We start from the raw sequence: 56,311 nt of genomic DNA on the forward strand, positions 1-56,311 counted from the left end.
CGCTGCTGGCAACAGCTGCGGTAACCGCCAGGCCTGCGGCCAGATCGGCAGCGCTTGGTGCTTCGCGGGTTTCGCTGGCTTCGCCTTCGGCGGACTCGGACTCGGACTCATCCGACCCTTCGATCACGTTGCCGTTGGCATCGCGTTGACGCTCGCGGCGGTTGCTGCGACGACGCTGGCCACGGGAGCGGCGGCGTGGACGATCGCCTTCGGCGCCTTCCTGACCGTCTTCCTGCAGTTGCTCTTCGTTGCCGGTCAGCTCTTCTTCGGCAACGGCGGCAGCCGCTTGCTCGGCACGTGGTTGACGTTCTTCACGCGGTGGGCGTGGAGCACGTTCTTCACGTGGCTGGCGGGCAGGACGTTCTTCGGCGGTCGCGGTAGCGGAAGCGGCGGCAACCGGAACCGGAGCCGGAGCCGGAGCCGGAGCGATGGCATCCAGAGGCTCACGCAGTTCACGAACCCGCTCTTCACGATCGCCACGGGGCTTGCGATCTTCGCGAGGAGCACGCGGTGCGCGTTCTTCACGAGGGGCGCGTGGTGCGCGTTCTTCGCGAGCGACTACTGGCGTGGTGGTCTCTTCGCGGGCTTCGCGTGGCTGACGCTCTTCGCGTGGCTCACGGGGTGCGCGCTCTTCACGCGGTGCACGTTCCTCGCGCGGCTTGCGTTCTTCGTCGCGGCGACCGTTACGGTTGCGGCTTTGCTGACGACCGTTGCGACGCTCTTCGTTGCGGGCCGGACGCTCGGTGGTCGCTGGCTTTTCAACCACAACCGGAGCCGCTGGCTCTTCCTTGGAAGCGAACAGGCTGACCAACGACTTCACCAGGCCTTTGAACAGACTTGGCTCAGGCGCGGCGGCCGGTGGGGCAACCGGGGCGGCAGCAACGACTTCGACCGGAACCGGAGCGTTGGCACGGGCCGGAGCGGTCTTGACCGCGGCTTCCTGGCGAACCAGGGTGCGGGTTGCGGCGGCAGGCTGGACTTCTTCGACCTCGGCAGCGGCAGCGGCGATTTCGTAGCTGGACTGGCCGACCGCGGCTTCCGGGCTGTCATCGCGCAGACGCTGAACTTCGAAGTGAGGCGTTTCGAGGTGATCGTTCGGCAGAATGACGATGCGGGCACGGGTGCGCAGTTCGATCTTGGTGATCGAGTTGCGTTTTTCGTTGAGCAGGAACGCGGCGACCGGGATCGGCACTTGTGCGCGAACTTCGGCAGTGCGGTCTTTCAGGGCTTCTTCTTCGATCAGGCGCAGGATCGCCAGCGACAGCGATTCAACGTCACGGATGATGCCGGTGCCGTTGCAACGCGGGCAAACGATGCCGCTGCTTTCGCCCAGGGATGGACGCAGGCGCTGACGGGACATTTCCAGCAGGCCGAAGCGCGAGATGCGACCGACTTGCACGCGAGCGCGGTCGGCTTCCAGGCATTCGCGGACTTTCTCTTCCACGGCGCGCTGGTTCTTGGCAGGGGTCATGTCGATGAAGTCGATGACGATCAGGCCGCCGATGTCGCGCAGGCGCAACTGACGGGCGATTTCTTCGGCGGCTTCAAGGTTGGTCTGCAGAGCGGTTTCTTCGATGTCGCTGCCTTTGGTAGCGCGCGCCGAGTTGATGTCGATGGACACCAGGGCTTCGGTCGGATCGATAACGATGGAGCCGCCGGAAGGCAGTTCAACGACGCGCTGGAAAGCGGTCTCGATCTGGCTTTCGATCTGGAAACGGTTGAACAGCGGAACGCTGTCTTCGTACAGCTTGATCTTGCTGGCGTACTGCGGCATCACCTGGCGGATGAAGGTCAGGGCTTCGTCCTGGGCTTCAACGCTGTCGATCAGCACTTCGCCGATGTCCTGGCGCAGGTAATCGCGGATGGCGCGGATGATCACGTTGCTTTCCTGGTAGATCAGGAACGGCGCGGAGCGATCCAGCGAGGCTTCTTTGATGGCGGTCCACAGTTGCAGAAGGTAATCGAGGTCCCACTGCATTTCTTCGCTGCTGCGGCCCAGGCCGGCAGTGCGCACGATCAGGCCCATGTCGGCTGGAGCAACCAGACCGTTCAGGGCTTCACGCAGTTCGTTGCGCTCTTCACCTTCGATGCGACGGGAAATACCGCCGGCACGCGGGTTGTTCGGCATCAGCACCAGGTAACGACCGGCCAGGCTGATGAAAGTGGTCAGGGCGGCGCCCTTGTTGCCACGTTCTTCTTTTTCGACCTGAACAATGACTTCCTGGCCTTCGCTCAGGACGTCCTTGATGTTGACGCGGCCTTCGGGGGCTTTCTTGAAGTATTCGCGGGAGATTTCTTTGAGGGGCAGGAAGCCGTGGCGCTCAGAGCCGAAATCGACAAAGGCAGCCTCAAGGCTTGGTTCGATGCGAGTAATCCGGCCTTTATAGATGTTGGCCTTTTTCTGCTCGCGTGCACCGGATTCGATGTCCAGGTCGTAGAGGCGTTGGCCATCTACCAGTGCAACACGCAACTCTTCGGGTTGGGTTGCGTTAATCAGCATTCTTTTCATGTAGTACCGTCGGTTTCCGGGCTGCCGGAAACGGCGTTCGGCACACACGACTTCTCACGGTCGGTGTCAGGTGCGTCGGGAGTGGTTGGCCAATCCCGTGTCCAGCGAAGTCCGGCCAATGTGGGCCTTCATCGCGACGTACGCGTCCTGCTTGCTGTGGCTACTTAAGCACTCAGTCAGGAGGAGGAATCAACCGGCGGCTGTGGACGAGATGAAGCGTCTTGATAAAGCCTAATGCTACACAGTCCAGCGGTTGTGCATCTCCACCCTACACGTATCCCTGATAATTCGGGTGCTGCCGCGCGCAGAATCCGCAGCGGGTTGGCATTTACCGTGAGCTCCGAAGGGGGAGGTCACGCATCATGGCTAATTTAGGCGTTGTTTCCGAAGCGTTCGCTCGGGGTTGTTCGTAGCTGACTGCACTTTGTGAACTGGCCGTGAATATTTGCTCGCAAGGCGAGTGAAAACTCTGCTTTGCGGCATGATTCAGGCCTCATGTCACCTGCGCTGGTTACAACTGCAAACTCTACCGTTACGTAGCGAAAGCCCCGTAGGACGGCCTCTCGTCCTCGTGAATTGCGATGGTCAGGGCCGGTTTTTGACCGTTGGTCCGCTGTCCAGGCCACTTTTGGCGGCGTTCGCGACTATAGCAGCAATGATTAAGTGCTTCAATTCCATAAAAAATTGTTATCATCGCGGCATGACGACTACTGCCCCTTCGACCCCAGCGGTACAACTGCTGGAGGTCTCGCCGGAATATGCCGGCCAACGTATTGATAATTTCCTCCTCGCTCGGCTCAAAGGCGTGCCCAAGACCTTGATTTACCGCATTTTGCGCAAGGGCGAAGTGCGGGTGAACAAGGGACGGATCAAGCCCGAATACAAGCTCCAGGCGGGCGACATCGTGCGCGTGCCGCCGGTTCGCGTGCCCGAGCGCGACGAGCCGGTGCCGCTGGCACAAGGCCTGCTCCAGCGCCTCGAAGCCTCGATTGTCTTCGAGGACAAGGCGCTGATCGTGATCAACAAGCCTTGCGGCATCGCTGTTCACGGCGGTAGCGGCTTGACTTACGGGGTGATCGAAGCCTTTCGTCAGTTGCGCCCCGATTGCAAGGAGCTCGAACTGGTTCACCGCCTCGACCGTGATACCTCCGGCCTGTTGATGATCGCCAAGAAGCGCAGCATGTTGCGCCACTTGCACGCTGCCTTGCGCGGCGATGGTGTCGACAAGCGCTACATGGCGCTGGTTCGCGGTAACTGGGCGGCCTCGATCAAGCAAGTCCGGGCGTCGCTCGGCAAGAGCAATCTGCGCTCCGGCGAGCGCATGGTCGAGGTCGACGAGGAGGAGGGCAAGGAGTCGGTGACCGTGTTCAAGGTCCTGCGCCGCTTCGGCGACTTTGCCACCCTGGTCGAAGCCAAGCCGATCACCGGCCGCACCCACCAGATTCGGGTTCACACCTTGCACGCCGGGCATTGCATCGCCGGCGATACCAAGTACGGTGACGAGAACTTCAGTAAAGAGATCCGTGACCTGGGCGGCAAACGCCTGTTCCTGCACGCCTACATGCTGACCGTGCCGCTGCCTGACGGTGGCGAACTGAAATTGCAGGCGCCCGTCGACGAGATGTGGGCCAAGACCGTGGAGCGCTTGAGTGCACCCATCTGATTACAAACTGCTGATTTTCGACTGGGATGGCACACTGGCCGATTCCATTGGTCGGATTGTCGAGGCAATGCACGTGGCGTCCGAGCGATCGGGGTTTCAGTTGCGCGATGATTTTGCCGTCAAGGGCATCATCGGCCTGGGCTTGCCGGAGGCGATTCGTACGCTGTATCCAGACATTGGTGACGATGAATTGGTCGCCTTCCGTCAGCACTATGCCGATCACTACATTGCCTCCGAAGCCGTGCCCTCGCCATTGTTCGAGGGTGTGGTCGAGTCGATGGAAGCGTTTCGCGCCGACGGGTATCACCTGGCGGTTGCCACCGGCAAGGCCCGGCGCGGGCTGGATCGGGTGCTGAAGTCGCACGGCTGGGAAGATTATTTCGACATCACCCGGGCCGCCGATGAAACTGCGAGCAAACCCCATCCTCTGATGCTGGAGCAGATCGTCGCGCATTGCGGGGTCCGTCCGGAGCAGGCGTTGATGGTCGGCGATTCGTCCTTCGACCTGCAGATGGCGCGCAACGCCGGCATGGATTCGGTGGCCGTCAGCTATGGCGCGCAATCGATCGAGGCGCTGAAATTGTTCGAGCCGCGCCTGGCGATTGACCGTTTTTCAGAATTGCAGGCCTGGCTGAGCCAGGCTTAAACCGTTTTTGCTGGGGTACATGGCATGACCGACGAATGGAAAGCGCCCGCCAAGGCGAGCGCAGAGAGCGGTGACGAGAAAAGCTGGAAGCTGCTGGAAAAGACCCTGCTGGCCAGCGTGCAGGAACAGCGCCGGTCCCGGCGCTGGGGGATCTTCTTCAAGCTGCTGACCTTTGTGTACCTGATTGGCGCGCTGATCCTGTTCACGCCGCTGATGGACATGGAAAAAGCCGCGACCCGCAGTGGCAACTACACCGCGCTGATCGACGTGACCGGCGTGATTGCCGACAAGGAGCCCGCCAGTGCTGACAACATCGTCGGCAGCCTGCGTGCCGCCTTCGAGGATGAGAAGGTCAAGGGCGTTATCCTGCGAATCAACAGTCCGGGCGGCAGTCCGGTGCAGTCGGGTTACGTTTATGACGAGATCCGCCGCTTGCGCGGTCTGCATCCGGATACCAGGGTTTACGCGGTGATCTCCGACCTGGGTGCTTCCGGCGCCTACTACATTGCCAGTGCGGCCGATCAGATCTATGCCGACAAGGCGAGCCTGGTGGGTTCCATCGGTGTGACGGCGGCCGGTTACGGCTTTGTCGGGACCATGGAAAAGCTGGGCGTCGAGCGGCGCACCTATACCTCGGGCGAGCACAAATCGTTCCTCGATCCGTTCCAGCCGCAGAAACCTGAAGAAACGCAGTTCTGGCAGGGCGTGCTCGACACCACTCATCAGCAGTTCATTGCCAGCGTCAAGAAAGGGCGTGGCGACCGCCTCAAGGACAAGGAGCATCCGGAGCTGTTTTCCGGCCTGGTCTGGTCGGGCGAGCAGGCGCTGCCACTGGGGCTGATCGATGGCCTGGGGAGTGCCAGTTCCGTGGCGCGTGATGTGATTGGCGAGAAGGAGCTGGTGGACTTCACTGTCCAGGAATCGCCGTTCGATCGCTTCTCGAAGAAACTCGGTGCCAGTGTGGCTGAGCATTTGGCGATGTGGATGGGGTTTCAGGGGCCGACGCTGCGCTGATTGGGGGGTATCCCGCTATTTGAGATTAACTGTAGGAGCTGGCTTGCCAGCGAAGGCGGTGGGTCAGACGACATATTTATCGCCTGAACGGACGCCTTCGCTGGCAAGCCAGCTCCTACAGGGGTGTGTGTGGTGTTTTACGGAACCTGCACGCCCTCGGCCAACAGCATATCGATCAGCCGAATCAGCGGCAGGCCGATCAGGCTGGTGGCGTCAGGGCCTTCGGTGCTTTGAAACAGGCTCACCCCCAGTCCTTCGGCCTTGAAGCTGCCAGCGCAGTCGTAGGGCTGCTCAGCGTGCAGGTAACGTTCGATGCGCGCGATGTCGAGTGTGCGCATGTGGACGGTAAACGGCACGCAATCGACCTGGCAGGCGCCCGTCTGGCTGTTCAGCAGTGCCAGGCCGGTCAGGAAGGTGACACTGGCACCGCTTGCGGCTAAAAGCTGCTCGCGGGCCTTGTCGAACGTATGGGGCTTGCCGATGATCCGGTCGCCCAATACCGCGACCTGGTCGGAACCGATAATCAGATGAGCGCGATGGCTATCGGCCAGTGCGCGGGCCTTGGCCTCGGCGAGGCGCTTGACCAGCTCGATGGCGGGCTCCTGCGGGCGATGGCCTTCGTCGATATTCGGTGAGCTGCAGGTAAACGGCAGCTGCAGGCGGGCCAGCAACTCTCGGCGATAAACCGAGCTTGAAGCGAGTAATAAAGGCAGCATGCGCAACTCCAAAGGGGAGGTGCGAATTCTAGCGAGGTGACCAAGTGACGGACAGGGCTGAATTTCCTTTGACATGCCCGGGGGCATCCCTATAATGCTGCGCCTATGTTGAATGACCCGATTCCACCTCACGTTGACCCGCGCAAATTGGCTGACCGTGGCACCACCCTTCAAGGTGAACTGCTGCTGGCCGATTTGGAGAGACTCTGCGACCCGCTTTCCGACACTGTCGGTACGGTGCAGGCTAAATTCGTTTTTGAGCGAGATGAACGTAAGTCTGTGGTCATCCACAGCTTTATCGACACCGAAGTCAAAATGGTTTGCCAGCGTTGTCTTGAGCTGGTCACCCTGCCGATCCACAGCGAATGCAGTTATGCTGTGGTGAAAGAGGGTGCGAATACCCAGTCGTTGCCGAAAGGTTATGACGTGCTGGAACTGGGCGAAGATCCATTGGATCTGCAGTCACTGATCGAGGAGGAGCTTCTGCTCGCCTTGCCCATTGTGCCTGCTCATCATCCGGAAGAATGCCAGCAGCCGGCGGGTCTCGATGAGCCCGAACCGAGCGAGGACGAGGTAACGCGGTCCAACCCGTTCAGTGTATTGGCGCAGTTAAAGCGTGACCCAAACGTTTAGGAGTTAATCAATTATGGCTGTTCAGCAGAACAAAAAATCCCGCTCTGCCCGTGACATGCGTCGTTCGCACGACGCCCTGACGGCAAGCACTCTGTCTGTAGAAAAAACCACCGGTGAAGTTCACCTGCGTCACCACGTATCGCCAGAAGGCGTATACCGTGGCCGTAAAGTGATCGACAAGGGCGCTGACGAGTAATCCTTGTCCGCTCAAGTCATCGCGATTGACGCAATGGGCGGGGACTTCGGTCCCCGCAGCATTGTTCAGGCCAGTCTTGCTTGTCTGAATGCCACGCCCTCGTTGCACCTGACCCTCGTCGGTCAACCCTCACTCCTTGAAGAATTGATCGCCAGCCAATCGGCTGTGGATCGCGCGCGCCTGTCGATTGCACCGGCGAGCGAAGTCATCACCATGGACGAAAAGCCGGCCCAGGCCTTGCGCGGCAAGCCCGATTCGTCGATGCGCGTGGCGCTGGAGCTGTTGCGCGACGGCAAGGTCCAGGCCTGCGTCAGTGCCGGCAACACCGGCGCGCTGATGGCGTTGTCGCGATTTGTCCTCAAGACCCTGCCGGGTATCGACCGGCCGGCCATGGTCGCGGCGATTCCGACGCAGAAGGGTTACTGCCAGCTGCTCGACCTGGGCGCCAACGTCGATTGCAGCGCCGAACATCTGTTGCAGTTTGCGGTGATGGGGTCGGTCGCGGCAGAAACCCTGGGTATCGTTCGTCCTCGGGTCGCGTTGCTGAACATCGGCACCGAAGACATCAAGGGCAATCAGCAGGTCAAGCTGGCGGCGACCTTGTTGCAGAACGCCCGTGGCATCAACTACATCGGTTTCGTCGAAGGTGACGGTTTGTACCGCGGCGAGGCGGATGTGGTGGTGTGTGACGGTTTTGTCGGCAATATCCTGCTCAAGTCCAGCGAAGGCCTGGCGACCATGATTGCCGGGCGCATCGAAGCCCTGTTCAAAAAAAACCTTGCATCAAAAGTAGTCGGCGCAATGGCTCTGCCGCTGATGAAGCGGCTGCAAGCCGATCTGGCGCCTGCGCGGCATAATGGCGCAAGCTTCCTCGGGTTGCAGGGGATCGTCGTGAAAAGCCACGGTTCGGCCGGGGTTCAGGGCTTTCAGAGTGCCATTGCCCGGGCGTTGATCGAGATCCAGGAAAACCTGCCGGAACGGATTCACGGTCGTCTGGAGGATTTGTTGCTTTAGGCGTTTTCGGCGGACAATGCTTAAATGTGACCGCTCAGTTCAATTGGCCATCCAATTGTCAGTTTTCTTGCGTCCCGGGACGGGACGTCAATTCTTCGGCGACAAGATCATTAGGGGCTTGTTACATGTCTGCTTCCCTCGCATTCGTCTTTCCGGGACAGGGTTCGCAGTCCCTCGGCATGCTGGCCGAGTTGGGCGCGCAACATCCGCTTGTCCTCGACACCTTCAAAGAAGCTTCCGATGCTCTGGGTTATGACCTGTGGGCACTGACCCAGCAGGGGCCGGAAGAACACCTCAATCAAACGGATAAAACCCAGCCGGCCATTCTGACCGCCTCGATCGCCTTGTGGCGTCTGTGGCTGGCCGAAGGCGGCGCGCAGCCGGCTTATGTCGCCGGCCACAGCCTGGGCGAATACAGTGCCCTGGTGGCGGCAGGCAGCCTGAGCCTGGGCGACGCGGTGAAGCTGGTCGAGCGCCGCGGCCAACTGATGCAGGAAGCCGTTCCGGCCGGGCAGGGCGGCATGGCCGCGATCCTCGGCCTGGAAGACGCCGACGTGCTGGCTGCCTGTGCCGAAGCGGCCCAAGGCGAAGTGGTCAGCGCAGTCAACTTCAATTCCCCGGGCCAGGTGGTCATCGCCGGTGCCAAGGCGGCGGTCGAGCGCGCCATCGAAGGCTGCAAGGCCCGTGGTGCCAAGCGCGCCATGCCATTGCCGGTCAGCGTGCCGTCGCACTGCGAGCTGATGCGTCCGGCTGCCGAGCGTTTCGCCGAATCGATCGCGGCGATCGATTGGCAGGCGCCACAGATTCCAGTGGTACAAAACGTCAGCGCCAACGTGCCGGCGGATCTGGAAACCCTCAAGCGTGATCTGCTTGAGCAGCTCTACAAGCCTGTACGCTGGGTCGAATCGGTCCAGGCGCTGGCTGCCAGGGGCGCGACCCAACTGGTCGAATGCGGTCCCGGCAAAGTGCTGGCCGGCCTGAACAAGCGCTGCGCCGAAGGCGTGTCGACATCCAACCTCAATACCCCAGATGCTTTCGCTGCCGCCCGTGCAGCGTTGGCCTGAATCAGGAGAAGCTTGCATGAGTCTGCAAGGTAAAGTTGCACTGGTCACCGGCGCGAGCCGCGGTATCGGCCAGGCTATCGCCCTGGAACTGGGTCGTCAGGGTGCCATCGTAGTCGGCACCGCGACCTCCGCGTCGGGGGCCGAGCGCATTGCCGCTACCCTGAAGGAAAACGGTATTCAGGGTACTGGTCTGGAACTCAATGTCACCAGCGATGAATCCGTCGCTGCTGTCCTGGCGAGCATTCAGGAGCAGTTCGGTGCGCCGGCGATCCTGGTCAACAATGCCGGTATCACCCGCGATAACCTGATGATGCGGATGAAAGACGACGAGTGGCATGACGTCGTCGATACCAATCTGAACAGTCTGTTCCGCCTGTCCAAGGGCGTTTTGCGCGGCATGACCAAGGCCCGTTGGGGACGAATTATCAGTATTGGTTCGGTTGTGGGTGCCATGGGCAACGCAGGCCAAGTAAACTACGCTGCCGCCAAGGCCGGTCTGGAAGGTTTCAGCCGTGCACTGGCGCGTGAAGTCGGCTCGCGTTCGATTACGGTAAACTCGGTGGCCCCAGGGTTCATCGACACCGATATGACCCGCGAACTGCCCGAGGCACAGCGTGAAGCCTTGCAGACGCAGATTCCGCTGGGCCGTCTGGGACAAGCTCAAGAGATCGCGTCTGTGGTCGCTTTTCTTGCATCCGACGGTGCGGCTTACGTGACTGGGGCTACAATCCCGGTGAACGGCGGGATGTACATGAGTTAAATGTGACGGATAGCTTCAAAAAAATGTCATACGAGCTGTCTAAAATCCGTTATAAAGCTGCAATCTATTTATCGGCAGAGGGCCACCGGGTTTGAGGAGTGAAGCTTTCAGTTGAAAAACTGAAAAGTCTTTCTATACACTTACCCACTGGCCAGCTGCCTGAATTTGTCCATTAGGAGTGAAAACAAGGTATGAGCACCATCGAAGAGCGCGTCAAGAAAATCGTTGCCGAGCAACTGGGCGTTAAAGAAGAAGAAGTGGTCAACACTGCTTCCTTCGTTGAAGACCTGGGTGCTGACTCCCTTGACACCGTTGAGCTGGTGATGGCTCTGGAAGAGGAATTCGAGACCGAAATCCCTGACGAAGAAGCCGAGAAGATCACTACTGTACAAGCTGCAATCGACTACGTTACCAACCACCAGGCGTAATAGCTTGTAGTCGTTGCTTGCTGTCATGGAAAAACCGCACTGCCATCACGGCGTGCGGTTTTTTCTTTAGGCCTGATGCAAAGTCGTCATTTGAAAAAGGAGAGTGCTGTGTCGCGTAGACGCGTCGTAGTCACCGGTATGGGTATGTTGTCGCCACTGGGCACGGATGTGCCGAGCAGTTGGCAGGGCATTCTGGCTGGCCGCAGTGGCATTGGTCTGATCGAACACACCGACCTTTCTGCCTATTCCACCCGTTTTGGCGGCTCGGTAAAGGGCTTCAATGTCGAGGAATACCTGTCGGTCAAGGAAGCTCGCAAGCTTGACCTGTTCATTCAGTACGGTCTGGCCGCAGGTTTTCAGGCTGTTCGCAACGCCGGTCTGGAAGTCACCGACGCCAACCGCGAGCGTATCGGCGTGGCCATGGGGTCGGGTATTGGCGGTCTGACCAATATCGAAGAAACCAGCCGCACCCTGCATGAATCCGGCCCGCGACGGATTTCTCCGTTTTTCGTGCCTGGCTCGATCATCAATATGATTTCCGGGTTCCTGTCGATCCACCTGGGTGCACAGGGGCCCAACTACGCCATCGCCACGGCGTGTACCACCGGTACGCACTGCATCGGCATGGCGGCTCGCAACATCATGTACGACGAGGCCGACGTAATGATTGCCGGCGGCGCCGAAATGGCGGCCTGCGGTCTGGGCATGGGCGGCTTTGGTGCTTCTCGTGCGCTGTCGACCCGCAACGACGAGCCGACCCGCGCCAGCCGGCCATGGGACAAGGGCCGTGATGGCTTTGTGTTGTCCGATGGCGCCGGTGCGCTGGTGCTGGAAGAGCTGGAACACGCCAAGGCGCGTGGCGCGACCATCTACGCCGAGCTGATCGGTTTCGGCACCAGTGGCGATGCCTACCACATGACTTCGCCGCCAGCCGATGGCGCCGGTGCTGCACGTTGCATCACCAATGCCTTGCGCGACGCGAAGATCAATGGCGATCAGGTCCAGTACATCAACGCCCATGGCACCTCGACGTCGGCGGGCGATCTTGCCGAAGCCTGTGCAATCAAGTCGGTGTTCGGCGATCACGCCTACAAACTGGCCGTCAGTTCCACCAAGTCCATGACCGGTCACCTGCTGGGTGCGGCGGGCGCGGTCGAAGCGATCTTCAGCGTGCTGGCGATCAACAGCCAGGTAGCACCGCCGACCATCAACCTCGATGAGCCGGATGAAGGCTGCGATCTCGATTTCGTGCCACACACCGCGCGCAATATGGATATCGATGTGGTGCTGTCCAACTCCTTCGGATTTGGCGGGACCAACGGCTCGCTGGTGTTCCGCCGGTTTGCTGGCTGATGGACAGCTGGGTCGACGGTCAGCCGGCTGACGCTCTGTCGCTGAAGGATCGCGGCCTGGCTTACGGCGATGGTCTGTTCGAGACCATTGCCGTGCACAATGGCGTTCCGGTGCTGCTGGACCGGCACCTGGCGCGATTGGTCAAAGGTTGCCAGCGCTTGGCGATCAACCTCGACCCTAGTGCGCTGTGCACCGAGTTATCGAGCTATGCCCAGGCGTTGGGTGAAGGCGTGCTCAAGCTGATCGTCACCCGTGGCGACGGTCTGCGCGGTTATGCACCGGATCCTTCGGCGCAGGCACGGCGCATTATGCAAGGCAGTCCTCCCGCAGCGTATCCCGTGGCGAATGCGGAGCAGGGCGTGCGTCTGTTCCCCTGCTCGACGCGCCTGTCCAGGCAGCCCCTGCTCGCCGGGCTCAAGCATCTGAATCGCCTTGAACAAGTCATTGCCCGCTCCGAGTGGCAAGACTCCGAGCACGCGGAAGGTCTGATGCTCGATCAAGGCAGTCGCGTGATCGAAGGTGTGTTCAGCAACCTGTTCCTGGTGCGCGACGGGGTATTGATCACCGCCGATCTCAAGCGCTGTGGCGTGGCCGGCGTGATGCGTGCGGAATTATTGTTTCAAGCCGAGTCATTGGGCATCCCCACGCAAATCACCGACATCACCCTCGATCAGCTGCAGTGGGCCGATGAAGTCTTTGTCTGCAACAGTGTGTATGGCGTTTGGCCGGTGCGCGCCTATGCAGCACTGAGCTGGCCGGTTGGCCCGCTCACCCGTAAACTCCAAACCATTGCCCGCCTGCTACTGGATGCTTGATTCGTGAGACGTAAATTCTTGCTGCTGCTGGAAACCGGATTGGTTCTGGCGGGGCTGTGTCTGGGCGCTTCTGCCTGGAAAATCCATTCGGCGCTGGAACAACCGCTGAATATCACCCAGGAAGAACTGCTGGAGGTGCCCAAGGGCACCACGCCGACCCGCACCCTCTATCGGCTCGAAGCCGATGGCGTGATCAAGGACGCTTTCTGGCTGCGCGTTTACTGGCGCTTCAATCTCGCCCGGCAACCCCTGCACAAGGGCGAATACCGCATGCAGCCCGGCATGACTGTCGAAGGGCTGATCGACCTGTGGAAGCGCGGGGAAATCGTTCAGTACAGCCTGACCCTGGTCGAAGGCTGGAATTTCCACCAGGTCCGCGCGGCCTTGGCCAAAGCAGAAAAACTCGAACAGAGCCTCGATGGTTTGAGCGATAGCCAGGTCATGGAGAAACTGGGTCACGACGGGATTTTTCCGGAAGGCCGATTCTTCCCCGACACCTACCGCTACGTGCGTGGCATGACCGACGTCGAGCTGCTGAAGAAAGCCTACGACCGCCTCGACGAAGTCCTCGCCAAGGAATGGGGGCAGCGCTCGGCCAACGTGCCGTACACCGAACCCTATCAGGCGCTGATCATGGCGTCGCTGGTGGAAAAGGAAACCGGCGTGCCCCAGGAGCGCGGGCAGATCGCCGGCGTGTTTGTGCGGCGCATGGAAATGGGCATGCTGTTGCAGACCGATCCGACCGTGATCTACGGCCTCGGTGACCGCTACAACGGCAAATTGACCCGTGCCCACCTCAGGGAACCGACCCCTTACAACACCTATATGATTTCCGGCCTGCCGCCGACCCCGATCGCGATGGTCGGTCGTGAAGCGATCCATGCAGCGCTCAATCCGGTGGCGGGCAACAGCCTCTATTTCGTTGCCCGGGGTGATGGCAGTCACGTGTTCTCCGATGATCTGGACGCCCATAACAACGCGGTGCGCGAGTTCCAGCTCAAGCGCCGCGCCGACTACCGCTCCAGCCCGGCACCTGCCACCGCGCCGGAAGCGCTGGACGAGCAGATGCCGATTCCGGCCGCTTCGCCCAACATAGCCCCTGAGGCGTTGGAGCCAGTGCCGCCGCAAGCGCCTGCTCAGGTGGCGTCACCCGAATCACCGGCGCCTGTCGATGAGCCGCCACAGGAGCCGTCATCAGCGCCGGCGCAACCACCCGCTGAAGAACCCGCTGCCGCGCCCGATGCGAGCGCGCCGCACAGCCCGCAATGACTCTGACTAAGGACTGCCTGTGACTGGCTTGTTTATTACCCTGGAAGGGCCGGAAGGCGCCGGCAAGAGCACCAACCGCGAGTACCTGGCCGAGCGTCTGCGCGCCGCCGGTATCGAGGTGGTGCTGACCCGCGAGCCGGGTGGTACGCCGTTGGCCGAACGGATCCGCGAGGTGCTGCTGGCGCCCGTCGACGAAGTCATGAACCCCGACACCGAATTGCTGTTGGTGTTCGCCGCGCGAGCCCAGCATCTGGCCGAGGTGATTCGCCCGGCGCTGGCCCGCGGCGCCGTGGTCCTGTGTGATCGCTTTACCGATTCGACCTACGCCTATCAGGGGGGCGGCCGCGGATTGTCGCTGGAGCGCATCGCAGCCCTGGAAACCTTTGTCCAGGGCGACTTGCGCCCGGACCTGACGCTGATTTTCGATCTGCCGGTTGAAGTAGGCCTGGCCCGCGCCAGTGCCCGCGGTCGCCTGGACCGCTTCGAACTCGAAGGCCGGACATTTTTCGATGCCGTGCGCAGTGCCTTTCTCAAGCGTGCCGAAGCGGACCCGACGCGGTATGTCCTGGTCGATGCCGCTCAGCCGCTGACGCAAGTTCAGCGGGCGCTGGACACCTTGCTGCCGCGTCTGCTGGAGTTGGCCCGTGGCTGAAGCCTATCCGTGGCAGGACAGCCTCTGGCAGCAGTTGGCCGGGCGCAAGCAGCATGCTCACGCCTATCTGCTGCATGGCCCGACCGGGATCGGCAAGCGCGCGCTGGCCGAGCGCTTGATGGCCAGTTTGCTGTGCCAGCGGCCGACCGCGCAGGACGCTTGCGGCGAATGCAAATCCTGCCTGTTGCTCAAGGCCGGCAGCCACCCCGACAATTACATCCTGGAACCGGAAGAAGCCGACAAGGCGATCAAGGTCGATCAGGTCCGCGAACTGGTCAGCTTCGTGGTCCAGACCGCGCAGATGGGCGGACGCAAGGTGGTGCTGATCGAGCCGGCCGAGTCGATGAACGTCAACGCCGCCAATGCCTTGCTCAAAAGTCTTGAAGAGCCGTCCGGTGATACCGTGTTGCTGCTGGTCAGCCACCAGTCCAGTCGATTGTTGCCGACCATCAAGAGTCGCTGCCAGCAGCAGGCGTGTCCGCTGCCCAGTGAGGCGATGAGCCTGGCGTGGCTGGCGAAGGCCCTGCCGGACTGTTCGCCAGAGGAACGCGTCGAATTGCTGACACTCGCCGCCGGATCGCCATTGGCTGCGGTCAAGTTGCAGGCCCGGGGAGTACGCGAACAGCGGGCGCTGGTGGTCGACGGGGTGAAGAAATTGCTCAAGCAGCAACAGTCGCCGACCCAGCTGGCCGAAGAATGGAAAACCATACCGCAGTTGCTGTTGTTCGACTGGTTCTGCGACTGGTCGAGCCTGATCCTGCGCTATCAGTTGACCCAGGATGAAGAAGGCCTCGGCCTGACGGACATGCGCAAGGTCATTCAATACCTGGCGCAGAAAACCGCGCAGGACAAAGTGCTCGCCATTCAGGACTGGATTCTCGCCCAGCGTCAGAAAGTGATGAACAAAGCCAACCTGAATCCGGCGCTGTTGCTGGAGGCGCTGTTGGTGCAATGGGCGTCCTTGCCTGGCCAGAAGTGAGCGTTCGCGCCTAGACTCTGAACATCAGCCGTGGAGATCAGCATGAATGAAGCCGTCAATCCGGGGCCGCGCAACGGCATTTTGTCCCTGACGATCAAGGACAAGTCCGTGCTGTATGCGGCGTACATGCCGTTCATCAAGAACGGCGGCCTGTTCATTCCGACCAACAAAAGCTACAAGTTGGGCGATGAGGTCTTCATGCTGCTGAACCTGATGGACGAGCCGGAAAAAATCCCGGTTGCCGGCAAGGTCACCTGGATCACCCCCAAAGGCGCCCAAGGCAACCGGGCCGCGGGGATCGGCGTACAATTCAATGAAGGCGACGATACCGCGCGCAGTCGCATCGAAACCCATCTGGCCGGAGCCCTGAAGTCCGACCGTCCTACCCATACGATGTAAGTTGCAGCCCTTTTATGCTCGTAGATTCTCATTGTCACCTTGATCGCCTCGACCTCGCCGCCCACGACGGTTCTCTGGATGCTGCGCTCGATGCCGCCCGTCAGCGCGGGGTCGGTCACTTTCTGTGTATCGGCGTCAGCGTCGAAAACGCTGGCGACGTCAAAGCCCTGGCCGAGCGCTACGCCGACGTCGACTGCTCGGTGGGCGTGCATCCGCTGGATGTGCAACCCGGTGCGGCGCCAGCGCTGGAGTGGTTGCTGCAGGAACTGAATCACCCGCGCGTGGTGGCGATTGGTGAAACCGGCCTGGATTATCACTACGAACCGGAAGCGGCCGAGTTGCAGCAGCAATCGTTTCGTCTGCACTTGCAGGCGGCGCAGCAGACGGGCAAGCCGGTGATCATTCACACCCGTGGCGCCCGTGCCGACACCTTGAGTCTGTTGCGTGAAGCGGCGCTGCCTCAGGCGGGCGTCCTGCATTGCTTCACTGAAGACTGGGACATGGCGAAAGCGGCGCTGGACATGGGTTATTACATTTCCCTGTCCGGGATTGTCACGTTCCGCAATGCCGATGCGTTGCGCGACGTGGCCAGCAAAGTGCCCGCTGACCGCTTGCTGGTGGAAACCGATTCACCGTATCTGGCGCCGATCCCTTATCGTGGCAAGCCGAACCTGCCGCAGTATGTGCGGGAAGTGGCAGAGTTTCTGGCGATGTTGCGCGGTGAGCCCTATGAGCGGTTTGCCCAGCAGACCACGGAGAACTTCAAGCGGTTATTCCCGTTGGCGCATGTCAAATCAGTTTAGGGTGCAACGCTGCCTTGGCGAGCAGCCTCGCCCCACGAGGGTAAATCGCAGGCAAAAAAAACCCGGGTTCTGGGGGGTGAATCCGGGTTAAGACCATTAGGAGTAAAACAAAGGCACGCGGTCCGTTGGTACCTATATCGGCGTGACACTTGGGGGAGATGCCCCGCCGACAGTTGAAGTATTGATCAGTATTGCGCCGAGTCCAGTTTAGCAGGGAGGGTTTTTAAACAATTTTGGAATACGCCCGCTTCGGAAGCGTTCTCATCAACTGCAAAACTGCGTGAAATCATCATGAAACACAGATATGGTCGGATGATCCGTGCATTTTGGCGCAAGTTAGGCATAATACGCGGCTTCGAATTTTGACCCCTACAGACCTTTTCTTATGCATAAAGAACCTCGTAAGGTCCGTGAGTTTCGTCGCCGCGAGCAAGAAATTCTCGATACCGCGCTCAAGCTGTTCCTCGACCAAGGTGAAGACAGTGTCACCGTCGAGATGATCGCTGATGCCGTCGGTATCGGCAAAGGCACGATCTACAAGCACTTCAAGTCCAAGGCGGAGATCTATCTGCGCCTGATGCTCGATTACGAGCGCGATCTGAACGAGCTGTTGCATTCGGCCGATGTCGACAAGGACAAGGAGGCGCTGTCCCGGGCCTATTTCGAATTCCGCATGCGCGACCCGCAACGCTATCGGCTGTTCGACCGCCTGGAAGAAAAGGTGGTCAAGGGCAACCAGGTGCCGGAGATGGTCGAGGAACTGCACAAGATCCGCGCCTCGAACTTCGAACGCCTGACCCTGCTGATCAAGGGCCGGATCAGCGAAGGCAAACTCGAAGACGTGCCGCCTTACTTCCATTACTGCGCGTCCTGGGCGCTGGTGCACGGTGCCGTTGCGCTGTATCACTCGCCGTTCTGGAGCAATGTGCTGGAAGATCAGGAAGGCTTCTTCCAGTTCCTGATGGACATCGGCGTACGCATGGGCAACAAACGCAAGCGCGATACCGACACCCCAAGCAGCTGAGCCATTCAGATGCTTTATGCGCCATGATTTAGCTACATGGCGCAGTACCTCAGGAATATACTCAGGCATAGGGCTTGCTAAAACTTGATTTCTGAGTCAAGTTTTACTCCGTCCGAACTTCCTTTTGCCGGAGTGATCCATGATCGTTGACCGTCAAGGCAGGCGTTTTCGCAATCTGCGAATCAGCCTGACATCAGCCTGCAATTACGCGTGTACCTACTGTGTGCCTAACGGCAAGCGGCTGGTCGCTGCGCAGGATGAACTGTCGGCCGAGGCGATGGCCCGGGGTGTGGCTTATTTGATCGAAGCCGCCGGCATCGAGCGTTTGCGCATCACCGGCGGCGAGCCGCTGGTCAGTCCCAAACTTGAAGCCTTCATGACGGCTGTCGGGCAGATGGGCCTTGAGGACATCAGCCTGACCACCAATGGTCAGTTGCTGGCGAAAAAACTGCCGCTGCTGGTGGATGCCGGCATCCGGCGCATCAACGTTTCCCTCGATACCCTGGACGCCAGTGCGTTTCGCAGCATTGCCCGTGGCGGCGATCTGGCGACTGTGCTCGACGGCATGGACCAGGCTTCGGCTGCCGGCATCAAGATCAAGGTCAACATGGTGCCGCTGCGCGGGCAGAACCTCGATCAGGTGATGCCGCTGCTCGATTACTGCCTGGAGCGCGGCTATGAGTTGCGTTTCATCGAGCTGATGCGCATGGGCCACCTAGCCAGCGACTCCAATGCCTTCCTGCAGCAGTTCGTCAGTCTTGCGCAGTTGCTGAGCCTGATCGGCGAGCGCTACGAGTATCTGCAGGCTAACGCGCCCGTAGACGCCACGGCAGTGCGTTATGAGGTTCCGGGGCAGGGCTACTTCGGCGTGATTGCCAACGAAAGCGTGCCCTTCTGTCGCACCTGTTCGCGGTTGCGTCTGTCGTCTACTGGCTGGTTGCATGGCTGTTTGTCGTCGAGCAATCGCCACTATGTGGGTGACCTGTTGGACAAGCCGCGTCATCAGGCGCTGCCGGCGTTGCAGCGACTGCTGGTAAAAGCCTTGGGCGACAAGCAGGAAGTGGCGTTCTCCGGTGGCGCAACCATCATGAAGATCATCGGCGGCTGACAGCCCTCTTGTGGCGAGGGAGCTTGCTCCCGCTGGGTCGCGAAGCGGCCCCAAAACCATTCCCCGCGTTGTGTCAGGCATAGCGTATTCGCTGGTTTACGGCTGCTGCGCAGCCGAGCGGGAGCAAGCTCCCTCGCCACAGATTCTCGACTCGAAATATTGATGGCCCCACGGACTGGCGCGGAAGCTGCATCCTCTGCCCATTCGCCGGTTTTCCGTCACCGGCCTCTGGAGGGAAGGATGCGTAGCCTGGTTTTGCTGCTGGCCATTTTGGCGCTGGGTGGCTGCATGAAGGTCAGCGACATGGCCGAAGGCACTCGCTACCACATGAGCGACGCGGGCCTGCTCGACCATAGCGACAGCCACCGAGCCAATAATCTGCGCATTCAGCCGGACTCCTTCGTCTACATCGCCCAAGGCGCCTTCGCACCCCCAGGCAGTGCCTATCCACGACCCAACGTGATCGCCGAAGTCGCCTTCGATGGCTTTATCGAATACTTCCCGATGGTGCGCCGTGCCCGTGTGCCGGAAGGTCTCGATCAGGCGATGGGCGAAGCCCGAGCCGCCGGTGCGCATTACCTGCTGTATACCCGCTTTGCCAAGTCCGATGACCGTATCGGCAACTCGGACGAATGGCTCGATCAGGAAGCCGTGGATCTACTCGGTATCGACAGTGGCGTCATTCAGATCATGTTGATCGAGACCAGCACCCAGTATTTGATTGATACTGCACGTATCAAGAGTCGTGGCGGTTTGCTGACGTTCCACGATACCAAGCCGGAAGACCTGATGGGCCCGCCGCTGGAGCAATATGCTCGTAGCTTGCTGGGGCTCAGCGACCAGTAACTCAAAAGGAGAACGCCATGAGTGGCCCGCAAAAAGCCAACGACCTGTTGGGGCAAATCCCCAAAACCAAAGGCTTGCCACCGGTCCACCTGTGGAATCCCGACTTCTGCGGCGACATCGACATGCGCATCGCCCGCGACGGCACCTGGTACTACCTGGGCACGCCGATCGGGCGCAAGCCGATGGTCAAGCTGTTCTCCACCATCATGCGTCGCGACGGCGATGACTACTTCCTCATCACCCCGGTCGAGAAAGTCGGCATCAAGGTCGACGATGCGCCTTTCGTGGCGATTGCCGTGGAGGTGGAAGGCGAGGGTGAGGCGCAGGTCTTGCGCTTCACCACCAATGTCGAGGAAACCGCCGAGGCCGGTGCCGAACACCCGATGCGGGTAGTGATCGACCCGGTGACGCAAGAGCCGGCCCCCTATGTACATGTGCGCACCAACCTTGAAGCGCTGATCCACCGCAACGTGTTCTATCAGCTGGTGGAACTGGCCGTGACCCGAGAGATCGACGGGCAGCGCTGGCTGGGTGTATGGAGTGGTGGCGAATTCTTCCCCATCGGCCTGGAGCCCTGACACATAACCCTGTGGGAGCGGGCTTGCTCGCGAAAGCGCCGGCACATCCAACATTTATGTGTCAGACAGACCGCTTTCGCGAGCAAGCCCGCTCCCACAGGTTATATGTCGGCCGCATAATCCGGGCACGACACTTGACCTGCAGGCGCTGGCTTGTCGGATCGCCGCACCGCAGCGAAGGCTGCGTCACTGACGCAACGCATCTTCACTGATCTACGCCTGGACCCCTCCCATCACTTCCCTGAAATATTCCTTGCCCGCCCCACCTCGTTTCGGTTATCACGCTGTACATGATTAGACAGGTACGATTTGACAAGAAACAACGGGTGGTCGACGAACTCATCCGGCGCATCGAAAGCGGCCTCATGGAGGACGGCTTTCATCTGCCGGGGGAGCATCAGTTGGCTCAAGAATTCAAGGTCAGCCGGGGCACGCTGCGCGAAGCCCTGGCCGAATTGAAACGGCGCAAATACATCGCGACGCAAAGCGGGGTCGGCTCCATCGTCACCTTCGACGGTGTGGTGCTCGATCAACGCAGCGGCTGGGCCCAGGCCCTGGCCGACAGCGGGGCGCTGATCAATACCGAAGTGCTGCGGCTGGAGGCGGTGACCCGTCCTGACCTGCTGCCGCGTTTCGGCACCGACCAATTCATCACCCTCGACCGACGCCGCCGCTCCACCGACGGCAAGCTGGTCTCCCTCGAACGCTCACTGATGCCCGCCACCGGAGGCCTGGAAAGCCTGCCGCGGGTCGGCCTGATCGATAACTCCCTGACCATCACCCTGGCCGCCTACGGCTACATCGGCGAGCGCGGCGATCAATGGATCGGCGCCGAACCCCTGAGTGCCGAAGACGCCGAACTGCTGGGCCGTCCGCCAGGCACGGTATTTCTCAAAGCCCTGCGCACCACCTACGACCGGAAAAACCGCTTCATGGAGCAGGTCGAAAGCCTGCTCGACCCGGTGCATTTTCGCCTGCACCTGCAATTTGGACATTCGCAATGACCGCACTCAACCGTGCCCTGGGCGCTTTTTACGGACTGGCCCTGGGCGATGCGCTGGGCATGCCGACGCAATCCCTGAGCCGCGCCGAGATCAAGGCGCGCTTCGGCGAAATCACCGATTTGCAGGACGCCGGCCCGGATCAGCCGATCGCCGCGAACATGCCCAAGGGCTCGATCACCGACGACACCGAACAGGCGATTCTGGTGGGTCAATTGCTGGTCGAGGGCGAGGGCCGGATCGAACCGTCGAGGCTTGCCCGGCGGCTGATCGAGTGGGAAGCCGGGATGCAGGCCAAGGGCTCGCAGGATTTGCTCGGCCCGTCGACCAAGCGGGCGATCGAGATGATCCTCGCAGGACACACACCGGAAGAGGCGGGGCGCTACGGCACCACCAATGGCGCGGCCATGCGCATCACGCCAGTCGGGATCGCGGTGGATGTCGCCGATCCTGAACCTTTCATCCAGGCCGTGGTGCAGGCCTGCCAGGTCACCCACAACACCACGCTGGGCATTTCCAGTGCGGCGGCGGTGGCGGCGGTGATCTCGGCCGGGGTCAACGGGATGGACCTGGGCGAGGCCTTGAACCTTGGCCAGCAAATGGCATTGCAAGCGCAAGGGCATGGCCACTGGGTCGCGGGCGGACGCATCGCTTCGCGCATCAGTTGGGCGCGGACCCTCAGCGTCGACAGCGATCGGGCGATGCTCGCCGATTTGCTGTATGACGTGATCGGCACCTCGGTGGCGTCTCAGGAATCGGTGGTGGTGTCGTTTGCCCTGGCTCAGCAAGTGGCCGTTGGCGAAATGAACGCCTTCGAAGCGCTGTGCATGGCGGCGAGCCTGGGGGGTGACACCGATACCATCGCGGCGATTCTCGGGGCGATGCTCGGGGCCTGTCTGGGGCTGGAGAGCTGGCCGGCGGCGATGATCGAGCAGGTTAAAGCGGTTAACTCGTTGGAGTTAGAACCGTTGGTGAGAGGACTGTTGGCTCTGCGCTGACTGGACTGACGCCTTCGCGGGCAAGCCCGCTTCCACAGGAATAATGCAAGCCTGAAGGTACATACCGTACCTGTGGGAGCGGGCTTGCCCGCGATGGGCGCGCCGCGCACTCAAATTTTTTCACCGCAATGGAACGCACGAACACGGCCAGGACTGCCGGGATGTTGTTTCGTCTTCCGAAATTGCCCACAACCACAACAAAGGCAACAGGAGTATTTTTTTCATGAGTTCATCGACCGCCGGGCCAAGCGCCGGGCAACTGGAAACCCGGGGCATCGAACCGGTGCCGGAGGCGGAGTGCAACGGCCATCCGCTGCAACTGTTCTGGGTCTGGTTTGCCGCCAACATTTCCATCCTCGGCCTGCCGCTGGGCGCGACCCTCGTGGCGTTTCGCGGCCTGGCGATCTGGCAGGCGATCATCGTCGCGATCCTTGGCGCCGCCGGTTCGTTTGCGGTGGTCGGCATCATCTCCATCGCCGGCCGGCGGGGCCGGGCCCCGAGCCTGACCCTGTCGCGAGCAATCTTCGGCGTACGCGGCAATATCGGCCCGACCCTGGTCTCGCTGATGTCGCGTCTGGGCTGGGAAACCGTCAACACCACCACTGCCGCCTTCGTACTGCTGTCGCTGTGCTCGATCCTGTTCGGTTCGCCGGTGGAAGCCAAAAGCGCACCGCTGCTGACCCTGGTGTTCATCGCGATTTTCGTGCTGCTGACGTTGTCGGTCTCCGGCCTCGGCCACGCGACGTTGCTGGTGATCCAGAAGTGGGCGACCTATGTGTTCGGTGCGCTGAACATTCTGGTGGGCGGTTTCCTCTGCGCCACCATCGACTGGAGCGCGGTGTTCAACGCCACGCCGGCACCGCTGAGCGCCATGATCATCGGTATCGGCACCATGGCCGCCGGCACCGGCATCGGTTGGGCCAACGCCGGTGCCGATATGTCGCGCTACCAGCACCGCAGCGTCAAGGCCGTGCGCCTGGTGGCGTCGGCGGCGTTCGGTGCGGGGATCCCGCTGGTCCTGCTGATCACCCTCGGCGGGCTGCTGTCGGTGGGCAACAACGACCTGGCCTCGGCCACCGATCCGATCGTCGCGATCCGCGACATGCTGCCGACCTGGATGGCCGTGCCGTACCTGATTACCGCATTCGGCGGGCTGCTGCTGTCGAACAACCTGTCGGTGTACTCCGCCGGTCTGACCACCTTGACCCTCGGCCTGAAGGTCAAGCGCGTCTACGCCGTGGTGGTCGATATCGTCGCGATCTTCGCCGGTTCGATCTACTTCATGCTGATTGCGGACAGCTTCTACGGTCCGTTCATTACCTTCATTTCGCTGCTGGCAGTGCCGATCACGGCGTGGGTCGGGATCTTCGTGGTCGACCTGATTCATCGTCACTACTACAGCCCCAAGGACCTGCTGGACGTCAGCCCGAGCAGCGCCTACTGGTATCGCGGCGGCGTCGAGTGGCGTGCGTTCGGTGCATGGGCGGTGGCGATCGTGCTGGGTTTCAGCTTCACCACCCTCGGCACCACCGAACAGAACGTCTGGTTCCGCGGCTTCCTGTCCGACTCCTGGCTGGGCCATAACGGCCTGGGCTGGATCGTGACGTTCCTGGTGGCCGGCGGGATTTACGCTGTACTCGGTGGGGCGAAGGATCGTCGCGCCGCGCGGATCGAGAATGCTCATGCCTAGATTGCTGCATACCGGCCAGGTCATCATCGACCTGGTCATGGCCGTGGATAAACTGCCTCAGCCGGGCGGTGACGTGCTGGCGCAATCCGCCCGTTTCGAAGCCGGCGGCGGCTTCAATGTGATGGCTGCCGCGCAGCGTAACGGTTTGCCGGTGATTTACCTGGGGCGCCACGGCACCGGACGTTTCGGCGATCTGGCTCGTGAGGCGATGAACGCGCAAGGCATCCGCCTCGGCATCGCTGACCGCGCCGAGCGCGATACCGGGCTGTGCGTTGCGGTGACGGACGCATCGGCCGAGCGCAGTTTCATTTCCTATATCGGTGCCGAGGGCGAATTGACCGCCGAGGACTTGGCGAGTGTGCCGGCCGAAGCGGGCGACTATGTCTACGTCAGTGGCTACAGCCTGTTGCATTGCGGCAAGGCGCAGGCGCTAGTGGATTGGGTGCTGGCGTTGCCGAGCGGGATCAAGGTGGTGTTCGATCCGGGGCCGTTGGTGGATTCGCCGGATGCGCCGTTGATGCAGGCCTTGCTGCCGCGCATTGATCTGTGGACCAGCAACAGTGTCGAGGCGCTGCGGTTTACCGGAGCGTCGGATATCGGCGAGGCATTGAACCGGTTGGCTGAACATCTGCCGGCCGAGGTGCTGACAGTGGTGCGCGATGGGCCGCAAGGGTGCTGGATCAGTCTGCACGGCGATCACCGGCATGTGCCGGGGTTCAAGGTCGAGGCGGTGGACAGCAATGGTGCGGGCGATGCTCATGCCGGGGTGTTTGTGGCCGGGTTGGCGCAGGGGTTGTCGGCGGTTGAGGCGGCGCGGCGGGCGAATGCGGCGGCGGCATTGGCGGTGACCCGGTGGGGGCCGGCGACATCGCCCGGGACGGCTGAGGTGGACGAGTTGATCAGCAACATCTCCGGCGTCTGATCTACCGCCATCGCGGGCAAGCCCGCTCCCACAGGTGTCTGGTGTGGACACAAAATTTGTGAACACACTCGATACCTGTGGGAGCGGGCTTGCCCGCGATGGGGCCCTGGAATCCAATACAAATCCTGTCCTTATCCAGCCTTGCGCAACGCCTCGATCAACTCCTGCTTGCGCATGCTCGAGCGCCCGGGAATTTTCTTCGTCGTGGCTTCCTTCCTCAAACTGTCCACGGTCTGGGTATCGCGCGAAGCCTTGCTGTTGCGCGAATGACCCTCACGGCTGGCCACTGCGCGTCGGGATGATTCCTTGCGATCTTCGGACTTGGCGCTCGCCGGTTTCTTGCGTCCAGATCCCCCTTTGCGCTCACCGCCACCCGACTGCTTGTTGACCGTCGCCCAGGCGCGAGCTTCTGCTTCATCTTTGGAGACACCTTTTTTCTCGTAGCTGTCTTCGATGTGCTCGGCCTTGCGCTTCTGTTCGGCGGTGTACTTGTCTTTGCTTCCACGAGGCATGGGATTTCTCCTTGCTTCAGGATGTATATCCGTAGCAGCTGGCGGAGCCTGCGATCTTCAGGCATTCAAAGGCAAAAGATCGCAGCCTGCGGCAGCTCCTACACGGTTAGATGTCCAGCTTGCGCGCTGCTTCAACCCCGGCAGCACTGAGTTTGATCGGCAAGTTGAGCGCGTGTTCACCGGCCTCGTTGAAGGTCACGTGACCGTGCTGAATCAACCCGCGTTCCTGCAGCGTGGCGAGGGTGCTGGCCACGACTTTCTCCCCCCGGTAATTGTCCAGGACCTCCTTGCCCAGCCCACTCGGGTGGGCGTGCAACAGGCGGGTCAGGACTTCTTTCTCAAGGCTTTTGTCGACGTTCATGCTTACCTCTTTATGCAGGTGGATAAGGCGCTCGCGTGGGCGAACTATTGACTGGCACCGCCTTCGGAACCGGAACCACCGGTGGTGGTTTTCGAGCCGACGCCGGTGCCGGCGTTATCGGGTGTCCGGGTGTCCGGCTGGTTCATGCCACCTTGACGGCCCGCGTCATTGCCCTGAGTCCGTGGGTCGGTGCCGGTGGAGGGCGGCAGGCTGCTGTCGACGCCCGTACCGTTGGTGTTCATGCCGGGTGCGCTTTGGATGGCGGGAGCTTTAGGGCTTTCGACCGGGTTGGTCGGGCCGGTGCCGGAGGCGGTGGTGGCGGCGGAAGCGGCGCAGGACATCAGGGTGGCGAGAGCGAGGGCGGACAACCTGGACGTGATCATGGTGGTGTCTCCATTTTCGATTGAGAGTCCTTACCTGATATTGGTCCGGTGCCGATTTGGATTGGTGCCTGATGAACGACGAACGGTTCAAAACGGCAGGACAGATTTTGTGGGAGGGAACGAGCTCTCTCGCCACAACATGCGCAGCGACATAGTATGGCGTTTTCAATTTTGACGAAGGCACGTCCATGACCATCGAGATTCGCCCGGCGACCCCCAGCGATGCACCGCAAATCCTCGCGTTCATCACTGAACTGGCCGACTACGAACGTGCCCGCCACGAAGTCATCGCCAGCGTCGCCGACATCGAGCGCAGCCTGTTCAGCGAAGGCGCCACGGCCCACGGTCTGGTCTGCCTGCGCGACGGGTCGCCGATCGGCTTTGCGGTGTTCTTTTTCAGTTATTCCACCTGGCTTGGCAGCAACTGCCTGTACCTCGAAGACCTCTACATCACCCCGCAACAGCGCGGTGGGGGCGCGGGGAAGACCTTATTGCGCCATCTGGCAAAAATCGCCTGCGCCAATGATTGCGGGCGGTTCGAGTGGAGCGTGCTGGACTGGAATAAACAGGCGATCGACTTCTACCAATCCCTCGGCGCGCAGCCGCAGGAGGAGTGGGTGCGGTATCGGATGGATGGGGCGGTGTTGAGAGATTTCGCTTCGGGTAACTGACCCCGTAAAAGATCGCAGCCTTCGGCAGCTCCTACAGATTCAGTGTGCGCCGCTACATCGCGCCCGAACACGATCCCTGTAGGAGCTGCCGAAGGCTGCGATCTTTTTTGCCTTTAGCCCAATATATGGGATGCATATTTATATATTGAGATTATCCCTCGTCCGGGTTTATAGTCCAGCTCACTCACTGCCAAAAAACAAAACAGGTGAATCGATGCTGGCGCAATTGATCGCGCTCGATTGGGGGACAACCTCATTACGTGCTTACAAACTGGGCCAGGATGGCCAAGTGCTCGAACAGCGCTCGCTGTCCTCGGGCATCATGCAGCTGCCCAAAGCGCCACGAATCGTCGCCGGTCGGGAATGCACCGATGGTTTTGAACTGGCCTTCGATGAGGCCTGCGGTGACTGGCTCGACGCGCAGCCCGATTTGCCGGTGATTGCCTGCGGCATGGTCGGCAGCGCCCAGGGCTGGTGCGAAGCGGCCTATCGCGATACCCCGGCAAACGTCGCCAGTCTCGGCACCTCCCTGCACACCCTGCGCAGTACTCGCGGTATCGATGTGCACATCGTGCCGGGCGTTATCCAGCGCTCGTCTTTACCGAATGTGATGCGCGGCGAAGAAACCCAAGTGTTGGGCGTGCTGCAAAACCTGCCAGTGGATTGCGGCAACGATCTGTTGATCGGCCTGCCGGGCAGTCATTCGAAATGGGTGCAAGTCGCCGACGGCTGCATCGTGCATTTCGATACCTTCATGACCGGCGAAATCTTCGCCGTGCTCAGCGAACACAGCATTCTGGGACGCACCCAGCAACGCGGTGCGTCTTTCGATGGCGCAGCCTTCGATCGCGGGGTGCAGGTGGCCTTGTCGGCGGACGGCGAGATCGGTCCGCTGTCGACCTTGTTCAGCGCCCGCAGCCTTGGGCTGACCGGCGAACTGAGTGCCAGCGCGCAACCGGATTACCTGTCCGGCCTGCTGATCGGCCATGAGCTGTCGGCCCTGGCCAACGTACAGCGCCGGCGCCGCAACACCGTGCATCTGCCCTCGATCATCCTCATCGGTAACGCCCAACTGTGTGCCCGCTACAGCCGGGCACTCGAAGCCTGCGGTTTTGCCCGGGTAACCCTGGCCGAGCAGGCCACCGAACGCGGGTTGTGGCAGCTGGCGGTCGCCGCCGGACTGATCGCTGCAAACCCATCCCGTTAAACCTGAATGGAGGTCTGACATGCTCAAGCAAGCACTGGCGCAAAACGGTCTGATCGCGATCCTGCGGGGTCTACGCCCGCAAGAGGCGGCGGCCATCGGCGAAGTCCTGTATGCCGCCGGATTTCGCGTCATCGAGGTGCCGCTCAATTCCCCCGAGCCGTACGAAAGTATCCGCATCCTGCGCAGTACCTTGCCTGCCGACTGCCTGATCGGCGCGGGCACGGTGCTGACGCCGGAACAGGTCGGGCAGGTGAAAGCCGCAGGCGGCCAGGTGATCGTCATGCCCCACAGCGATCCCAAGGTGTTGCGTGCAGCGAAGGCGGCGGGGTTGTTCCTGTCGCCGGGTGTGGCGACGCCGACGGAAGCCTTTGCTGCATTGGCCGAGGGCGCCGACGTACTGAAGATGTTCCCGGCCGAGCAGATGGGGCCGGCCGTCGTCAAAGCCTGGCTCGCGGTATTGCCTGCCGGAACGATTCTGGCGCCGGTCGGTGGAATCACGCCGGACAATATGCAGGTGTTTATCGACGCGGGCGTCAAAGGCTTCGGCCTCGGTTCCGGGTTGTTCAAGCCGGGCATGACACCTGAGGAAGTGGCGGTGAACGCCAAGGCCTACGTGGCTGCCTGGAAAGCCCTTCGCTAAGACTGTTTGGCGCTGCAAGCGCTACATCTATAAGAGCTGCATTGATAAAAAGAGAGCAGAGATGAAAATCACCAAACTGACCACCTTCATCGTTCCACCGCGCTGGTGCTTCCTCAAGGTCGAAACCGACGAGGGCGTCACCGGTTGGGGCGAGCCTGTGGTCGAAGGTCGCGCCCACACGGTCGCTGCTGCCGTCGAAGAATTGTCCGACTACCTGATCGGCAAAGACCCACGCAACATCGAAGATATCTGGACCGTACTCTACCGCGGCGGTTTCTACCGTGGCGGGGCGATTCACATGAGCGCACTGGCCGGTATCGACCAGGCGCTGTGGGACATCAAAGGCAAGGCCCTGGGTGTGTCGGTCAGTGATTTGCTCGGCGGCCAGGTGCGCGACAAGATCCGCGTCTACTCCTGGATCGGCGGCGACCGGCCGGCGGACACCGCTCGCGCGGCGAAAGAAGCGGTCGGACGTGGTTTCACCGCGGTGAAAATGAACGGCACCGAAGAGCTGCAATTCCTCGATTCCTTCGAGAAGGTCGACCTGGCCCTGGCCAACGTCGCCGCCGTGCGCGACGCGGTGGGCCCGAACGTCGGCATCGGCGTCGACTTCCATGGCCGGGTGCACAAACCCATGGCCAAGGTGCTGATGAAGGAGCTCGATCCGTACAAACTGATGTTCATCGAAGAGCCGGTGCTCAGCGAAAACTACGAAGCATTGAAGGAGCTGGCGCCGCTCACCAGTACACCGATTGCCCTGGGTGAGCGGCTGTTCTCGCGCTGGGATTTCAAGCGCGTGCTCAGCGAAGGCTACGTCGACATCATCCAGCCCGATGCCTCCCACGCCGGCGGCATCACCGAAACCCGCAAGATCGCCAACATGGCCGAAGCCTACGACGTGGCGCTGGCGCTGCATTGCCCGCTGGGCCCGATTGCGTTGGCGGCGTGCCTGCAACTGGATGCGGTTTGCTACAACGCATTCATCCAGGAGCAGAGCCTGGGCATCCACTACAACGAGAGCAACGACCTGCTGGATTACGTCAAGGATCCACGGGTGTTCGACTACGACAAAGGCTTCGTCAAGATCCCCAACGGCCCGGGCCTGGGGATCGAGATCAACGAGGAATACGTGATCGAACGCGCGGCGGTCGGCCACCGCTGGCGCAACCCGATCTGGCGCCATGCCGATGGCAGTTTTGCCGAGTGGTGATCACGGAGTGATCCCCGTAGGAGCGAGGCTTGCCCGCGAAGGCCACGCCTAGGTCTATCTGACTGTCGGCGGCGCCATCACTGACGCCTTCGCGGGCAAGCCTCGCTCCTACAGGGGTTCAGCGCAAGTCTTCAAATCGCCCTTAATAAACATAAAAAGAGGCACCCCCCATGCAACCGCAAACCCTCACCGGGCAGGCGTCGTTGGTGACGCCCAGTCGCAAGCGTTTTTTCATCATGGTCCTGCTGTTCATCACCGTGGTGATCAACTACCTGGACCGCAGCAACCTGTCGATTGCCGCCCCGGCGCTGACCAGCGAACTGGGGATCGATCCGATCCATGTCGGGCTGATCTTCTCTGCGTTCGGCTGGACCTACGCCGCCATGCAGATCCCCGGCGGCTGGCTGGTGGATCGCGTCCCGCCGCGGATTCTCTACAGTGTCGCGCTGCTGCTGTGGTCGATCGCCACGGTGATGCTCGGCTTTGCTGCCAGCTTCATCGCGCTGTTCGTCTTGCGCATGGCGGTCGGTGCGCTGGAAGCGCCTGCCTATCCGATCAACAGCCGTGTGGTGACGACGTGGTTCCCTGAGCGTGAGCGTGCCACCGCCATCGGTTTCTATACCTCCGGGCAATTTGTCGGCCTGGCATTTCTCACCCCGGTACTGGCCTGGTTGCAGCATCAATACGGCTGGCACATGGTGTTCGTCAGCACCGGTGCGGTGGGGATTCTCTGGGCGGTGATCTGGTACGCGGTGTATCGCGAGCCGCGGGATTTCAAGGGCGCCAACGAGGCTGAAATCGAGCTGATCCGCGAGGGCGGCGGGCTGGTGGATATCCAGGCCGAAACCGCCAAGGCCAAGGCGAAATTCAGTTGGATCGACCTCGGCATCGTCCTCAGCAAACGCAAACTCTGGGGCATCTACCTCGGCCAGTTCTGCCTCAACTCGACCCTGTGGTTTTTTCTGACGTGGTTTCCGACCTACCTGGTGAAGTATCGCGGCATGGACTTCATCAAGTCCGGCCTGTTGGCATCGCTGCCGTTTCTCGCCGCCTTCGTCGGCGTGCTGTGTTCGGGGTTCTTCTCTGACTGGTTGATCCGGCGCGGCTACACGGTGGGTTTTGCCCGCAAGTTGCCGATCATAGGCGGCCTGTTGATTTCCACCTCGATCATCGGCGCCAACTTCGTCGAGTCGACCCCGCTGGTGATTGCCTTTCTCGCGCTGGCGTTTTTCGGTAACGGGCTGGCTTCGATCACCTGGTCGCTGGTATCGACCCTGGCCCCGGCTCGTTTGCTGGGACTGACCGGCGGGGTGTTCAACTTTATCGGCAACCTGTCGGCCATCACCACGCCCATCGTCATCGGTTTCCTCGCCACCGGTGATTCGTTCGCCCCGGCGATCACCTATATCTCGGTGCTGGCGTTGATTGGCGCGCTTTCCTACATCTTGCTGGTGGGCAAGGTCGAGCGTATCAAGTTGTAGTTGCAGCCGTCGGGCGACCATAATGCCGCCCGTTCACTCGCTCAACGGTAAAGGCTGGATATGCAGGAAGACGCCCCGAAAATCGCCAAGGACGCCGCGCCGACCGGCACCCAGACACTGCTTCGCGGCCTGGGGGTGGTTCAGGCGGTGGCCAGTGGCGCCCGTGATCTCAAGGAAATCGCCCGGCTGATCGGCACCACGCGCAGCACCACCCATCGTCTGGCCAGCTGTCTGGTGGATGAGCGTTACCTGCGGGTGGTGCCGCAAATCGGCTATCTGTTGGGGCCCAAGCTGATCGAGCTGGGTTTCCAGGCGCGCGAAGAACTGCCCTTGGTGACCCTGGCCGGGCCGTACCTGGATGAGTTGTCGGCATTGACCGGCGACACCATCCACCTGGCGATTCGTGAAGGCGACGAGGTGCTCTATCTGCACAAGAATCCGGGGCGCAACGGCCCGGAAATGCGTTCGCGGGTCGGCCACCGCATGCCGTTGGCGCGTACCGGGATCGGCAAGGCGCTGATGCTGGATGACACGCAGGAAGAATGGCAGCGGCTGTACGAAGTCAGCCTGCCGGCGGGTGGGAAAAATCTATTCTGGCCGCAGCACCCGGAGCAGTCCTGGGAGCAGTTTCAGCAGCGCATGCTGGAGTATGTGGCGGGCGGCTACGCCTTCGATCTGGAAGACAACGAACCGTCGATCCGCTGTGTGGCGGCGCCGATCCGCGATGCCTCCAGGCGCATTGTCGCTGGCATCAGTATCGCCAGCACCGTGCCCTACATGCCGCTGGAAAAAATGGCCGAGCTGATCCCCCTGATCAAAGGGGTCACAGCCCGGCTGTCTGCGGAGTTAGGCCTGAAGGTTTAGATCTTCAGCGTCGCCATGTCGATCACGAAGCGGTACTTCACATCACCGGCGATCATGCGGCTGTAAGCCTCGTTGATCTGGCGGATGTCGAGCATTTCGATGTCGCAAGTGATGTCGTGCTCGGCGCAGAAATCCAGCACTTCCTGGGTTTCGGCAATGCCACCGATCAGCGAGCCGGCCAATACGCGACGGCTCATCACCAGCTTGCCCGCATGCACCGGCGGCTCGACCGGTTCGATCAGGCCCACCAGAATGTGCACGCCGTCGAAACGCAGGGTGTCGAGGTAGGGATTGAGGTCGTGCTGCACCGGGATGGTGTCCAGCAGGAAGTCGAAATGACCGGCCGCGGCCTTCATCTGTTCGGCATCGGTGGACACGATCACGTGGTCCGCGCCCTGACGGCGAGCTTCTTCGGCCTTGCTCGCCGAGCGGGTGAACAGCGTCACTTCGGCGCCCATGGCCTTGGCGAACTTGATGCCCATGTGGCCGAGGCCACCCATGCCGAGAATCCCGACCTTGTCACCGGCCTTCACCCCGTAGTGCTTGAGCGGCGAGTAGGTGGTGATGCCGGCGCAGAGGATCGGCGCGGCGCTGGCCAGGTCGAGTTTTTCCGGGATGCGCACGACGAAGTGTTCGCTGACCACGATGCTGTCGGAATAGCCACCCATGGTGTTGCTGCCATCGATCCGGTCCGGAGTGGCGTAGGTCATGGTCGGACCTTCGAGGCAGTATTGTTCGAGATTCGACTGGCAGGCTTCGCAGCTGCGGCAGGAATCGACCATGCAGCCGACACCGACTAGGTCGCCGACCTTGTGTCGGATGACGTTCGCACCGATGGCGGTCACTTTGCCGACGATCTCGTGGCCGGGCATCAGTGGGTAAACGGCAATGCCCCACTCGTTGCGTGCCTGGTGGATGTCGGAATGGCAGACGCCGCAGTACAGAATATCGATGGCAACGTCGTCGGCCCGAGGGCTGCGGCGCTCGAATTTCACGGGGGCGAGGGGCGTGGTGGCCGATTGGGCGGCATAGCCGATGGCGGTGTACATGAGGAACCTCGCAGAGCAGTGACAGGTGAGGGGGTGAATTCTGGGCGCCGTACCCACGACCGGCCATGGTGATTCCTCCGGATGTCATGCCTAATCCTCCGGCATGCGCCGCGGCGGAGTCGCATTGGCCAGCAGACCTGCGATGATGCTTTCATGCCGATTTCCGCGACTTTTTCTGTGAAGAGCTGCCCATGCTGTTGACCCGTCATCTCGATGCCAATGCCACCCTGGTTTCATTGATCCAGCCGCTGACCACTCGCGATGGTTTCGCGCCCACCCCATTGCCGGGTGTTCAGGTTCTGCGCGCCAGTTGTGATGTGGCCCGTGGCCCGCAGATCTACGAGCCGAGCCTGGTGATCATCGCCCAGGGCAGCAAACTGGCGTATCTGGGGCCGCGTACGCTGGAGTACGGTGCCGGGCATTATCTGATCCAGGCACTGCCGGTACCGTTCGAGTGCGAGACGTTTTCGGCACCGGATGGGCCGATGCTCGGGGTGTCCATCGCCATCGACCGGGTGCTGCTCGGTGAATTGGTGTTGGCCATGGGGCTGGTGTCGGGACGCACGATTGCTGCGCAGACACCGGAGTCCATGACCTCGGCGGTGCTCGACGACGCGATGCGTGGCTGTGTGGAACGGCTGCTGCGTTGCCTGCACGATCCGCTGGAATGCCAGGTGATGGGGCAGGCCCGATTGCGCGAGTTGTTGTTCGTCGCCTTGCGCGGACCGCAAGCCGATGTATTGCGGGCACTGGTCGAGCAGCACGGACAGTTCGCCCGGATCGCGGCATCGCTCAGTCATCTGCATGCGCATTACACCGAGCCGTTGAACGTCGAAACCCTGGCCGGTTGCGCGAACATGAGTGCGTCGACCTTTCACGAGCATTTCAAGCGCAGCACCTTGTTGTCACCGGTGCAGTACTTGAAGCGCCTGCGCCTGCTCAAGGCGCAGACCTTGCTGGTGGCCGAGGGGCTGGGCGTGGCGCAGGTGGCGCATCGGGTGGGGTATCAGAGCACGTCGCAGTTCAGCCGTGAGTACAAGCGCTACTTCGAGCGCAATCCCGGCGACGAACGCGCCGCCTGATCCACCGCACATCCCCTGTAGGAGCTGGCTTGCCAGCGAAAGCGTCCTGTCAGTCACATCAATGTCGGATGTGCCGCCGCCTTCGCTGGCAAGCCAGCTCCTACAAGGGTTTTGTGTTGTTGTCGGGAATCGCAGGCAACAAAAAGGCCCCCATTCCGGGAGCCTTGATGTTCAGCGCTGCGACTTACATGTTCGGATAAGTCGGGCCGCCAGAGCCTTCCGGCGCCACCCAGGTGATGTTCTGTGCAGGGTCCTTGATGTCGCAGGTCTTGCAGTGAACGCAGTTCTGGGCGTTGATCTGGAAGCGCTTCTCGCCGTCTTCTTTGGTCACCACTTCGTACACACCGGCCGGGCAGTAACGCTGGGCAGGTTCATCGTACAGCGGCAGGTTCTTGGCGATCGGGATGCTCGGATCGGTCAGCTTCAGGTGGCACGGCTGTTCTTCTTCATGGTTGGTACCGGAGATGAACACCGAACTCAATTTGTCGAAGCTGAGCTTGCCGTCCGGTTTCGGGTAGTCGATCTTCTTGCAGTCGGCCGCCAGTTTCAGGCACGCGTAATCCGGCTTGGTGTCGTGCAGGGTGAACGGCAGTTTGCCGCCGAAGATGTTCTGGTCGAGCCAGTTGAAACCACCGCCGACGATGGCGCCGAACTTGTGGATCGCCGGGCCGAAGTTGCGACTGGCGAACAGTTCGTCGTAGAGCCAGCTCTTCTTGAACGCGTCGACGTAGGTGGTCAGCTCTTCGGTGCCGTCTTTTTCAGCAAACAGCGCCTCGGCCACGGATTCGGCGGCGAGCATGCCCGACTTCATGGCGGTGTGGCTGCCCTTGATCTTGGCGAAGTTCAGGGTCCCGAGGTCGCAACCGATCAGCGCACCGCCCTTGAACACCATTTTCGGCAGCGAGTTCAGGCCGCCTTTGCTGATGGCGCGCGCGCCATAGCTGATGCGCTTGCCGCCTTCCAGGTACTGCTTGAGCACCGGGTGATGCTTGAGGCGCTGGAACTCGTCGAAGGGCGACAGGAAGGTGTTGCTGTAGGACAGGTCGACGATCAGACCCACCACCACCTGGTTGTTTTCCAGGTGATAGAGGAAGGAGCCGCCGGTGTTCTCGGTGCCCATGATGTCCAGCGGCCAGCCGGCGGTGTGGACCACCAGGCCTGGCTGATGCTTGGCTGGGTCGACTTCCCAGATTTCTTTCAGGCCGATGCCGTAGTGCTGGGCGTCGGCCTCGCTGTCGAGGTTGAAGCGCTTGATCAGTTGCTTGCCGATGTGGCCACGGCAACCTTCGGCGAACAGCGTGTATTTGCCACGCAGTTCCATGCCCGGGGTGTACAGGCCTTCTTTCGGCTGACCTTCGCGGTCGACGCCCAGATCGCCGGTGATGATCCCGCGCACCACGCCGTTCTCGTCGAACAGCGCTTCCTGGGCGGCGAAGCCCGGGTAGATTTCCACGCCCAGGTTTTCCGCCTGCTGGGCCAGCCAGCGGCACAGGTTGCCCAGGGAGATGATGTAGTTGCCTTCGTTGTGCATGGTCTTGGGCACAAAGAAGTCAGGGATTTTCTGCGCGCTGTCGGCGTTCTTGAGCACGAAGATGTCATCGCGGGCCACCGGCGTGTTCAGCGGCGCACCCAGTGCTTTCCAGTCCGGGAACAGTTCGTTCAGGGCGCGGGGTTCAAAGATCGCGCCGGAGAGAATGTGTGCACCGACTTCGGAGCCTTTTTCGACCACGCAGACGCTGATTTCCTTACCGGCTTCGGCGGCCTTCTGCTTCAAGCGGCACGCGGCGGAAAGACCCGCGGGGCCGGCACCGACGATGACCACGTCGAATTCCATGTATTCGCGTTCCACAGGTTATCTCCTACTCAAGGCTCAACAGTTTTTTTTCTAATTGGAGGTTGGGTGTCGCATCCATGAATGCCTGCTCAATGCAGGAAAAGGACAATCGATAAAACCACCTTTCTCTCTAAGGTGGCGCATTATATCTACACCACTCTCAGCGTCCAATACAAACGTTTGTTTGAATCGGCGCAAAGCCAGAGAAATCACAGTCACGCGGCTTATGAATGGCCCATTTGGCGTATTGACCGGAATAGGTGTTCCGGTCAATATACGGGCGGTTTTGCGCTCGCCGTAGGCTGACTGTTGGTTTCAAGAGCACCTCTAAAGACAGGGCGGTGGCAGTAGAAGGTGATGCGTTGCGACCCCAGGGGCGCAGTTTACACGCTGCGCTAACGAATGACTCGTCGGTCACCATGACGAACGGTCATAAACCTCGTGAGCAAGGTTCACCCGATACACCTGCCAGCGTTTTTAGAGGTGCCCTTGCGCCGATGAGCATCAAACCGCCAGGTTCGCCTAGGCGACTTTCTTTTCACCGGAGAGTAACGAGGAATCCATGAAGGTTCTTGTAGCTGTCAAACGCGTTGTGGATTACAACGTGAAAGTTCGCGTCAAGGCGGACAATTCCGGCGTCGACCTCGCCAACGTCAAGATGTCGATGAACCCGTTCTGCGAAATTGCAGTGGAAGAAGCCGTACGCCTGAAAGAAAAAGGTGTTGCGACTGAAATCGTCGTCGTCTCCGTTGGCCCGTCCACCGCTCAAGAGCAACTGCGCACCGCGCTGGCTCTGGGTGCCGACCGCGCCATCCTCGTCGAATCCGCTGAAGATCTGACCTCCCTGGCCGTTGCCAAGCTGCTCAAGGCTGTTGTCGACAAGGAACAGCCTCAGCTGGTGATCCTTGGCAAACAAGCCATCGACAGCGACAACAACCAGACTGGCCAGATGCTCGCTGCACTGAGCGGCTACGGTCAGGGCACGTTCGCGTCCAAAGTCGAAATCAGCGGCGACAGCGTTGCCGTGACTCGCGAAGTCGACGGCGGCGCACAGACGGTTTCCCTGAAACTGCCGGCCATCGTCACCACCGACCTGCGTTTGAACGAGCCGCGCTACGCGTCCCTGCCAAACATCATGAAAGCCAAGAAGAAGCCTCTCGAAGTGCTGACTCCGGACGCTTTGGGCGTTTCCACCGCCTCCACCAACAAGACCGTTAAAGTCGAAGCGCCGGCTGCACGCAGCGCAGGCATCAAGGTCAAGTCGGTGGCTGAACTGGTCGAGAAACTGAAAAACGAAGCGAAGGTAATCTAAATGACTATCTTGGTTATTGCTGAACACGACAACAAAGTAGTGGCCCCGGCCACACTGAACACTGTGGCTGCTGCCGTCAAAATCGGCGGTGATATCCACGTTCTGGTTGCCGGTCAGGGCGCTGGCGCCGTGGCTGAAGCCGCTGCGAAAATCGCTGGCGTGGCTAAAGTGCTGGTGGCCGACAACGCCGCCTACGCTCACCAGTTGCCGGAAAACGTAGCGCCTTTGGTAGCAGAGCTGGGCAAGGGTTACAGCCACATCCTGGCTGCCGCCACTTCCAACGGCAAAAACATCCTGCCGCGCGTTGCTGCCCAGCTGGACGTCGACCAGATCTCCGAGATCATCTCGGTAGAAAGCGCCGATACCTTCAAGCGCCCGATCTACGCGGGTAACGCCATCGCTACCGTTCAGTCTAACGCTTCGGTGAAAGTCATCACCGTGCGTGCTACCGGTTTCGACCCGGTGGCTGCTGAAGGTGGTTCGGCATCGGTTGAAGCCGTTGCTGCTGCTCACGACGCTGGCATTTCCAGCTTCGTCGGCGAAGAGCTGGCCAAGTCCGATCGTCCGGAACTGACCGCTGCCAAGATCGTCGTTTCCGGCGGGCGCGGCATGCAGAATGGCGACAACTTCAAACACCTGTACGCCCTGGCCGACAAGCTGGGCGCTGCCGTCGGTGCTTCCCGTGCCGCGGTCGACGCAGGTTTCGTACCCAACGACATGCAGGTCGGTCAGACCGGCAAGATCGTTGCTCCACAGCTGTACATCGCGGTCGGTATTTCCGGCGCGATCCAGCACCTGGCCGGCATGAAAGACTCCAAAGTGATCGTTGCGATCAACAAGGACGAAGAAGCGCCGATCTTCCAGGTGGCCGATTATGGCCTGGTGGCGGATCTGTTCGAAGCGATCCCTGAGCTGGAGAAGCTGGTCTAATCCAGCGGCTTCACTTATAAAGAGCCCGACCTTTTGGTCGGGCTTTTTTTTTGCTTTTCCTGTACGCGCTGGTACGCGTTGGTACGCGTTGGTACGCGCTGGTAGGAGCTGGTAGGAGCTGTCGAGTGAAACGAGGCTGCGATCTTTTGATCTTTCGCTTGGGACTCAAGTGGACCTGAAAAGATCGCAGCCTCGTTTCACTCGACAGCTCCTACACAGCTCCTGCACAGTTCCTACAGGGGATATAACCGGTTTTAGGGGAGTGTATTGCCATGGATCTGCGCCGCGTATGTGGCTGGTCAATGCTGATGGGGCTGACGATGTTTCCGGTGCTGTCTGTTGCCGCGGGCAAGTGTGAACGCCTGATAGTCACCGGCAGTCCGGATGCGCCGCCGTACCTGTGGCAAGACCCGCAGCACCCCAAACACCTGATCGGCGCCAGTGCCGATCTGTTGCAGCAGGTGGCGGGGGAGTTGGGGATCAAGGTCGAACTGCTGTACGCCGGCAAACGCGCCCAGGCCCTCGACGAGGTGCGCAGCGGGCGCATGGACATGCTGGCCGATGCGCCGTTGACCGTCAGTGGACTGGAATCCCTGGATTACATTCATCCGCCGTTGCTGGAAAATGATTACCTGGTCTGGACCCGAAAAGACTCGGCCCTGGTCTACAACGAAGCACAGGACCTGCACGGTCATCCCGGTGCTTTATCGCAAAAGGCTCGTTTGACCCCGGCATTCGGCACCTTCGCCGAGCAGCAATTGACCCTCACGCGCACGCCCAGCCTGACCCAGGGCTTTCAGAAGTTGCTGTTGGGCGAGGTCGAGTTTGTCCTCGCCGGCCGCTACTCGGGCATGGCCGCCGTACAGGCACTCAGCATGGCCAACGACCTGGTCGCGCGACCCCGGCCGGTCGACAAACCCGGTCTATTCCTCGCGGTCTCCCATAACTCCGCCTGCAACGATCCGTGGTTACGCGGACAGCTGGCTAAAAAGATGACAGAATTGGCCGCGTCCGGACTGACGGAAGCCGCATTGCAGCGCAATGTCGAGCGCTGGAAGCTGCAGCAGCAACGACCCGCCAGTACCCCAAAACAGTAGGGATTTTTAGTGAGTATTCGACCTCTTTCCGCTGCCCTGGCCGTTCTGGCTCTGGCGGGTTGTGCAGCCGATCCGGCGCCGAATGAACAAATACGCCTGACCGAACAGGCGCTTGTACAAGCAAAAGCTGTGGGTGCCACCGCCGACGACGTGCCGGAGTTGAAACTGGCCGAAGAAAAATTCAGCCGTGCCCAGGGTGACATGGCCGATCAGTCCTATAAACATGCGCGCATGCGGGCCGAACAGGCCGAGCTGGACGCGCGTCTGGCCGAAGCCCGGGTCCTGACCCGCAAGAGTGAAGAACAGTTGAACGTGCTCAATACCCGCATCACCCGCTTGCGCAAGCAGCTGGGAGATGCCCAATGAGCCTCAAGCGCAAAGTAATCGGCGGTTTGCTCCTGGCAGGCTGCGCCAGCCTCCATGGCTGTGCTGGCCAGCACAGCGAGGCCGCGCTGCAGCAGGCCGGCGTTGATTTCCAGAAGGTCAAGGAAGACGCCAACGTGCTGCGGATCGCGCCCAAGGATGTGATTCGCGCCGGTGAATCCCTGGCCCGCGCCGATCGTCTGTCCAGCTACTGGGGCAGCGGATCCGACGTGCAGCATTACGCTTATCTGAGCCAGCGCTACAGCGAAATCGCCCGTGAACACGCCAACCAGGTGCTCAACGAAGAGCGCGCGGCGAAGCTCGAACTGGAGCGTCAGCGCCTGCAACTGGCCCTGCGCGAATCCAAATTGCTCAGCGTGCAACAGCAGGGCAAATGGCTTGAAGAACAGATTCTCGCGCTGGCCACCACCCAGACCGACCGTGGCCTGGTGATGACGCTGGGCGATGTGCTGTTCGATACCGGCGAAGCGGAGTTGAAAAGTTCGGCCAACCGCGTGGTGTTGAAGATCGTGCAGTTTCTGCAGCTCAACCCCAAGCGCGTCGTGCGCATCGAAGGCTACGCCGACAGTACCGGCGGCAAGCAGGAAAACCTCAAACTGTCCCGCGACCGTGCGCAATCGGTGGCGAACGTGCTGATGGACCTGGGCATCGACGACAAACGCATCCAGGTCGAAGGCTACGGCGATGAATACCCGGTGGACGTCAATGCCTCGGAACGGGGGCGCGCGCAGAACCGTCGGGTGGAAATTGTGTTCTCCGATGAAAAAGGCCAGCTCGGCGCTGCTCGCTAATCAGCAATCCCTACACCTGCTCCTACAACCCGGCCTGCCTGGCAGCGCCGGGTTTTTTTACGCCTGCCAACTGCCATACAAAGCAGTACAGATTTTGCTGACACTGCACTGTACTGTCGACTATTGTGGCAACTGTCCCCGTACACTTCTAAACTGTTCCGGTATTGTTTCACACAAGAATAAAATGCCCGTGAAATCGAGTGCTGCGTCATGACCAATCTCTTGCTTTACCAACGTATTGCTCAACAACTGGCCGAAGACATCCGCCGGGGTGTCTATCAACCGGGGGAGCGCGTGCCTTCGGTACGCAAGATGAGCTCGCAGCTCAACGTCAGCCATGCGACGGTGTTGCAGGCCTACGCCAATCTCGAGGATCAGGGGCTGATTCGTGCCCGGCCGCAATCGGGCTACTACGTGCACCAGACCCCCGCGCTGACCGCGCCGACGCCGGACATCGCCAGGGTCGAGCGTCCCGGCCTGGTCACCCGCAGTAGCATCATTCAGCAAGTGCTGGTCGAATCCCGCCGCGAGGGGGTGTTCCCCTTGGGCGCGGCAGTACCGAGTGTCGATTATCTACCGGTCAGGGCGCTGCATCAGCAATTGGCCAAAGTCACCCGTTTCCATAGTCCGCGGGCCTTCAGCTACATGTTCAGCCCCGGTTTCGAACCCTTGCGACGCCAAGTGGCGATTCGCATGCGCGATGCCGGCGTGGTGGTCGATCCCTCGGAAGTGGTCATCACCCACGGCTGCGTCGATGCCTTGCAGATGTCCCTGCGTGTCCTGACCCGGCCGGGCGACTTGATCGCCGCCGAGTCGCCGACCTACTACGGTTTGCTGCAGCTGGCTGACCTGCTGGGCCTCAAGGTCATCGAAATTCCCAGCGATCCGGCGACCGGCATGAGCCTTGAAGCCCTGCAACTGGCGGCCAACCAGTGGTCGATCAAGGCGCTGGTGCTGACCACTCGTCTGAGCAATCCGCTGGGCGGCACCATGCCCGAAGAGCGACAGAAGCAACTGCTGCGCCTGGCCTCGGATTTCGATATCCAGGTTGTCGAAGACGATATCTACGGCGAACTGATGTTCGAGCAGGGCCGCACCAAATCGCTCAAGGCCTACGACCGGCTGGATCGGGTGATCTATTGCTCGAGCTTCTCCAAGACCCTGTCGCCGGGCGTGCGGATTGGCTGGATGATTGCCGGCAAGTACCAACAGGAAATCCAGCGCTTGCAGACCTTCAGTACCCATTCGGCCTGCAGCGTCACGCAGATGGGCATTGCAGCGTATCTGGAAAACGGTGGTTACGACCGGCATTTGCGTTACATCCGCCAGGAGTACCGCAAGAACCTCAGCGCGTTCCAGCTGGCGGTGCAACAGCATTTTCCGGAAGGCACGCAGATGACCCGGCCGACCGGCGGCTTCATTCTGTGGGTCAGTCTGCCGGGAAGGGTCAACACTCAGGAACTGCATGTGCGCGCACTGCAGCAGGGCATCAGCATCGCGCCGGGGCTGATCTTCAGTAACACCGAACAGTTCAATCACTGCATTCGGCTGAACTGCGGCATCCCCTGGAACCGGGAAGCCGAGCGTGCATTGATGACCCTGGGCATGCTTGCCACCCAGCTCTGTCAGGAAACGGCCGGCGGTTTTTGACCGACCGGGCAGGCCGTGCTTGTCTTGTTGCGTGCAACAGGCGAGCATATGGCTCTTGCCGTTTGCGTCGTTGGGTCCATGAAAGCGATTGTCCCCGCTGTATGGCTATCGATATGCCTGCTGATGACCTTTCAGGCAGAAGGCCTCATGGCAGCTCCCGTCCAGGAAAAACCGGCAGCCAACGCCACCTCGAAACAACCGGCACCGGCCAGGAAAGCCGCACCGGTCAAAAAGACAGCGGCCAAGGTAAAAAAACGCGCGCCAATTGCTTCCAAGTCCAAACAGGCCAGTGAAGTGGTGAAGACCAAACTTCCTTCGGCCCATCTGGATTTGAGCCTGCCCGAGGACATGGCCGAGGAATTTAAACCGATCGGTTCGGTACCCTTGCCACGGCGCGATCCGGTATTGCCGCAAATGTTCGGTGACAAGGCCGGCAGCACGCCGTTCCAGCTCAACGGAAGGCTGATCAGTAACGAAATGCAGTTGCAACTGCGTAACGAAGAGCGTCGGGAAGTCGAAGGCGCTGCGCTGGAATTCGAGTTCAAGCGGTAATTGCCGTCCATCTGTGACCTGTTGTCCAGACACTTTGTCGGAGACTGGTCAGTCACGTTCGTTTGAGCGAAAAAACCTGGGTCCAGGCAATTTAAAACGACTGTTTTAAAGGTTACCCTGTGTCTCGTCTTCAACCCATCGCCCGTCGCGAGGAGCTCGTCGTCATGAAATGCCGTGAAGGCTGTGGCGCCTGTTGCATTGCCCCTTCCATCAGTTCACCGATTCCCGGCATGCCCAATGGCAAGGCCGCCGGAGAACGTTGCGTACAACTTTCTACAGAAAACCTGTGCAGTATTTTCGGTGATCCGGAACGTCCTGCCGTGTGTTCAGCATTTGCAGCCGATGTCGAAGTCTGCGGAAGCAGCAGTGAGGAAGCGATCACATTGCTGGGTTGGTGGGAGCAAATGACGGCGGCGTGATGGGTTCAACGAACGGAACTTCAACAATAAGGAATAAGATTATGGGTTCGCTGCATCGTATGGCTGTGCTCTGTGGTTTGACGGCTGTTCTGGGCACTTCGGTCGCCCAGGCCGAAGACTGGAAAGTCGCCAAGAACGAAGACGGTATCAAGGTCTCCCTGAGTGAAGTGCCAGGCTCCGACTACAAGGCCTACCAGGGTGTCACCCTGATGAAGACCACCCTGGCCAAACTGCGCGCGTTGCAGGAAGACGTGCCAGGCGCTTGCGCCTGGATTCACGAATGCAAGACCCAGAAGTTGCTCAAGCACGAAGGCGATCAGAGCTGGACCTACACCCAGTTCAATACGCCTTGGCCGGTCACCGCGCGTGACTCGGTGCTGCATGTCACCACCGTCGAGGGCGCCGATGGCAGCCTGACCCGCAAGCTCGAAGGCGTACCGAAGTACCTGCCCGAAGAAAAAGGCTTTGTTCGGGTCACCAAGGTCGACGGTTTCTGGAAGTTCGTGCCCAAGGGCGACCAGATCGAAGTGACTTATCAGGTGCACACAGAGCCGGGCGGCAGCATCCCTTCGATGGTGGCCAACAAGTTTGTGGTCGATGCGCCGTTCAATACCCTGAAGGCCTTGAAGGAACGCGCCGAGAAGTGATTGCTCCGCTCTTTTGATCCCTGACATCGCCATCGCTGTAGGAGCTGGCTTGCCAGCGAAGGCGTCCGATCAGACGATATATATGTCGACTGTCCCACCGCATTCGCTGGCAAGCCAGCTCCTACAGCGAAGGCGTCCGTTCAGCGATAAATAGGCGACTGACCCATCGCATTCGCTGGCAAGCCAGCTCCTACAGGGGGCAGGGTGTTTATTTTGTTTCCAGATATACGTTGCACGAAATTTTCACAAAGCCTCCAAGACAATTCGCTCGCGCCGCGCATACCGGGCAGTAATCAATGGCAATGCCGCGGACGATCGTGCAACATTTGCGCTCCGCGCAAGCCCCGGGGCCGAGAACCTGGCCAACAGAGGGCAAGGCGCCGCTGTATTTTTGCAACTTCAACTTCCAATGGGTCCTAAAACGACATGGCAAACCCGGACGCCCTGAGTCAGCAGCGAGCTTCTAGTCGCCTGCTGCAACCGACCGTCAAATCGCATCTGGCCTACACGCTGCTGTGTGCCCTGGTCATGATGGTCATGTTCACCCTGCTGCGCGTCGCGCTGCTGGTCTACAACCGCGAGATGATGCTCGACACACCGGCCTCGACCTTTTTCGAAGCGTTCACCAACGGTCTGCGTTTCGACCTGCGACTGGTGGTCTACTTCAGCGTTCCGCTGGTGCTGGCACTGTTCAGCGCCCGGGCCATGGCCGCCCGCGGGTTCTTCCGTCTCTGGCTGACTGTCGTCTCGAGCATTGCCTTGTTCCTCGGCCTGATGGAGATGGACTTCTACCGCGAGTTCCACCAGCGCCTCAACGGCCTGGTCTTCCAGTACATCAAGGAAGACCCGAAAACCGTGACCAGCATGCTCTGGTACGGTTTCCCCGTGGTTCGCTACCTGCTGGCCTGGGTCGTGGGCACCGTGATCCTGACCCTGGCGTTCAAGGGCGCCGACCGCGCCACCCGTCCCCGCGGTCCCTTCAGCGGCGGCAGCGTCTCCACGCGCCAGATCGCCCCGTGGTATTCGCGCATCGCGGTGTTCGTGGTCTGCCTGCTGGTCTGCGTCGTCGCAGCCCGTGGCACCCTGCGTCAGGGCCCGCCGATGCGTTGGGGTGACGTCTACACCACCGACTCCAATTTCGCCAACCAGCTGGGCCTCAACGGTACATTGTCGCTGATCGCCGCGGCCAAGAGCCGGATGTCCGAAGACCGCGACAACATCTGGAAAGCCACGCTGCCACAGGCGCAAGCTCAGCAAATCGTGCGTGACATGCTAGTGATGCCGGACGAAAAACTGGTGGATGCCGAGACCGCCGCCGTGCGTCGCGATTACACGCCGCCCGCCGACAAGACCCTGCCGATCAAGAACGTCGTAGTGATCCTGATGGAAAGCATGGCGGGTCACTCGGTTGGCGCGTTGGGTGCCCCAGGCAATATCACGCCATACCTCGACAAGCTGTCGAAGGAAGGCCTGCTGTTCGACCGCTTCTTCTCCAACGGCACCCATACCCACCAGGGTATGTTCGCCACCATGGCCTGCTTCCCGAACCTGCCGGGCTTCGAATACCTGATGCAAACGCCTGAGGGCAGCCACAAGCTGTCCGGCTTGCCGCAATTGCTCAGCGCCCGTGACTACGACGACGTGTACGTCTACAACGGTGACTTCGCCTGGGATAACCAGTCGGGTTTCTTCAGTAACCAGGGCATGACCAACTTCATTGGTCGTAACGACTTCGTCAATCCGGTGTTCTCCGATCCGACCTGGGGCGTGTCCGACCAGGACATGTTCGACCGTGGTCTGGTCGAGCTCAAGGCGCGGGAAAATGGCAAGCCGTTCTATGCACTGCTGCAAACCTTGTCCAACCACACGCCATACGCCTTGCCGACCCCTTTGCCGGTCGAGCGCGTCACCGATCGCGGTAGCCTGAACGAGCATTTGACCGCCATGCGCTACTCGGACTGGGCGCTGGGCCAGTTCTTTGAAAAGGCCCGCAAGGAGCCGTACTTCAAGGAGACCCTGTTTGTCGTCGTGGGCGACCACGGGTTTGGCAACGAGCGCCAGATCACCGAAATGGACCTGGGCCGCTTCAACGTGCCGATGCTATTCATCGCACCCGGTATCCAGGAAAAGTTCGGCCAGCGTGACCACACCGTGGGCACCCAGATCGACATCGTGCCGACCATCATGGGCCGGATCGGTGGCGAAGTGCGCCACCAGTGCTGGGGACGCGACCTGCTCAACCTTCCCGAAGGCGATACCGGTTTCGGTGTGATCAAGCCGTCGGGCAGCGAACAGACCACGGCCATCATCACGGCCGACCAGATTCTGGTCCTGCCGAAGGATAAGGACATGGCGCCGAAGATGTACCGGTATGAATTCGGCGCTACGCCGCGCGCCGAGGTCATTGCGGATGCGCCGCGAACGGCAGAGCTGAAACTCAAGCTCGAAGCGTTCCTGCAAACCGCCACCAAGAGCCTGATCGACAACACTGCGGGTGTAATTGACGGCAAGCCTGACTAAGTGTTCAGGCAATAAAGCAGGGACCCTATTGGGCTAGTGCCGATGGTCCAGGTTTCCTGCTTGACCTTCCATCGTAAAAAAGATCCGGTGTCTGTACTGACATCGGATTTTTTTTGCCCCTCGTACAGGCTGCGCCCCGCTCTAAAATACTGGATCAGCGAGAAGCTCAAGGGTGGTACCTGTCAACTCTGACAGTAGACAGCCTAATGGTTTGAGGATTTCATGAAGGCGCTTGTGGTACTGGGTCCAACGATTGAAAACGGACTGTATTTCAAGGATGAATGCCCCTCTGTTCCTGTCTCTATGGCTTCATGCCATGTCGTGGTCATGCAGTGGAACCGTATTGGAAGGCATTCCAATCGAAACACCGGGGTCGGCTTTGGCTCTTTGTTGCCTGCCGCTTCGGTTCAGGTGGTTCACCGCAGGACACTGAATCAGCAGACGTGTCCGAAAGGTTGAATGGCTTGGCTGATGAGTGAGGCTTTCTTCATGGATAAGTCTGTCGGTGCGCTTCGTTTGCTGTGGCTCGCATGTCTGGTGGCGCTGGGCGCGATCATCGCTTTGGTGGTTTTCACCAGAACATCAGAGTCATCTCCCTTACCTCGGTCATGTACGGCGCCCGCCTATGAAAAGGGTAAGCTTTATAAGCAGGGGGAGCAGGTTCAGCATGTCGACCGGCTATTCGAATGCTGGAAAGATGACGAGGCACCGCTTGGCGTCGGCAGTTGGCAGTGGTGCCAGCTACCGATCTATGAGCCATTTCTTTCCAATGGGCCTTGGAAAGATGCATGGAAGGAACTCGGCGAATGCGGTGGATTCGAGGGCAATCGCCTGACGTTGGATTTCTCCACGCTCAGCGGCAAAGCGCCCTTGAAGCCGGCCGTGCCCGGTGTCGCTCGCGCCGACCAGATGGTCACCGGAGTCCTGCGTTGCAAGGCCGAAGAGATTGCGATCAGCGCGAAGGCCAACGAAACGTTCCACCTCGATAATCTGAAAGCTTGTGACTATCAACTGGTGATGAATACCGCTGATGGGTACAGCCCGCTGAACACCCCACGTATTATCTCGTTCAAGGAGGCGCAGGGGGAGGAGCAAGCCGTGGCGGTCAAATATCGGCCGCCGGTGGAAGTGAGCAAGCTCAGCGGTTTACCCGGGATAAAAATCGAGCTGTTTGCCCAGGGGCTTATTCAGCCCCGGCAGATGGCGATGGGCAAGAACGTATTATATGTCGGCTCCAGCGCTATTCCTTCATACGTCTATGACGGAAAAATCGGCGACATGATCTACGCACTGCCTCTGGATGACACAGGTAAACCGACAGGTATCCATGTGGTTGCCAGTGGCCTGGAGGAGCCTCACGGCGTGGCGTATCGCGACGGTGATCTGTATTACTCGACCACGGGTGGTCTGTATCGCTTGCGTAATGCCGACGCAAACTACCAGGATCCAGAACCCGAGCTGGTTTTCAACTTTCCAGCGGACGACAAGCTGTTTCCCTTGCCTTCGCAGGCGTCGGGGTCGAGCACTCGCGTCTGGCACATGAAACACCCCTTGCGTTTCAATCCGCTCGATCCGTCAGACAAGTGGATTTATACGGCAGTAGGCATTCCCTGCAACCTGTGCATGATTCCTCCCGACAAGCGTTATGGGACGGTCTTGCGTTATTCCCTGGAAACAGGAGAGTCCGAGATTCTGGCCACGGGGGTGCGTAACTCTGTGGGTTTCGACTGGAATCCCCAGGACGGCAAGATATGGTTCAGTGACAACAATCGCCAAGGCTACCCCAACCCGGACGAAGTCAACTGGATCAGCAAGCCCGGGTCGCATTTCGGCGTGCCTTATCGATTTGGTAAAGACACGCCCGGATTCACCGAAGAGGAGTATCTGAATCCAGGCGTGATCCAGCCACCGCTGGTGCCTGGTGCCATTGTGTCCGACAAGTCGCTTGAGCAGATCAATCCAGCTGATTACGTGTCAGCGGCTTTTGCCTCGGGAACCAACACTGCGCCGCTGGGCGTCAAGTTCTGGTCTGGCTACCCCGGCGCGGCGCCGGGTACCCAGCGTTTGCTTGTCGCAGTGCATGGTGCGGGCTCCACCGCGCGCCCCGGCATGGATATACAAATGCTGACCATTCAGGGCGGTACGCAAGTCGTCAACCAGATCCCGTTGATCAATGGGTTTGTGCAAGACCCGGATCGATTCGATGTCTATTGCCTGGATAACTCGTGCATCGGACGTCCCGTCGAGTTTCTTGAACTGGCAGATGGCAGTCTGTTGATCAGCGACGACGTTGCCGGGGTCATTTATCGCGTGCGCTATGACGCAACCGGGTTGCCGCCGACCCGGTTGGAATTGCGCCCGATGTTGCCGCCAAACGGCCTGGAAAACGAGATGATCAGCGGTTACCTGATTGACCCCGACGGCAATAGCCGGCTGGTGCAAGTGTCATGGCACTACGCAGACAATGCGGCAAGAATAATTCTCGATGGGCTTAAGTATGGTCAGTATCAGTTGCGGCTCAACGACGTAAAAAACTGGATTCCTCAGGTACGTAATTCACTCATCACCCTCTCGGAAACTACCAAGAGTCAGACCATCATCCTGAGTTACCGGGAGCGGCCGATCAAGCTTGAGGTCAAGGTCAAGATTCAGGCGCCGGCCAAACCTGCTTCTGTCACCGATGCTCAATGGCGCATCAGCCTGGTCAGCGAGTCTCAAATCAATGCTGAGCCACGAGTCATTGAAGTTCCATGGGGTGCAAGTACGACACAAACCCTCGACTATGGCAGTTACAAGGTTATCTACCCGTTTTACTCGAAGGAAAAACCGCAGCCGGAACTGGAATCGGTAGTGATTGATGAGGCCAGTGAGGACCGGCAGCTACCATCCATGGCCTATCAACATGTCGAAAAGCTGGGCGAGAAGGTCTTGGCTGAATCCTGTACTAAATGCCACGCGGTCGAGCGCTTCGACAGTTTGCGCATGGCCTTGGCCTGGAACGTGGCGGGCCAGGATGCGCTGGTCAAATTCATCGAGACCATGGCGGTGTCAGGGCACTGTGACACCACCTGTGCGACCGAAGTCAGCAAGCACTTGATAAACGTCGTCTGGAAACCCTATCTGGATCAGGCCGAATCCCATGGCGCACGCCAAATGCGATTGTTGACGCCAAGTGAGTATGCCGCCAGCGTCAGGGACATCCTGGGTGTAGAGATCAACGCCGAAAAATTGCCAGCTGACAAATCGGAAAAAGACTTCAAGTACCCCGGGGAGGCGGACAAGGGCGTTCTGCAGGCAGAAGACGTCAAACTGTTTTACGACATGGCATTGTCGGTGGCAGACAGCGTTCCGTCGGCACGCTTGAGTGCGCTGGCAACCTCCCGCGCAGGAACTGACCTGGTTACCTCGTTGGGCTATCAGTTGTTCCGTCGACCTGTGTCCGACGCCGAGCGTTTGCGTTATCAGAAACTGTTCGATGAGCAGGGGGCGCCTGCTTTGATCGCCGCTCTTTTGCTATCGCCGCATTTTCTCTATCGCTCGGAGTTGGGGGTGCAGACAACGCCTGAAGGCAAGGTGTATCAGTTGACACCGTTCGAGGTAGCCACTGCGCTCTCTTTCGGATTCCTGGGGACTACTCCGGATGTTGAACTGTTGGCCAAGGCGCAGCGCAACGAACTGCAGACCTCACAACAGATCTCGGCCGAGATTGAGCGAATGATGAAAACGGATCGCGGTATCGAGCAATTCAACCGTTTCGTCAGCTACTACGTCAAGACGGTCCGCGGTGTCCAGGAAAAGCCGGGGTTGAGTAAGGATATGGTTGAACTCATGGCTCAAGAGCAGTATCTGCTGAGCAAAAACCTGCTCCTGAGTGGAGGAACGCTGAGTCAGTTGTTCAACCCCGGTTATACCTATCTGAACCAGGACCTGGCCACGCACTACGCAATCAAAGGGGTCACGGGCAGCACGATGCAAAAGGTAGCGGTAGATGAAACACGGGGAGGCTTGTTGCATCTGGGGCTGACCCAGGCCGCCACATCGGATTACGTGAGCACCTCATTGGTCAAGCGTGGAATCATGATTCGCGAGCAAATGTTCTGCCGCGAGTTTGGTGCACCCCTGGAAGCCGACCCTACGGACCCTGTTTATCCGCCTCGTGCGGTGACCACCCGTGAACACTGGGACCTGGTAAACGGCGAGCAGGCTTCAGGGGGGCGGTGCTGGCAATGCCATCAATACATGAATGACACCGGGTCATCGATGGAACATTACGACGCAGCCGGTCGCTTCCGAACCGAGGAAAAAGCCTACAACTTTGGCCAGTACCCGCAGATGTTGCCGATCAAGGCTTCCGGTCCGTTTATCAGTACGACCGGAACCGAGCAAATCAATGACGTCCGGGATATCGCAAAAATTGTTCCACGCAATCCAGCGTCACAATTTTGCATGGCCGACAGCTACTTCCGATTTGTGTTTGGCAACAAATCGGATGTATCGACCTCGGGGACCGTGAAGGCGATTGCCGATGGTTTGAACGCCTCAGGCTCCCTGGCAGAGATGCTGCAAAACCTGGGTACTTCCAAAGCATTCATCTACAAGACCGAAAGGAATTGATCATGGGCATTTTGAAAAGTCGTCGGCGTTTTCTGGCGGGCCTGGCTGCGGCGGGTGTCTATGGTCCCCTGACCCAATTCGGATTGGCGCGCATGGCATTGGCGGGGCAAGCTCAGGAAGCCCGGCTAAAGGTAGTGTTTGTTGTAGTCCCCGACGGCCTTGCGGTGGACTCCTACACCGGTGGTGGTTTTGGTGACGGGCGTGGATTGTGGCACCCCACTGCGTCGCAAATGGATACCACGGCATTTACTTTGAACGAAGTCAGCTCGGAATTGGCCGCCTACCGCAGCCAATCGTTGTACTTGCGCGGAATCATTCTGGGGCCGGGAAATGTGGGCCATGACGGCTGGAACTGGGTATTGCGTGACAATGCAAAGACTCAATCGTCAATCGACATCGTGCTGGGGCAAGCGATTCCGGGCGCTGAACCGTCGCACCGCAGCCTTTTTTCCGGTCCCCATGCCGGGATCGACGGGACGCCCTGGTTTGTATCGTTTCAGGGCGCTGCGATTCGCACGCCCTATCGCGACCCCAGGCTGATGGCTGAATCGTTGTTCAAGGCACCCGCTCAAAGGTCAAGCCCCCTGCAACCTGGTGCTGGTAGTTTGCTGGAGACGGCCCTGGTGGATATTCAGGAAATCAAAGGCAAGCTATCAGGCGCCGAGCGACAAAAGCTTGATACCCATCTTGACTCGGTGGAGCAGGTTATCAAGGATCTTGAGGACGCACGGCCCCCCGTGGGTGAGTGCAAGCCGGTGGAACTGCAGCCTCTGGATTATCAGTCCGCACTGCACCGCAACCGCATTCAGGCCGATCATCATCAAGTGGTGGCAACCGCCTTGAGTTGTGGGATTACCCGTGTGGCCACGATACAGATCGGGCGCTCGGCGGAGTCGCTCAATATCATTGATGTCAGTCCCGACAGTAACCCCCACGAGTGTGCTCATCGTCGCTCAGGGGAAGCATTCTGGAAGGGAACGCGCCAATGGTACGTTCGGCAGGTCAAGTTGCTTATGGACGAATTGGCTCGGTATCAGGATCCGCACGTACCCGGCGACAATCTGCTTCAACATACCCTCGTCGTCCTTACCAGCGAAATGGCCGATGGAGCCCCTGAACACATGGTCGATATGCCCATGGTGCTGATGGGGGGGGCGAGCGGATTGCTCAAAAGCGGAGAAGGTGCAGGACGGTATTTCAATATCACGCAGCAGGCAGATCGTCAGCACCATTCAGGGAATCCGGTGATTGGCAAGAGCTTCGTCGACATGCAACGGATATGGGCCACGATTGCCAGAGCAGTCGGAACGAGTGTGCCTTACGGAGGTAATATCGAGCCGGTCAAGGGGATTTTCAGCAACGTATGAGGGGCGCTTTGCCACTGTGGGCGTGCGTGCAGTCGTTTCTAAGCAGCGCTCATAACAACAATGCCAGTCAGCATGACTGACTGGCATTGGTTTTTTGCAGGTTATTTGCCTGGTAAAGCCTTTATATCTTGCCCAGCAACAGCAGGATCAACAGCACTACCAACACCACGCCGATGATACCCGACGGGCCATACCCCCAACTTCTGGAGTGTGGGAAGACCGGTAAGCCACCTACCAGCAGGAGGATCAGGATAATGATCAGAATTGTGCCCATGTTTATTTCCTTGTTGGAAGTGTTCTGGAACTACCTGGCGTTTAATGGTCCGCCGTGATCCTATAAAACCAGGCTGCTTACAAAATCCGACTGCTACTCATGAAAGAAAATTCCATGTTTTTTTAATGCTTTTCGAAGAAAGGCTTATTTCCTTTGTTGTAGTTAACGTCGTTGTTTCTGAATGGGCGCGCTTTGTTTACGCCATTCAGCAATCTGATGGAGCGTGGGTCGGGCAATGTCCTTCGCTACACTCGACACATCTTCCCCGGAACAACAAGGCTGTTTGCTATGCAAAATCGCATGATGATCACTGGCGCGGGCTCAGGCCTGGGTCGCGAAATCGCGCTGCGCTGGGCGCGTGAAGGCTGGCAACTGGCCTTGTCGGATGTCAGCGAGCCCGGTCTGCAAGAAACCCTGAAACAGGTTCGCGAAGCCGGCGGCGAGGGCTTCATCCAGCGTTGTGATGTGCGTGACTACAGCCAGCTCACCGCCTTCGCCCAAGCCTGCGAAGAGAAACTGGGGGGCATCGATGTCATCGTCAACAACGCCGGCGTTGCTTCCGGCGGGTTCTTCAACGAGCTGTCCCTGGAGGACTGGGACTGGCAGATCGCAATCAACCTGATGGGGGTGGTCAAGGGCTGCAAGGCCTTCCTGCCGCTGCTGGAAAAAAGCCAAGGCAAGATCATCAACATTGCGTCGATGGCCGCACTGATGCAAGGCCCGGCCATGAGCAACTACAACGTCGCCAAGGCGGGCGTGGTGGCCTTGTCCGAAAGCCTGCTGATCGAACTGGCGCAGCAGGAAGTCGGCGTGCATGTGGTCTGCCCGTCATTCTTCCAGACCAACCTGCTCGACTCCTTCCGCGGCCCGACGCCGGCCATGAAGGCCCAGGTCGGTAAATTGCTGGAAAGCTCGCCGATCAGCGCTGCCGACATTGCCGACTACATCTATCAACAGGTCGGCGCCGGCGAATTCATGATTCTGCCCCATGAACAGGGCCGTCTGGCCTGGGCGCTCAAGCAGAAGAACCCTCAACTGCTCTACGACGAAATGACCATCATGGCCGACAAGATGCGCGCCAAGGCCAGGCAAACCGCAGGCTGAACTTGCCCCGGGGCATCACCGTCGCTAGGGTGGCCGCAACCGGCCATCCTCACGAGACGTCTGCATGCTTAATTACCTGTGGTTTTTCCTCGCCGCGCTGTTTGAAATCGCTGGCTGCTTCGCCTTCTGGATGTGGCTACGTCAGGGCAAGAGTGCCTGGTGGGTAGTGCCGGCGTTGCTCAGCCTGACAGTGTTTGCGCTGCTGCTGACCCGTATCGAAGCGACCTATGCCGGTCGCGCCTATGCCGCTTACGGGGGTATCTACATCATTGCGTCGATTGGCTGGCTGGCGGTGGTCGAGCGGATTCGTCCGTTGGGCTCGGACTGGGTCGGCGTCGCGCTGTGCGTGGTCGGTGCGAGTGTCATCCTGTTCGGGCCGCGCTTTTACGCATCCTGACAGACCGGTCCTACAGCGCCGGTGATTTGTCAGTTCTTTCCTACGCCGGCTTACTTCTTGCGCTGTAGGGAAGGACTGATTTGCCGCTGTCGCATTGAACACCCGCCATGGGCCGGGCATCTTCAGGGCCAACTAATCCTGAAGGACGAATACCATGCTTGTACTCAGTCGCGTTGTGGGCGAATTGATCTCTATCGGTGATGACATTTCCGTGCGCATTGTGGCCATCAACGGCGGCACGGTGCGCTTCGGCATTGAAGCGCCACGAAACGTCACCGTGCACCGGTCCGAGATCTATGAACGCATCCAGCGCAATCTGCCGAAAAAAGACAAAGCGCGCTGAAGGTTTCAGTCAAACAGATGCTTGGGCACGTCGTGCTTGAGCATCAACTGGCATTGCTCGCTTTCCGGGTCGAAGACAATCAGCGCCTGACCCTTGGTCAAGGCCTGGCGAACACGCAGTACGCGGGTTTCGAGCGGCGTGTCATCACCGTTGTCGGTGCCGTCACGGGTCACGAAATCCTCGATCAGGCGGGTCAGGGTGTCGACTTCAAGTTGGTCATGGGGTATCAGCATGGGCACCTCGGCTAAACAATGGCGCGATGCTACGGCGAATGATCGATTGCAGCTAGCCTGCGGCTCATCTGTTGCCTGATCTACCGCCATCGCGGGCAAGCCCGCTCCCACAGGTTTCGCGTCAATCACAATATCCCGGATCGACACAAAACCTGTGGGAGCGTGGCTTGCCCGCGAAGGCGTCAAACCAGGCGATGAAAAACCAGGGGTCAGCTCTCCGACCGCTGCCCCACCAGGCTATCCACCGACGGCACCCGGGTATCGCTTTCCATTTGCGTGTCATGTTCGATCTGATGACTGAACCTGTCCAGCGACCCTTTCGCAGGCTGGGCATCGCTGGCGAATACCGGCGGGCTGAGGATATAGGCGCCCAGCAAACGACTGAGCGCGGCGAGGCTGTCGATGTGGGTGCGTTCGTAGCCGTGGGTGGCGTCGCAACCAAAGGCGAGCAGGGCGGTGCGAATGTCATGGCCGGCGGTCACTGCCGAGTGCGCATCGCTGAAGTAATAACGGAACAGGTCGCGGCGCACCGGCAATTCATTGTCACTGGCCAGCCGCAGCAAGTGGCGCGACAGGTGATAGTCATAAGGCCCGCCGGAATCCTGCATCGCCACGCTCACGGCGTGTTCGCTGGAATGCTGGCCCGGCGCGACCGGCGCGATGTCGATGCCGACGAATTCGCTGACATCCCAGGGTAACGCTGCCGCCGCGCCGCTGCCGGTTTCCTCGGTGATGGTGAACAGCGGATGACAGTCGATCATCAGCTCTTCGCCGCTGTCGACGATGGCTTTCAGCGCTGCCAGCAGTGCAGCAACACCGGCCTTGTCGTCGAGGTGACGGGCGCTGATGTGGCCACTTTCAGTGAACTCCGGCAACGGGTCGAAGGCGACGAAATCACCGACGCTGATTCCCAGGGAGTCGCAATCGGCACGGGTCGCGCAATAAGCGTCCAGACGCAATTCGATGTGATCCCAGCTGATCGGCATTTCATCCACGGCGGTATTGAAGGCGTGCCCGGAAGCCATCAGCGGCAACACGCTGCCGCGGATCACACCGTTATCGGTAAACAGGCTGACCCGGCTGCCTTCGGCAAAACGGCTGGACCAGCAACCGACCGGGGCCAGGGTCAGGCGGCCGTTGTCCTTGATCGCGCGAACCGCCGCGCCGATGGTGTCCAGGTGCGCGGATACCGCCCGGTCCGGACTGTTCTTCCTACCCTTGAGGGTGGCACGGATGGTCCCGCGACGGGTCATTTCAAAGGGAATGCCAAGTTCTTCAAGGCGTTCGGCGACGTAGCGCACGA

At 60.1% G+C, this 56,311-nt stretch carries 56 protein-coding genes (2 of these 56 running past the window's edge); 46 read left to right on the forward strand and 10 right to left on the reverse strand.

Going from position 1 to position 56,311, the window contains the following annotated elements; translation table 11 throughout:
* Positions 1 to 2,509, reverse strand: partial view of a ribonuclease E gene (rne, locus tag ACA062_RS06620; RefSeq protein ID WP_497455698.1) — the 5' portion only. Its footprint begins 788 nt before the window's first position; 2,509 of the gene's 3,297 nt are visible here — the first part of the coding sequence; the start codon lies at positions 2,507 to 2,509; its stop codon lies off the left edge, out of view.
* A 700-nt stretch (positions 2,510 to 3,209) separates the two neighbouring features.
* On the opposite strand from rne, the gene rluC reads away from it, so the two are divergent.
* Genes rluC through sppA form a run of 3 tightly spaced genes read left to right on the forward strand, consistent with a single transcriptional unit; the run spans position 3,210 to position 5,832 of the window.
* Positions 3,210 to 4,172: a 23S rRNA pseudouridine(955/2504/2580) synthase RluC gene (gene rluC, locus ACA062_RS06625; protein WP_497455699.1), complete on the forward strand. Its 963-nt coding sequence runs from the start codon at positions 3,210 to 3,212 to the stop codon at positions 4,170 to 4,172.
* Positions 4,159 to 4,818 (forward strand): HAD-IA family hydrolase, encoded by a 660-nt coding sequence (locus ACA062_RS06630; RefSeq protein ID WP_497455700.1) that lies wholly within the window; start codon positions 4,159 to 4,161, stop codon positions 4,816 to 4,818. The genes rluC and ACA062_RS06630 overlap by 14 nt, the downstream gene beginning before the upstream one ends.
* A gap of 24 nt (positions 4,819 to 4,842) precedes the next feature.
* Entirely contained in the window at positions 4,843 to 5,832 is a 990-nt protein-coding gene (gene sppA / locus ACA062_RS06635) for a signal peptide peptidase SppA (protein ID WP_497455701.1), read from the forward strand.
* A gap of 137 nt (positions 5,833 to 5,969) precedes the next feature.
* Here sppA and ACA062_RS06640 read toward each other — a convergent pair whose 3' ends face one another.
* Entirely contained in the window at positions 5,970 to 6,548 is a 579-nt protein-coding gene (locus tag ACA062_RS06640; RefSeq protein WP_497455702.1) for a Maf family protein, read from the reverse strand.
* Between the two features lie 105 nt (positions 6,549 to 6,653).
* Here ACA062_RS06640 and ACA062_RS06645 point away from each other — a divergent pair, with 105 nt between their 5' ends.
* The 21 genes from ACA062_RS06645 to ACA062_RS06745 all read left to right on the forward strand — a co-directional run bounded on the left by ACA062_RS06645 (position 6,654) and on the right by ACA062_RS06745 (position 25,080).
* Complete coding sequence (locus ACA062_RS06645; RefSeq protein ID WP_004371317.1) at positions 6,654 to 7,181, forward strand: YceD family protein; 528 nt, start codon at positions 6,654 to 6,656, stop codon at positions 7,179 to 7,181.
* Between the two features lie 13 nt (positions 7,182 to 7,194).
* Positions 7,195 to 7,377, forward strand: coding sequence for a 50S ribosomal protein L32 (gene rpmF / locus ACA062_RS06650; protein WP_004371305.1), 183 nt, complete (start codon positions 7,195 to 7,197; stop codon positions 7,375 to 7,377).
* A 3-nt stretch (positions 7,378 to 7,380) separates the two neighbouring features.
* Complete coding sequence (gene plsX / locus ACA062_RS06655) at positions 7,381 to 8,391, forward strand: phosphate acyltransferase PlsX (RefSeq protein WP_497455703.1); 1,011 nt, start codon at positions 7,381 to 7,383, stop codon at positions 8,389 to 8,391.
* A 125-nt stretch (positions 8,392 to 8,516) separates the two neighbouring features.
* On the forward strand, positions 8,517 to 9,455 hold the full coding sequence (gene fabD / locus ACA062_RS06660; protein ID WP_497455704.1) for an ACP S-malonyltransferase: 939 nt from the start codon (positions 8,517 to 8,519) through the stop codon (positions 9,453 to 9,455).
* Positions 9,456 to 9,471: 16 nt separating this feature from the next.
* Positions 9,472 to 10,215: a 3-oxoacyl-ACP reductase FabG gene (fabG, locus tag ACA062_RS06665; RefSeq protein ID WP_007942004.1), complete on the forward strand. Its 744-nt coding sequence runs from the start codon at positions 9,472 to 9,474 to the stop codon at positions 10,213 to 10,215.
* Between the two features lie 191 nt (positions 10,216 to 10,406).
* On the forward strand, positions 10,407 to 10,643 hold the full coding sequence (gene acpP / locus ACA062_RS06670) for an acyl carrier protein (RefSeq protein WP_003442511.1): 237 nt from the start codon (positions 10,407 to 10,409) through the stop codon (positions 10,641 to 10,643).
* Positions 10,644 to 10,751: 108 nt separating this feature from the next.
* Positions 10,752 to 11,996: a beta-ketoacyl-ACP synthase II gene (fabF, locus tag ACA062_RS06675; protein WP_497455705.1), complete on the forward strand. Its 1,245-nt coding sequence runs from the start codon at positions 10,752 to 10,754 to the stop codon at positions 11,994 to 11,996.
* The gene (gene pabC, locus ACA062_RS06680; RefSeq protein WP_497455706.1) at positions 11,996 to 12,811 is read left to right on the forward strand and encodes an aminodeoxychorismate lyase; all 816 of its coding nucleotides are present in this window, start codon (positions 11,996 to 11,998) and stop codon (positions 12,809 to 12,811) included. Before fabF ends, pabC begins: the two co-directional genes overlap by 1 nt.
* Before the next feature lie 3 nt (positions 12,812 to 12,814).
* Positions 12,815 to 14,080 (forward strand): endolytic transglycosylase MltG, encoded by a 1,266-nt coding sequence (mltG, locus tag ACA062_RS06685; protein ID WP_497455707.1) that lies wholly within the window; start codon positions 12,815 to 12,817, stop codon positions 14,078 to 14,080.
* 19 nt (positions 14,081 to 14,099) lie between these two features.
* A complete protein-coding gene (gene tmk, locus ACA062_RS06690) occupies positions 14,100 to 14,732 on the forward strand; it encodes a dTMP kinase (RefSeq protein WP_497455708.1) in 633 nt (210 codons plus the stop codon).
* Positions 14,725 to 15,711 (forward strand): DNA polymerase III subunit delta', encoded by a 987-nt coding sequence (locus tag ACA062_RS06695; RefSeq protein ID WP_497455709.1) that lies wholly within the window; start codon positions 14,725 to 14,727, stop codon positions 15,709 to 15,711. The genes tmk and ACA062_RS06695 overlap by 8 nt, the downstream gene beginning before the upstream one ends.
* Positions 15,712 to 15,753: 42 nt before the next feature.
* Entirely contained in the window at positions 15,754 to 16,110 is a 357-nt protein-coding gene (locus tag ACA062_RS06700; protein ID WP_497455710.1) for a PilZ domain-containing protein, read from the forward strand.
* Positions 16,111 to 16,124: 14 nt separating this feature from the next.
* On the forward strand, positions 16,125 to 16,913 hold the full coding sequence (locus ACA062_RS06705) for a TatD family hydrolase (RefSeq protein WP_497455711.1): 789 nt from the start codon (positions 16,125 to 16,127) through the stop codon (positions 16,911 to 16,913).
* A 385-nt stretch (positions 16,914 to 17,298) separates the two neighbouring features.
* On the forward strand, positions 17,299 to 17,937 hold the full coding sequence (locus ACA062_RS06710; protein WP_008152317.1) for a TetR/AcrR family transcriptional regulator: 639 nt from the start codon (positions 17,299 to 17,301) through the stop codon (positions 17,935 to 17,937).
* Positions 17,938 to 18,076: 139 nt separating this feature from the next.
* Positions 18,077 to 19,045, forward strand: a complete 969-nt coding sequence (locus ACA062_RS06715; protein ID WP_497455712.1) for a GTP 3',8-cyclase MoaA — start codon at positions 18,077 to 18,079, stop codon at positions 19,043 to 19,045.
* A gap of 240 nt (positions 19,046 to 19,285) precedes the next feature.
* The gene (locus ACA062_RS06720; protein ID WP_497455713.1) at positions 19,286 to 19,891 is read left to right on the forward strand and encodes a DUF4823 domain-containing protein; all 606 of its coding nucleotides are present in this window, start codon (positions 19,286 to 19,288) and stop codon (positions 19,889 to 19,891) included.
* Positions 19,892 to 19,908: 17 nt separating this feature from the next.
* The gene (locus ACA062_RS06725; protein ID WP_128872177.1) at positions 19,909 to 20,469 is read left to right on the forward strand and encodes a DUF1285 domain-containing protein; all 561 of its coding nucleotides are present in this window, start codon (positions 19,909 to 19,911) and stop codon (positions 20,467 to 20,469) included.
* Between the two features lie 290 nt (positions 20,470 to 20,759).
* Entirely contained in the window at positions 20,760 to 21,473 is a 714-nt protein-coding gene (locus ACA062_RS06730) for a GntR family transcriptional regulator (RefSeq protein WP_497455714.1), read from the forward strand.
* On the forward strand, positions 21,470 to 22,468 hold the full coding sequence (locus ACA062_RS06735) for an ADP-ribosylglycohydrolase family protein (protein ID WP_497455715.1): 999 nt from the start codon (positions 21,470 to 21,472) through the stop codon (positions 22,466 to 22,468). Before ACA062_RS06730 ends, ACA062_RS06735 begins: the two co-directional genes overlap by 4 nt.
* 223 nt (positions 22,469 to 22,691) lie before the next feature.
* Positions 22,692 to 24,158 (forward strand): purine-cytosine permease family protein, encoded by a 1,467-nt coding sequence (locus ACA062_RS06740; RefSeq protein ID WP_497455716.1) that lies wholly within the window; start codon positions 22,692 to 22,694, stop codon positions 24,156 to 24,158.
* Positions 24,151 to 25,080, forward strand: a complete 930-nt coding sequence (locus ACA062_RS06745) for a PfkB family carbohydrate kinase (RefSeq protein WP_497455717.1) — start codon at positions 24,151 to 24,153, stop codon at positions 25,078 to 25,080. The genes ACA062_RS06740 and ACA062_RS06745 overlap by 8 nt, the downstream gene beginning before the upstream one ends.
* A 131-nt stretch (positions 25,081 to 25,211) precedes the next feature.
* Here ACA062_RS06745 and ACA062_RS06750 read toward each other — a convergent pair whose 3' ends face one another.
* The 3 genes from ACA062_RS06750 to ACA062_RS06760 all read right to left on the reverse strand — a co-directional run bounded on the left by ACA062_RS06750 (position 25,212) and on the right by ACA062_RS06760 (position 26,336).
* On the reverse strand, positions 25,212 to 25,592 hold the full coding sequence (locus tag ACA062_RS06750) for a Rho termination factor N-terminal domain-containing protein (RefSeq protein WP_497455718.1): 381 nt from the start codon (positions 25,590 to 25,592) through the stop codon (positions 25,212 to 25,214).
* 106 nt (positions 25,593 to 25,698) lie between these two features.
* Positions 25,699 to 25,953 carry a hypothetical protein gene (locus ACA062_RS06755; protein WP_497455719.1) on the reverse strand — a complete coding sequence of 85 codons (255 nt, stop codon included), beginning with the start codon at positions 25,951 to 25,953 and terminating at the stop codon, positions 25,699 to 25,701.
* A 44-nt stretch (positions 25,954 to 25,997) separates the two neighbouring features.
* Entirely contained in the window at positions 25,998 to 26,336 is a 339-nt protein-coding gene (locus ACA062_RS06760) for a hypothetical protein (protein ID WP_497455720.1), read from the reverse strand.
* A gap of 188 nt (positions 26,337 to 26,524) precedes the next feature.
* On the opposite strand from ACA062_RS06760, the gene ACA062_RS06765 reads away from it, so the two are divergent.
* From ACA062_RS06765 to ACA062_RS06790, 6 genes are all read left to right on the forward strand, one after another.
* Positions 26,525 to 27,007 carry a GNAT family N-acetyltransferase gene (locus tag ACA062_RS06765; RefSeq protein WP_497455721.1) on the forward strand — a complete coding sequence of 161 codons (483 nt, stop codon included), beginning with the start codon at positions 26,525 to 26,527 and terminating at the stop codon, positions 27,005 to 27,007.
* A gap of 214 nt (positions 27,008 to 27,221) precedes the next feature.
* Positions 27,222 to 28,214 (forward strand): 2-dehydro-3-deoxygalactonokinase, encoded by a 993-nt coding sequence (locus ACA062_RS06770; RefSeq protein ID WP_497455722.1) that lies wholly within the window; start codon positions 27,222 to 27,224, stop codon positions 28,212 to 28,214.
* 19 nt (positions 28,215 to 28,233) lie between these two features.
* The gene (locus ACA062_RS06775) at positions 28,234 to 28,854 is read left to right on the forward strand and encodes a 2-dehydro-3-deoxy-6-phosphogalactonate aldolase (protein WP_497455723.1); all 621 of its coding nucleotides are present in this window, start codon (positions 28,234 to 28,236) and stop codon (positions 28,852 to 28,854) included.
* A 61-nt stretch (positions 28,855 to 28,915) separates the two neighbouring features.
* On the forward strand, positions 28,916 to 30,064 hold the full coding sequence (gene dgoD, locus ACA062_RS06780) for a galactonate dehydratase (protein ID WP_045061702.1): 1,149 nt from the start codon (positions 28,916 to 28,918) through the stop codon (positions 30,062 to 30,064).
* 170 nt (positions 30,065 to 30,234) lie between these two features.
* Complete coding sequence (locus ACA062_RS06785) at positions 30,235 to 31,545, forward strand: MFS transporter (protein ID WP_150765670.1); 1,311 nt, start codon at positions 30,235 to 30,237, stop codon at positions 31,543 to 31,545.
* A 60-nt stretch (positions 31,546 to 31,605) separates the two neighbouring features.
* A complete protein-coding gene (locus tag ACA062_RS06790) occupies positions 31,606 to 32,409 on the forward strand; it encodes an IclR family transcriptional regulator (RefSeq protein WP_497455724.1) in 804 nt (267 codons plus the stop codon).
* Here ACA062_RS06790 and ACA062_RS06795 read toward each other — a convergent pair.
* Positions 32,406 to 33,458 carry an NAD(P)-dependent alcohol dehydrogenase gene (locus ACA062_RS06795; protein ID WP_497455725.1) on the reverse strand — a complete coding sequence of 351 codons (1,053 nt, stop codon included), beginning with the start codon at positions 33,456 to 33,458 and terminating at the stop codon, positions 32,406 to 32,408. The genes ACA062_RS06790 and ACA062_RS06795 overlap by 4 nt on opposite strands.
* Before the next feature lie 191 nt (positions 33,459 to 33,649).
* Here ACA062_RS06795 and ACA062_RS06800 point away from each other — a divergent pair, with 191 nt between their 5' ends.
* The gene (locus ACA062_RS06800) at positions 33,650 to 34,540 is read left to right on the forward strand and encodes an AraC family transcriptional regulator (RefSeq protein ID WP_497455726.1); all 891 of its coding nucleotides are present in this window, start codon (positions 33,650 to 33,652) and stop codon (positions 34,538 to 34,540) included.
* Between the two features lie 184 nt (positions 34,541 to 34,724).
* On the opposite strand, the gene ACA062_RS06805 is transcribed toward ACA062_RS06800, so the two are convergent.
* Complete coding sequence (locus tag ACA062_RS06805; protein WP_497455727.1) at positions 34,725 to 36,389, reverse strand: electron transfer flavoprotein-ubiquinone oxidoreductase; 1,665 nt, start codon at positions 36,387 to 36,389, stop codon at positions 34,725 to 34,727.
* A gap of 547 nt (positions 36,390 to 36,936) precedes the next feature.
* Here ACA062_RS06805 and ACA062_RS06810 point away from each other — a divergent pair.
* The 12 genes from ACA062_RS06810 (at position 36,937) to ACA062_RS06865 (ending at position 52,657) form a co-directional block, all read left to right on the forward strand.
* Entirely contained in the window at positions 36,937 to 37,686 is a 750-nt protein-coding gene (locus ACA062_RS06810) for an electron transfer flavoprotein subunit beta/FixA family protein (protein ID WP_007945693.1), read from the forward strand.
* Positions 37,687 to 38,616 (forward strand): electron transfer flavoprotein subunit alpha/FixB family protein, encoded by a 930-nt coding sequence (locus ACA062_RS06815; protein WP_497455728.1) that lies wholly within the window; start codon positions 37,687 to 37,689, stop codon positions 38,614 to 38,616.
* Between the two features lie 272 nt (positions 38,617 to 38,888).
* On the forward strand, positions 38,889 to 39,713 hold the full coding sequence (locus ACA062_RS06820; RefSeq protein WP_497455729.1) for a substrate-binding periplasmic protein: 825 nt from the start codon (positions 38,889 to 38,891) through the stop codon (positions 39,711 to 39,713).
* Positions 39,714 to 39,722: 9 nt separating this feature from the next.
* Positions 39,723 to 40,079, forward strand: a complete 357-nt coding sequence (locus ACA062_RS06825) for a DUF4398 domain-containing protein (protein WP_497455730.1) — start codon at positions 39,723 to 39,725, stop codon at positions 40,077 to 40,079.
* Positions 40,076 to 40,888, forward strand: coding sequence for an OmpA family protein (locus tag ACA062_RS06830; RefSeq protein WP_497455731.1), 813 nt, complete (start codon positions 40,076 to 40,078; stop codon positions 40,886 to 40,888). Before ACA062_RS06825 ends, ACA062_RS06830 begins: the two co-directional genes overlap by 4 nt.
* 210 nt (positions 40,889 to 41,098) lie before the next feature.
* Positions 41,099 to 42,538: an aminotransferase-like domain-containing protein gene (locus ACA062_RS06835; protein WP_497455732.1), complete on the forward strand. Its 1,440-nt coding sequence runs from the start codon at positions 41,099 to 41,101 to the stop codon at positions 42,536 to 42,538.
* A gap of 78 nt (positions 42,539 to 42,616) precedes the next feature.
* A complete protein-coding gene (locus ACA062_RS06840) occupies positions 42,617 to 43,090 on the forward strand; it encodes a translation initiation factor 2 (RefSeq protein ID WP_497455733.1) in 474 nt (157 codons plus the stop codon).
* Between the two features lie 164 nt (positions 43,091 to 43,254).
* Positions 43,255 to 43,509, forward strand: a complete 255-nt coding sequence (locus ACA062_RS06845; protein ID WP_497455734.1) for a YkgJ family cysteine cluster protein — start codon at positions 43,255 to 43,257, stop codon at positions 43,507 to 43,509.
* Positions 43,510 to 43,550: 41 nt separating this feature from the next.
* Entirely contained in the window at positions 43,551 to 44,156 is a 606-nt protein-coding gene (locus ACA062_RS06850; protein WP_497455735.1) for an START domain-containing protein, read from the forward strand.
* A 426-nt stretch (positions 44,157 to 44,582) separates the two neighbouring features.
* Positions 44,583 to 46,676, forward strand: a complete 2,094-nt coding sequence (locus ACA062_RS06855; protein WP_497455736.1) for an LTA synthase family protein — start codon at positions 44,583 to 44,585, stop codon at positions 46,674 to 46,676.
* A 471-nt stretch (positions 46,677 to 47,147) separates the two neighbouring features.
* Positions 47,148 to 51,290 (forward strand): DUF1592 domain-containing protein, encoded by a 4,143-nt coding sequence (locus tag ACA062_RS06860; protein ID WP_497455737.1) that lies wholly within the window; start codon positions 47,148 to 47,150, stop codon positions 51,288 to 51,290.
* A 2-nt stretch (positions 51,291 to 51,292) separates the two neighbouring features.
* Positions 51,293 to 52,657: a DUF1552 domain-containing protein gene (locus ACA062_RS06865; RefSeq protein ID WP_497455738.1), complete on the forward strand. Its 1,365-nt coding sequence runs from the start codon at positions 51,293 to 51,295 to the stop codon at positions 52,655 to 52,657.
* Between the two features lie 121 nt (positions 52,658 to 52,778).
* On the opposite strand, the gene ACA062_RS06870 is transcribed toward ACA062_RS06865, so the two are convergent.
* Positions 52,779 to 52,937 carry a DUF3309 family protein gene (locus ACA062_RS06870; RefSeq protein ID WP_178084746.1) on the reverse strand — a complete coding sequence of 53 codons (159 nt, stop codon included), beginning with the start codon at positions 52,935 to 52,937 and terminating at the stop codon, positions 52,779 to 52,781.
* A 282-nt stretch (positions 52,938 to 53,219) separates the two neighbouring features.
* On the opposite strand from ACA062_RS06870, the gene ACA062_RS06875 reads away from it, so the two are divergent.
* The 3 genes from ACA062_RS06875 to csrA all read left to right on the forward strand — a co-directional run bounded on the left by ACA062_RS06875 (position 53,220) and on the right by csrA (position 54,775).
* Positions 53,220 to 54,035, forward strand: coding sequence for an SDR family oxidoreductase (locus tag ACA062_RS06875; protein ID WP_497455739.1), 816 nt, complete (start codon positions 53,220 to 53,222; stop codon positions 54,033 to 54,035).
* A 64-nt stretch (positions 54,036 to 54,099) separates the two neighbouring features.
* A complete protein-coding gene (locus ACA062_RS06880; RefSeq protein ID WP_497455740.1) occupies positions 54,100 to 54,432 on the forward strand; it encodes a YnfA family protein in 333 nt (110 codons plus the stop codon).
* 154 nt (positions 54,433 to 54,586) lie between these two features.
* The gene (gene csrA / locus ACA062_RS06885; RefSeq protein ID WP_497455741.1) at positions 54,587 to 54,775 is read left to right on the forward strand and encodes a carbon storage regulator CsrA; all 189 of its coding nucleotides are present in this window, start codon (positions 54,587 to 54,589) and stop codon (positions 54,773 to 54,775) included.
* 5 nt (positions 54,776 to 54,780) lie between these two features.
* Here the strand turns inward: csrA and ACA062_RS06890 are convergent, their stop codons facing one another.
* Complete coding sequence (locus ACA062_RS06890; protein ID WP_003199186.1) at positions 54,781 to 55,008, reverse strand: YheU family protein; 228 nt, start codon at positions 55,006 to 55,008, stop codon at positions 54,781 to 54,783.
* Positions 55,009 to 55,217: 209 nt separating this feature from the next.
* Positions 55,218 to 56,311, reverse strand: the 3' portion of a protein-coding gene (locus tag ACA062_RS06895; protein WP_497455742.1) for an osmoprotectant NAGGN system M42 family peptidase. The gene runs 97 nt beyond the window's last position; 1,094 of the gene's 1,191 nt are visible here — the last part of the coding sequence; the start codon falls outside the window, past its right edge; the stop codon is at positions 55,218 to 55,220.

Source organism: Pseudomonas sp. LBUM1679, from assembly GCF_059695565.1.

Excerpts from the sequence above, each read along its gene's own strand:
- ACA062_RS06735 (WP_497455715.1), top strand. The coding sequence starts at position 21,470 with ATGACCGCACTCAACCGTGCCCTGGGCGCTTTTTACGGACTGGCCCTG.
- ACA062_RS06710 (WP_008152317.1), top strand. The coding sequence starts at position 17,299 with ATGCATAAAGAACCTCGTAAGGTCCGTGAGTTTCGTCGCCGCGAGCAA.
- ACA062_RS06875 (WP_497455739.1), top strand. The coding sequence starts at position 53,220 with ATGCAAAATCGCATGATGATCACTGGCGCGGGCTCAGGCCTGGGTCGC.
- ACA062_RS06740 (WP_497455716.1), top strand. The coding sequence starts at position 22,692 with ATGAGTTCATCGACCGCCGGGCCAAGCGCCGGGCAACTGGAAACCCGG.
- ACA062_RS06760 (WP_497455720.1), bottom strand. The coding sequence starts at position 26,336 with ATGATCACGTCCAGGTTGTCCGCCCTCGCTCTCGCCACCCTGATGTCC.
- ACA062_RS06790 (WP_497455724.1), top strand. The coding sequence starts at position 31,606 with ATGCAGGAAGACGCCCCGAAAATCGCCAAGGACGCCGCGCCGACCGGC.
- ACA062_RS06750 (WP_497455718.1), bottom strand. The coding sequence starts at position 25,592 with ATGCCTCGTGGAAGCAAAGACAAGTACACCGCCGAACAGAAGCGCAAG.
- ACA062_RS06730 (WP_497455714.1), top strand. The coding sequence starts at position 20,760 with ATGATTAGACAGGTACGATTTGACAAGAAACAACGGGTGGTCGACGAA.
- ACA062_RS06880 (WP_497455740.1), top strand. The coding sequence starts at position 54,100 with ATGCTTAATTACCTGTGGTTTTTCCTCGCCGCGCTGTTTGAAATCGCT.
- ACA062_RS06860 (WP_497455737.1), top strand. The coding sequence starts at position 47,148 with ATGAGTGAGGCTTTCTTCATGGATAAGTCTGTCGGTGCGCTTCGTTTG.
- sppA (WP_497455701.1), top strand. The coding sequence starts at position 4,843 with ATGACCGACGAATGGAAAGCGCCCGCCAAGGCGAGCGCAGAGAGCGGT.
- ACA062_RS06815 (WP_497455728.1), top strand. The coding sequence starts at position 37,687 with ATGACTATCTTGGTTATTGCTGAACACGACAACAAAGTAGTGGCCCCG.
- ACA062_RS06770 (WP_497455722.1), top strand. The coding sequence starts at position 27,222 with ATGCTGGCGCAATTGATCGCGCTCGATTGGGGGACAACCTCATTACGT.
- ACA062_RS06800 (WP_497455726.1), top strand. The coding sequence starts at position 33,650 with ATGCTGTTGACCCGTCATCTCGATGCCAATGCCACCCTGGTTTCATTG.
- ACA062_RS06865 (WP_497455738.1), top strand. The coding sequence starts at position 51,293 with ATGGGCATTTTGAAAAGTCGTCGGCGTTTTCTGGCGGGCCTGGCTGCG.
- csrA (WP_497455741.1), top strand. The coding sequence starts at position 54,587 with ATGCTTGTACTCAGTCGCGTTGTGGGCGAATTGATCTCTATCGGTGAT.
- ACA062_RS06830 (WP_497455731.1), top strand. The coding sequence starts at position 40,076 with ATGAGCCTCAAGCGCAAAGTAATCGGCGGTTTGCTCCTGGCAGGCTGC.
- fabG (WP_007942004.1), top strand. The coding sequence starts at position 9,472 with ATGAGTCTGCAAGGTAAAGTTGCACTGGTCACCGGCGCGAGCCGCGGT.
- ACA062_RS06775 (WP_497455723.1), top strand. The coding sequence starts at position 28,234 with ATGCTCAAGCAAGCACTGGCGCAAAACGGTCTGATCGCGATCCTGCGG.
- ACA062_RS06755 (WP_497455719.1), bottom strand. The coding sequence starts at position 25,953 with ATGAACGTCGACAAAAGCCTTGAGAAAGAAGTCCTGACCCGCCTGTTG.
- ACA062_RS06745 (WP_497455717.1), top strand. The coding sequence starts at position 24,151 with ATGCCTAGATTGCTGCATACCGGCCAGGTCATCATCGACCTGGTCATG.
- ACA062_RS06765 (WP_497455721.1), top strand. The coding sequence starts at position 26,525 with ATGACCATCGAGATTCGCCCGGCGACCCCCAGCGATGCACCGCAAATC.
- rpmF (WP_004371305.1), top strand. The coding sequence starts at position 7,195 with ATGGCTGTTCAGCAGAACAAAAAATCCCGCTCTGCCCGTGACATGCGT.
- ACA062_RS06715 (WP_497455712.1), top strand. The coding sequence starts at position 18,077 with ATGATCGTTGACCGTCAAGGCAGGCGTTTTCGCAATCTGCGAATCAGC.
- ACA062_RS06855 (WP_497455736.1), top strand. The coding sequence starts at position 44,583 with ATGGCAAACCCGGACGCCCTGAGTCAGCAGCGAGCTTCTAGTCGCCTG.
- ACA062_RS06725 (WP_128872177.1), top strand. The coding sequence starts at position 19,909 with ATGAGTGGCCCGCAAAAAGCCAACGACCTGTTGGGGCAAATCCCCAAA.
- ACA062_RS06850 (WP_497455735.1), top strand. The coding sequence starts at position 43,551 with ATGGGTTCGCTGCATCGTATGGCTGTGCTCTGTGGTTTGACGGCTGTT.
- dgoD (WP_045061702.1), top strand. The coding sequence starts at position 28,916 with ATGAAAATCACCAAACTGACCACCTTCATCGTTCCACCGCGCTGGTGC.
- rluC (WP_497455699.1), top strand. The coding sequence starts at position 3,210 with ATGACGACTACTGCCCCTTCGACCCCAGCGGTACAACTGCTGGAGGTC.
- ACA062_RS06785 (WP_150765670.1), top strand. The coding sequence starts at position 30,235 with ATGCAACCGCAAACCCTCACCGGGCAGGCGTCGTTGGTGACGCCCAGT.
- ACA062_RS06645 (WP_004371317.1), top strand. The coding sequence starts at position 6,654 with ATGTTGAATGACCCGATTCCACCTCACGTTGACCCGCGCAAATTGGCT.
- ACA062_RS06810 (WP_007945693.1), top strand. The coding sequence starts at position 36,937 with ATGAAGGTTCTTGTAGCTGTCAAACGCGTTGTGGATTACAACGTGAAA.
- ACA062_RS06840 (WP_497455733.1), top strand. The coding sequence starts at position 42,617 with ATGAAAGCGATTGTCCCCGCTGTATGGCTATCGATATGCCTGCTGATG.
- acpP (WP_003442511.1), top strand. The coding sequence starts at position 10,407 with ATGAGCACCATCGAAGAGCGCGTCAAGAAAATCGTTGCCGAGCAACTG.
- ACA062_RS06700 (WP_497455710.1), top strand. The coding sequence starts at position 15,754 with ATGAATGAAGCCGTCAATCCGGGGCCGCGCAACGGCATTTTGTCCCTG.
- ACA062_RS06640 (WP_497455702.1), bottom strand. The coding sequence starts at position 6,548 with ATGCTGCCTTTATTACTCGCTTCAAGCTCGGTTTATCGCCGAGAGTTG.
- ACA062_RS06705 (WP_497455711.1), top strand. The coding sequence starts at position 16,125 with ATGCTCGTAGATTCTCATTGTCACCTTGATCGCCTCGACCTCGCCGCC.
- ACA062_RS06890 (WP_003199186.1), bottom strand. The coding sequence starts at position 55,008 with ATGCTGATACCCCATGACCAACTTGAAGTCGACACCCTGACCCGCCTG.
- ACA062_RS06720 (WP_497455713.1), top strand. The coding sequence starts at position 19,286 with ATGCGTAGCCTGGTTTTGCTGCTGGCCATTTTGGCGCTGGGTGGCTGC.
- ACA062_RS06835 (WP_497455732.1), top strand. The coding sequence starts at position 41,099 with ATGACCAATCTCTTGCTTTACCAACGTATTGCTCAACAACTGGCCGAA.
- pabC (WP_497455706.1), top strand. The coding sequence starts at position 11,996 with ATGGACAGCTGGGTCGACGGTCAGCCGGCTGACGCTCTGTCGCTGAAG.
- ACA062_RS06795 (WP_497455725.1), bottom strand. The coding sequence starts at position 33,458 with ATGTACACCGCCATCGGCTATGCCGCCCAATCGGCCACCACGCCCCTC.
- ACA062_RS06845 (WP_497455734.1), top strand. The coding sequence starts at position 43,255 with ATGAAATGCCGTGAAGGCTGTGGCGCCTGTTGCATTGCCCCTTCCATC.
- ACA062_RS06820 (WP_497455729.1), top strand. The coding sequence starts at position 38,889 with ATGGATCTGCGCCGCGTATGTGGCTGGTCAATGCTGATGGGGCTGACG.
- fabD (WP_497455704.1), top strand. The coding sequence starts at position 8,517 with ATGTCTGCTTCCCTCGCATTCGTCTTTCCGGGACAGGGTTCGCAGTCC.